The sequence below is a fragment of the Gluconobacter kanchanaburiensis NBRC 103587 genome (assembly GCF_007988905.1).
Lineage (GTDB): Bacteria > Pseudomonadota > Alphaproteobacteria > Acetobacterales > Acetobacteraceae > Gluconobacter > Gluconobacter kanchanaburiensis.
In genome coordinates, this window is sequence record NZ_BJVA01000006.1 from 56,199 (window position 1) to 113,869 (window position 57,671).

The following is a 57,671-nucleotide window of genomic DNA, read 5'->3' on the forward strand; positions in this document are numbered from 1 at the left end:
ATTCACAGCTCATCGAAATTTGCAAGCGAACTTCGTGCTTGCGGTCGGGTTCGGAGTGATGGAAATGAGTGCTCAAGACTTCAGAAATAGATGCCCGGCGGAGACAGCGAATGACCCTTCATGACGTGACGATGGATGTGTCCGACGAGGCCGATCGCGCCCATGACGTGCGCCCTCCGATTGATCACCCCATTGGTGAGGCTCCGCTTCCGGGAGATGCCGATTCTGCGGACATGTTTGACGATGTCGTGCAACTTCCAGGGCATCACGCCGTACGTGTGGATCGTTCGCGCGATTCCCTGCTGACGGATTTCGGCAAGGCCACGCTGAACAACCGCTATCTGCTTCCGGGCGAGGACTATCAGTCGCTTTTTGCGCGTGTAGCCTCCTATTACGGCGCCGATGCGGGCCATGCGCAGCGGATCTACGACTACATTTCCCGCCACTGGTTCATGCCGGCCACGCCTGTTCTGTCCAATGGAGGCACTGAGCGCGGTCTTCCAATTTCCTGCTTCCTGAACGAGGCTGAAGACAGCCTTTCGGGAATCGTGGGGCTGTGGAACGAGAATGTCTGGCTGGCGTCCAAGGGCGGCGGCATCGGGTCGTACTGGGGCAATCTGCGCTCCATCGGCGAGAATATTGGTCGTAACGGCAAGACGTCCGGTGTCATTCCCTTTATCCGCGTTATGGACAGCCTGACGCTTGCGATTTCGCAGGGCTCGCTCCGTCGAGGCTCGGCAGCCGTGTATCTGCCGGTCTGGCATCCGGAAGTGGAAGAATTCGTCGAGATGCGCCGTCCGACGGGCGGTGATCCGAACCGCAAGGCGCTGAACCTCCATCACGGTGTGCTCGTGACGGATGCGTTCATGCGTGCGGTCGAGGCGGACGAAGAATGGGCGCTGCTCTCTCCGAAGGATCACAGCACGATCCGCAAGGTATCGGCGCGGGGTCTGTGGATTCGGATCCTGACGGCGCGGATGGAGCAGGGCGAGCCCTACATCATCTATTCCGATCATGTGAACCGCGCCCGTCCGGAGCATCACAAGCTGGCTGGGCTGGAAGTGAAGACCTCCAATCTCTGCGCCGAGATTACGCTGCCGACCGGTATTGACCATCATGGCAAGAACCGGACAGCCGTGTGCTGCCTGTCCTCGCTCAATCTTGAGACCTGGGACGAGTGGAAGGATGACCCGCAGTTCATCGAGGACGTCATGCTGTTCCTCGACAATGTGCTGCAGGACTTCATCGACCGCGCACCGGACGACATGGCGCGCGCCAAATACGCGGCTGCCCGCGAGCGTTCGGTCGGTCTGGGCGTGATGGGGTTCCATTCCTTTCTGCAGGCCCGGATGATCCCGTTCGAGTCCGTGATGGCGAAGGTCTGGAACCGGAAGATTTTTGAACATATCCGCAAGCAGGCCGATGCTGCATCGAAGCATCTGGCAGAAGTGCGCGGGCCGTGCCCAGATGCCGCCGAATACGGCTTTATGGAGCGCTTTTCGCACAAGCTTGCCATTGCGCCGACGGCCTCGATTTCCATCATCACGGGCAATGCCAGCCCGGGCATTGAGCCGATTAGCGCCAATGTATTCCTGCAGAAAACGCTTTCGGGCTCGTTCTCGGTGCGCAATCGCCACCTGAAGAAAATTCTGGAAGAGCGCGGGCAGGACACGGACGAAGTCTGGTCGGCGATTACGCTGAACAAGGGCTCGGTGCAGAACCTCGAGTTCCTGACACAGGACGAGAAGGACGTGTTCAAGACGGCGTTCGAGCTTGATCAGCGCTGGGTCGTGGAACATGCCGCAGACCGTGCACCGTTCATCTGTCAGGCGCAGTCGGTCAATCTGTTCCTGCCCGCTGACGTGCACAAGCGTGACCTGCATCAGATCCATTTTCAGGCCTGGAAGAAGGGCCTGAAGTCTCTCTATTACTGCCGCTCCCTGTCCGTGCAGCGCGCTGATGCGGTGTCCACGCTGGCGGTAAAGAGCGACATTCTGGAAGACGAAAAATACGAAGCCACGGCTCAGGCCGCCCCGCGCGGCGAAATGAGCAGCGGCGATTACGAAGAGTGCCTGTCCTGCCAGTAATGGCGGGATTTGAAAGGACGCGATCATGAGCGACACCACCCCGATCTCCGGCACGCCGGACGAACAGCATTTCGACCTGATGACCGCCAATCCGGTCTACAAGCCGTTCCGCTATCCTTGGGCCTATGATGCCTGGCTGACCCAGCAGCGCGTTCACTGGCTGCCTGAGGAAGTGCCGCTGGCGGATGATGTGAAGGACTGGCACCGGACGCTGACGGAAGCCGAGCGTCATCTCGTGACGCAGATCTTCCGCTTCTTCACGCAGTCGGACGTGGAGGTGAACTCCGCGTACATGAAGTATTACAGTCAGGTCTTTAAACCGACCGAAGTGCTGATGATGCTGTCCGCGTTCTCGAATATCGAGACGATTCACATCGCCGCGTATTCTCATCTCCTTGACACCATCGGAATGCCCGAGACCGAGTATTCGGCTTTCCTGAAATACAAGGAGATGAAGGACAAATACGATTTCATGCAGTCGTTTAACATCGACAACAAGCGTGAAATCGCCAAGACCATGGCGGCCTTCGGGGCGTTCATGGAAGGGCTTCAGCTTTTTGCGTCCTTCGCGATCCTGCTGAACTTCCCGCGCTTCAACAAGCTCAAGGGCATGGGGCAGATCGTGTCCTGGTCGGTGCGTGACGAGACGCTGCACTGCCTGTCCATGATCCGCCTGTTCCGTACCTTCGTCCGCGAAAACAGCGAAATCTGGACGCCGGATTTCCGTGAGGAACTGACGCAGATCTGCCGCACCACGGTTGAGCATGAAGATGCGTTTATTGATCTGTGTTTCGAGATGGGGCCGGTCGAAGGCATGTCCTCCGAGGACGTGAAGAAGTACATCCGCTTCATTGCTGATCGCCGCCTGACGCAGCTGGGTCTTGATCCGGTTTATGGGCAGGAGAGCAATCCTCTGCCGTGGATCGACGACATGCTGAATGCCGTCGAGCATGCCAATTTCTTCGAAAACCGTTCAACTGAATATTCCCGTGCCTCCACCTCTGGTACTTGGGAAGAAGCATTTGAGGGAAATGTTTTCAGCTAAAACCCGTTTGGAGAGGTCTGGCTTTCAGGGAGGGCCTCTCCATTACGAAGAACGCGTTCGGCTGCCGGTGTGAAACGGCCATCTGTCTCGTGCAGAATCAGGCCGGATCGTAGCCGGAAGACCCCTCGGCCGCCGTGTATGGCGCGAACAAGCACAAGCTTAGCTTCGCGTCCCGGTCGGGGCCAGAAGGGATAGAGCTGGATCGAGCCGCATCCGTTCTCTTTCAGGGTCTGACAGGCCCCCTCTATGCTTGCTGTGGACAAAACGAATGTGAGTGATCCACCTGGGAGCACCCATTTCGTCAAAACGCGGATCCAGTCTTCTGGAAGACCGCTTTCTGCGCTGAGGGCGAGGCGCCTCCTGAGGTCAGGCGAAGGTGTGCCGTGCGGGCTGTGCCATGGGGGGTTGGCCATCACATGATGAAAGCGCCCGTTGACCGTCGGGGTAAGCCCTCGCAACGATTTCGGGATGTGGGGAAGCTCACCCTGTACGATCTGGAGGGCGGGTCTATCTGTGGAGATGGGATTGTTCCGGATATTCTGACGGGCAAGTTCCGCGGTTGCAGGATCGGCTTCCAGTCCGACTCCACGAACACCGGGAATGCGGGCACAGAGGCACAGCAGTCCGGCGCCGGCACCGCATCCCGCTTCCAGAACCGTCTCCCCCGCTCTGGCGGGAATGGAGGCTGCCATCAGCACGGGTTCAAGCCCGGTGCGGTATCCGTCGCTGAACTGGTCGTACCGAACCCGTCCACCAAGCAGAAATCCCTCTTCCGTCCGGGGGGGCGGGATGCAAGGGAGGGTGTTGGAGAAGGGGGCTGGGGCCTGCAATGGGTTGACCGTCTTCCTGCTGCCGCTCATATGGTCATTCCAACCTGTCGTCCGGCGTTACATCGTCCGTTCGATCTTCCCATCACGGGCAGAAAAGAACGGCACCTCGCCACATCATATCGTGCCCGTGTGGATCTGGGCCAGTGTCCGGATCCGCTGCGGGAACTGGAGTAATGACCCTTGGATTCTGCCGCATCGGACGTTTCCGCGACCGTTGACAAAGCTGTGGTCGGAGATGCCGGGGGCGAGAGCGCCCTTTCTGCTCTGTCCGCCTATCTGGAACAGGACATGCAGGCCTGCAACCGTGCGATTATCGCGCGTATGGAGAGCCCGGTTCCGCTCATTCCGCAGCTTGGCGCCCATCTTGTCGCTGCTGGCGGCAAGCGGCTTCGTCCGTTGCTGACGCTCGCCTCGTCACGCCTGTGCGGCTATCAGTCGACTCCGCAAAACCAGCGTCATGTCGGTCTGGCGGCCTGTGTCGAGTTTATCCATACCGCAACCCTGCTCCACGATGATGTCGTCGATGAGAGCAGCCTGCGGCGTGGACTGGCCTCGGCCAATGCGGTTTTCGGGAATAAGGCATCGGTTCTGGTTGGCGACTTTCTGTTCGCGCGTTCCTTCCAGTTGATGACGGCGGATGGCTCACTCAAGGTCATGGCGATTCTGTCCGACGCTTCGGCGACCATCGCGGAAGGCGAAGTCCTGCAGATGGTGACGCAGAACGATCTGTCCACACCGGTCGATCGTTATCTGGAAGTCATTCACGGCAAGACGGCTGCCCTATTTGCGGCGGCGTGTCGGGTTGGCGCGGTTGTCGCTGATCGGCCGGAAAGCGAAGAGGAGGCGCTTGATCGGTTTGGGACCAATCTGGGGATGGCGTTCCAGCTCGTGGACGATGCTCTGGATTATGCTGCTGATCAGCAGGTTCTGGGCAAGACGGTTGGCGATGACATGCGTGAAGGAAAAATCACGCTCCCGGTTCTGGCAGCCTATGAGGCTGGGTCTGCAGAAGATAGGGTTTTCTGGGAACGGGTCATCGAAAAGGGAGAGCAGACGGAAGCTGATCTGCCACATGCCCTGGCCCTGATCGAAAAAACTGGGGCTATCGCCACCACCATTGAGCGTGCCCGTGTCTATGCGGCTCAGGCGGTCGAGGCGCTTGCGATATTTCCGGACTGTGAACTGCGACGTCTTATGATCGAGACAGTCCAGTACACGGTTGATCGCGCACGCTGATCAGGGTTGCGCCCTGTCTTCGATGAAGGCAGGGCGCCTTTTCTGAAAGGACTGCTCTCAGGGTTCGATCTTCTGAAGTGCAGCATTCCCAAACAACTCCCATTCCGCAAAGCCGAGCCGCTCCGCTGCCGTTAGAAGCTTTTGTGCTTCGGGGGGGGCGCTCGTTACGAGAAGTCTGCCGGAATGTGGTGTTCTGGCTGGCCAGTCTGCTGTTTGCAGAACAGTCCGAATCTGTCTGGCCACCGCAGGGGCAGGATCAAGCCAGGTTATAGCCGCGGGCGAAAGGCGCTCGAATGCATCCATCAGGAATGTGTAATGGGTGCAGCCCAAGCCTACGGTGTCGATTTCGTCTCCGTAAGGCTGGCTGAAAAGACAGTCCAGTTCGTGGCGGATATCGGCATCGGGAATATTTTCACCGAGAAAAGCACGTTCCGCCAGATCCGCGAGGCGACGGGCACCATGTGTCACAAGGCGGCAGTCGGAAGCAAAATCTTCGTGGAGCTGAAGAATATAGGGACGACGCGCAGTCGCGGAGGTCGACAGAAGGCCAATGACCCGGCTTGTTGAAACGCGTCCTGCCCAGCGGATCGGCGGTACGCAACCCACTACAGGAATGCTGAGTTTCTGACGAAGGGCGGGAAGGGCGATCGTGCTTGCCGTGTTGCAGGCAATGACCAGAACGTCGGGCTTCAGTCTGTCGCAGGCTTCGCTCAGCAGGCTGACGATACGCGATGTGAGCGCATCATCTGGCTGCTCCCCGTAAGGGAACAGGGCCGTATCAGCGAGATAATCGATATGAAGGGCAGGCAGGAGGTCGCGCAGGGCCTGCACGACGCCCATTCCGCCAATGCCGGAGTCAAAGACCAGACCCCGGTAGCCTGGCACGGATGCGCCAGTTTTCATCAGGCTTCCGCTTTGGCCTTGAGAGCGAGCGCTTCTTCGGCACTGCTCACGCCACCATGTTTTTTCGACCAGCCACAGGGATCTTCAAGGAAGCGGCGGACTTCGGCGCTGTCTTTTTCCGAAAAATAATCGCCTCCCGCGCAGGCTTCGAGCACGTCCCACCAGGTGCAGAGCGAATGCAGGGAAATGTCCATGTCCGCCAGTGTCTTGTGGGCGCCAGGGAACACGCCATAGAAAAAGACAACGAAGGTATGGTTGACGATTGCCCCGGCGTCACGCAGCGCATTGGCAAAGCGGATCTTTGAGGCGCCGTCCGTGGTCAGATCTTCGACCAGCAGGGTGCGCATGCCCTCGGGGACATCACCCTCGATCTGCGCGTTGCGGCCAAAGCCCTTGGGCTTTTTGCGGACATACGCCATCGGGGTCATCATCCGGTCGGCAATCCAGGCTGCAAATGGAATGCCGGCGGTTTCGCCACCCACAACAGCGTCAATGCTTTCATAGCCGATGTGACGCCCGATCTTTTCAACGGCGAGTTCCATGATTTTGGTTCGTGCGCGCGGAAAAAAGATAATCTTACGGCAATCGATATAGACAGGCGATTTCCAGCCGGATGTCAGGGTGTAGGGATCTTCCGGACGGAAATTGATGGCTTTGATCTCAAGCAGGATACGGGCTGTCGTGAGGGCCGCGTCGCGGTCCCACTGGGTGCGGCCTGCCATGGGGCCATCGGCAAACTGGGTCATGCGTGTCTCCGCTCACATCGTTTTATCGTGGTTTACCGGGCCGTCGCGAGGAAGGGTAGAGGCAATATGACGGAGCCTTTCCTGAATAAGCTCGAGGGGATAACGCCAGTATTTCCTGTCAGTGTTTTCGGGTGAGCCGATCTTCGGGCTTGCGTGTAAGCCCGGAGAGTTCTAGGGAGAGATATCGATATTCATTCTCATTTACGGCAGGATCAGAAGTGAGCATAGAAACCAGCCGGATCGGCCGGAAATGCGAACGCGCTGTTGTGACGGCCTATCAGGAACTGCGGGAGGTCGGACAGCAGGACATGCAGGCTTTCGCAGCCTGCACGACGCTTTACCGTATCCATCATCCCGAATCCTCAGTCACGGAAGCCCGGCGCCTGGTTGCGGAGTGGATTGATCATCACGTCGTTCGTCAGGCCAGAGGCCAGACCCCCGGCTGCGACTGCTGAATTTGCGGAGGGGCTTCAGCCCCTCTCACTCATGGGAACGAATGCTCTTTCCGCCGCGCCTGTATAGAGCTGTCTTGGGCGGCTGATCCGAACCGACGGCTCCTCGATCATTTCCTTCCACTGACTGACCCATCCCGCGGTGCGTGCGACCGCAAAGAGGACGGTGAACATGCTCTTGGGAATTCCCAGAGCCTTGAGAATCAGCCCCGAATAAAAATCAACGTTCGGATAGAGGCGACGGCTGACGAAGTAGTCATCCTCCATTGCCACACGTTCCAGCTCCATCGCCAGATCCAGCAAGGGATCCCGCTTGAGGCCCAGCTCCTCAATCACTTCATGGCAGGTCGCCTGCAGGATCTTCGCGCGCGGATCGAAATTCTTGTAGACGCGATGGCCAAAGCCCATCAGGCGTACGCCGGAATTGCGGTTTTTGACCTCGTTGAGGAAGGCCGGGATACCGTCCCGGGTACCTATGGTTTCCAGCATGCCGAGTGCGGCCTCGTTGGCGCCGCCATGCGCAGGTCCCCATAGGGCGGCAATGCCAGCCGCGATACAGGCATAGGGGTTCGCACCGGTCGAGCCTACGAGGCGGACGGTCGTCGTGGAGGCGTTTTGCTCATGATCGGCATGGAGCAGAAGGATGCGGTCCATCGCGCGGGCCAGCACAGGATTGACCCGGTAGTGGTTGCCAGGTCGGGCAAACAGCATGTGCAGGAAGTTCTCGGAGAACGACATTTCCTCATCGGGATAGATGAACGGTTCGCCGATGGAATATTTGTAGGCCCAGGCGGCGATGGTTGGAACTTTGGCGATCAGGCGACGGGCAGAGAGATCGCGTGCTTCCGGCTGCGAGATATCGAGGCCATCGTGATAGAAGGCCGAGAGCGCGCCGACAGTACCGCACAGGATGGCCATCGGATGGGCATCGCGGCGAAAACCGTTGAAGAAGTTGCGGATCTGTTCATTCAGCAGGCGGTGAGTGTTCATGTCCGTGCGGAAAGTCTGGTACTGGCTCGCCGTTGGCAGTTCACCGTAAAGCAGCAGATAGGCCGTTTCCGTGAAGCTGGCATTGACGGCCAGATCTTCTATTGGATAGCCGCGATGCAGCAGAACACCTTTGTCACCATCAATATAGCTGATGGCACTTGTACAGGTGGCAGTACTTCCCAGCCCGGGATCGTAGGAAAAGATGCCCGTTTTCTGGGACAGGGCTCGCATATCCACCACATCCGGGCCGATTGTCCCCTCCAGAATAGGAAACTGACGACTAACGCCGTCAAGACATACGGTTGCGGAACGTTTTTCGGACATGATGATTTTCAAACCGGCCTATGAAGTGAGATCTACGAGAAAGAATAGTACGCTATTCTATCTTCGAAAGGTTTTTTGTGTCTAGAGACGCCGTCGGAGAGATGTTTCAGGGTAGCAAAACCCGTGCGGGCCTGATTGTGGAAGGGCGTGCATCCATCCACTCCCTGGCAATGTCAAAAATCGTCAATGCTGCAATCGGGTAGCCGTTGGCCAAAGCGGAAAATCGGGTCTCCGTCCGGGCGGCTCCCAGCAGATCATGGATAAGATTGCCGAGTGCCGGGTTATGTCCAACAATCATCAATGTTCTGATGGTATCGGGAGTACCGTGAATCAGGTTGTAAAGATCGTCGGGCGTTGCTGAATACAGACTGTCTTCGATCATGACCGAAGGTCTGTCTGACAGGGACGTTAGAATATTCCGGGTGGTCTGCCGGGTGCGGAGAGCCGGACTACACAGGACCTGAAAGGGCCGTGGGAGATCTAGCCGGGCAATCTGCTGACCAATCAGGGAAGCCTGCTGCAAGCCCAGAGCAGTCAAGGGGCGTCCTCTGTCCCCCTGTTCCTGGGGACCATATGTCGCTGCCTGAGCGTGCCGTAGAAGAAGGAGCTGGCCGGAGGACATCACTCGTTGCGGGCGTTACGGCTGTCCGCGGCGATGGCTTCATGATGGCGGATGACTTCTCGGATGACGAAAGCGAGAAATTTCTCGGCGAAATCGGGGTCCAGATGCGCGTCTTGCGCCAGTTGACGCAAGCGTTCGATCTGCCGGGTTTCGCGCGACGGATCAGCGGGCGGAAGATGGGCGCGGGCCTTGAGCTTCCCAACTTCCTGTGTGCAGCGGAAGCGTTCCGCCAGCATGTGGACCAGTGCCGCATCTATGTTGTCGATACTGGCGCGCAGACGTTCGAGTTCCTTATGGGCAGGGTCTGGCGTACAGGGGACGGAGGAGGTGGGTTCAGGGTTCATTCAGGTCGATCCATGCTAGGTGACCGCCTTTCCCGGCACCAAGATCGGTGAAGACGGCTGTACCCCCCAGACGTCCCGTCCGGCGCCAGGGGCGCCCGTCGGTAGAACGGCGGTCATGGCCGACATAGACCGTCATTCCCTCGGGAATACGGTTGATCCAGGTCAGGCGGCGTTCGGGATAGCCATCCGGCTGCATGCGGCCGGTGGTTTCACCAAAAAGGGCGCGGGAAAGCGGTGCTGACATCTCTCCCAGACCCGGCATGGGCGGGAGAGACAGCATCGCCGTATGAAATCCGCCATGCACGAATAGTGATCGTCCAATCCGCAGCCAGGTAGGGGCCTGGTCGATTGCTCCGTATATCCGTTCAGGCAGGCCCTCGTATTCGGGCAGTGAGATCTGGCGCAGGGTTTCCTCAAGCGGCGGATCGCGCCTCAGGCGCCGCCCTTCCAGCGCACGGCCGAGCTTGCGGTCATGGTTGCCGAGAATGAAGAGACCTCGCTGCTGCTCCAGAAGTTCGAGCATGAGCTCCATCACCCCGGCACTGTCAGGTCCGTGATCGACGAGATCTCCAAGCTGGATAATGAAGCGGTCAGTCGCCGTTGCATGTCTGAAAGCATTGAAATCACCATGCACGTCTCCCACCACGCGGATACCGTGCTCACGGATTCGCGTCATGACAGGAGCGGGGAGAGGTGGATCAACGAAGATGGCGTGTGCTTTCCGATTTTCCCTCTATCAAAAGGCCAGAATGGCTTAACGTCAATTTATCTGTTTCAGAAATCTGATGTCAGCCGTCCACAAGGGCCGTCGCATGCCCCAGATCGACCGAGAGGACGCGACTGACACCGCGCTCCTGCATCGTGACGCCGTATAGACGATCCATATGCGCCATCGTCAGTTGATGATGTGTCACGACGAGAAAACGTGTTCCCGCTTCTTTCGTCATATCGGACAGCAGGGAGCAGAAACGCTCGACATTCGCGTCGTCAAGCGGCGCGTCGACTTCGTCGAGCACGCAGATCGGAGCCGGGTTGCAGCGGAAGGTCGCAAAGATCAGCGACAGCGCTGTCAGCGCCTGTTCGCCACCGGAGAGCAGGGACAGGGTGGAAAGTTTCTTGCCCGGAGGCTGTGCAAAGATTTCCAGCCCCGCTTCCAATGGATCGTCGCTGCCAACCATACCGAGATGGGCGCGACCACCCCCGAACATGCGGGCGAACAGGGACTGGAAATGGCGATCCACCTCAGTGAAGACTGCTAGCAGGCGCTCGCGACCCTCCCGGTTGATCGTCCCGATCCCTCCCCTGAGGCGATTGATGGCTGCAGTAAGCTCCGCATGTTCGCGCGCGATGGTTTCTGCCGTCTCACGCGCTTCCTCAAATTCGGCTTCCGCCCGAAGGTTGACGGCTCCGAGATCTTCACGCTCGCGGACCAGACGGGAAAGGCGACGTCGGGTGGAGGTCTCGGCCTGCTCGGACAAATCGGACGGGTATGATGCGCCCTGTGCCGCTCCTTCCGGCGGATCGCTCTCTGCAAGCAGACGCTCCCGGGCAGCGACAGCCTGTTCGGCCCGTTCCTTCAGTCGCGCAATGGCCTCGCGAGCTGCCGCCAGAGCAAGGTCGGCACTCCGGCGCTTTTCCAGGGCTTCCAGTCCGGCGGCGCCTGCGGCTTCATCCCGTGCGCGCGCATCGTCGTAAGCTTCCTGAGTCTCTGCAAGCGTCTGATCGTGTCTGGCCAGTCTGTTCTGCAATTCGGTCGGAACAGCAGCAACGGTCCGCAGGCTTTCTTCCAGCAGGTCACGCCGGGCCCGCAGGTCCGCCAGAGCGGGTTCAGCCTCCCGGATCCGCTGTTGCAAGGTCTCGATGCTGGCATGTGCCGCGGCCAGCGCGCCCGTCAGGCGGACTTCTTCAAGTGCGAAATGGCTTTCCTGCGTTCGGAGTGTTTCCAGACCGGCGCGTGTCTGCCTGAGGACGTCAGTTGCATCGCGGACTGTCTGTTCCAGCACAGCAGGGTCCGGGCGTTGCGTCAGTTCGTCCGATTGTTTCGCGTGGTCTGCCCGCAGGCGCTCAATCAGGGCATTAAGGTCTTTCTGGCGGGGGATGAGGGCGGAGCGGCGTGCCTGTGCCGTAGCGGCGGCCTGTTCATGGCCTTGAAGTCGGCGGGCGAGCGTTTCCGACTGTTCACGACTGGCCCGTGCGTTTTGAGATGCAATGTCGGCCTCCGCACTGACGCGCTCAAAAATACGACGTGATGCGTCGGCAGCCGCAGAAAGGCTCTCTACATCCGGTCTGGTATTTTTTTCGCGGAGAGCCTGTCTCTGGCTTGTGAGGCGTTCCTGCTCGTCTTTCAGACGGGCCAGACTGTCCGCGAGATCCTGCAGCCGCGTCAGCGTTGCGTCATGCCGTAGCACGGCCTGATCAAGGGTCCGGGCCGCGGCATCCGCGGCATTCCGGCTGTCCTGAACGAGGTTGCTGGCGTTCCTGTATGCCTCGCGGGCCTTTTCGGCCTCCTGCGCGCAGGTCAGGGCTGTAGCCTGAAGAGCATCAGGCGCGGGATACGCGGCGAGTTCGGATTCGGCCTGGGTATGAGTGGAACGGGCAGCGGTCAGGGCCTCTTCAGCTCCCTGACGATGCTGACTGGCCTGTTCCCACTGGTTGCGCGCCAGTGCGGCTTTCTGTTCGAGCCGGGACGCGGCTGTACGGGCTTCTGCCAGTTGCGGCTCAAGCGTCGCACGGTCCCGGCGAAGCGTGGACAGTGTGGACACAGCTTGTTCACGTGTCTGGATGGTTTCGGCATAGGCTGCGCTCAGAGCCGGCTGTGCCGCCTTATGGGATGTGAGGAGAGCCAGATTTTCCGTGAGGCGCTGACGCTGCTCAAAACGGATTGCTCCGGGATCGGGCGCGTCGGCAGAGCGCGTAAAACCGTCCCAGCGCCATAAAGCGCCGCTGCGGCAGACAAGAACCTGCCCTGGCAGGAGGGTTTTCTGCAATGACGGTCCAGCGGACTCATCCTCGAGGAGGAATGCCGCGCTCAGACAACGATGCAGGGCCTCGGGCACCTGAAGGAACGCGGAGAGCGGCCGACCTGCTGGCGGGCTTTGTGTTTCCAGCCCTTCCAGCATGCGCCAGCGACGGTCTGCGGGAATTGTGTCAGGCGCAAGAGATGCATCAAGCCCATCGGCCAGAACGGCTGCCACGGCGGGAACCAGATCCGCAGGGAGATCCAGTACGCTTTCAAGCGGCTCCGGCTGTGCGGCAACACTACCCAGCGCCTGCTCAAGACCGTCACATTCACCCTGCGTGCGTAGGATGAGTGTCTCCAGTTCAGCCAGTGCCTGCCGCGCGCTGTTTTCACGCTCCTGGGCACGGGCGAGAGTGGCTTCAGTCTTCACAAGTGCTGTTTGGAGTGTATCCAGCTGCTTTTCTTTTTCAAGAACGGCGTTGCGTGCTGCCTGAAGCGTTTCATCCGGAACGAGGCCGGTTTCCGCAGAGGCTTCGATCGTTGCCGCTGCCATCGCCTTATGACGGGCCTGCTCGAGAATGCTTTGGCTCTGTTCGACCGCGCGGACAAGCGCTTTCTGACGCTGAGTTCCCTCTTCTGCCGCCGCCCGTGCTTCCAGCCACCGCGTGCTACAGGTTTCCTGTTCCTGCAGGGCGTCTTTTTCCTGCTTCTGCGCCTGATCGAGGTTCGTTGCGATCTTTTCGCAGGCATCCTCCAGTTCGAAGCGCATCTCGTCACTGAGCAACGTCTCTCGTGCGGTGTCTTGCGCCGCCTGATCCTGCCGTATCTGGCTTCCCGTGGTCTGGATGCGCCTGTCCAGATCGGCTTCGTTGGCCAGAAGGGCTTCGAGACGGCTTTTTCCTTCCGTCAGAGCGCGGCTGTCCAACTCGGCTTTCAGGCGTGCGTCATGGAGGGCTTCTGTGCAGTCATGCTCACGCTCACTGTCGGACGCGGATTGCGTCTGCATTGATAAGACTTCATTTCGCAAAGTCTCCAAAGCCTGTTGATCTGGTGCAGCCCTTTCCAGAACGATAATTTCCGCCTCAAGGCTCTGAAGGGAGGCGATTTCCGTATCCAGTCGGATCGTCAGGGAATCGAGCCCCTGCATGACGGTATCCCGCCGGATGGCTTCCGCATCCCGCACACGGATCGCGTTTTCCAGTTCGGTCGCCTGATCCTTTTCCGTCGAGGCCAAATGTGCGATCTCGGTCCTGCAGACGTGCAGTCTGCCCGGCAGTGTGGTTGCCTCCTCATGAAGGGCGGCTTGGTCCTGTGTTGCGACCGCAAGACTTTCCCGGTCGTCTGAAAGACTACGCTCGCTTCGGGCCAGATCGTCCTGCGCCTGTTCGAGGCGAAGACGGGTTTCAAGCTCGGTTTGTTGCGCGCGTTCGAAGTCCTGTTTCAGTGTTTCGGACTGGACTTTGAGGCGTTCCAGGGCGCTGCGAAGGCGGTCCGTCTCTTCACGTGCTTCCGGGGCGGCCTTGCGTGTCTCGAATTCGGTAATTGCAGCGGCTTCCGCATCAGCTTCTGCTTTTTTTAAAGCTTCGCGGGCCTTGGCCAGATCGTCGCGGCTGCGCTGTACCGCAAGGTTGGCGCGGGCGTGAAGCAGTGCGTGAAGCTCTGTCTCCGTCAGGCGAATTTTTTCTGATATTTCACGATATTTCCGCGCCTGTGCGGTCTGGCCTTCAAGGCTTGTCAGCCGTTCCTCGAGCTGAAGGCGCAGGTCTTCGGCGCGGGAAAGATTCGTCTCGGTTTGGCGCAGTTTGAGTTCGGCGTCGTGCCGCCGGGCGTGCAGCCCGGTGATGCCCGCGGCTTCTTCCAGCAGCAGGCGGCGTTCTTCAGGTTTGGCTGCAATGAGCTGGCCGACGCGGTTCTGACTGATGATGGCGGAACTGCGGGCACCGGACGCCAGATCGGCAAACAGGGTCTGGACGTCCCGTGCCCGCATGACGCGGCCATTGATCCGGTATTCGCTGCCTGAGCCGCGTTCGGCGCGGCGTGTGATTTCCAGTTCTTCCGCGTCCTGGAAGGGGGAAGGCGCCAGACCGGCCGCGTTACTGAGATGGAGCGTGACCTGTGCGAGGTTTCGGGCTGAGCGTGCCCCAGTCCCCGCGAAAATCAGATCGTCGAGTTCCCCCCCTCGAAGGGCGCGGGCGGAGGTTTCGCCCATCGCCCATCGTAGCCCCTCGACGACATTGGATTTGCCACAGCCATTCGGCCCGATGATCCCCGTCAGACCTGGAAGGATATCGAGACGCACCTCATCGGCGAAACTCTTGAAACCGCCGATGCTCAGGCGGTCGATCGTCGTGGTGCTGCTAGACATCGGGGAAAGGAAATACCGGTCCTAAGTGGAGTTGATCAGGACGCTTTGGCGACGAGATCGGCAAATTTTTCGTAGGTTTCCGGGTCCTGATCGTAATGCGTGTTATTGAGCCGGAAATACGGCGTGCCCTGGATGTTGTAGGTGTCCGAATCCTTCTTCACCTGATCAAACAGGGCCTCGGCGAAAACGTTGTCCTTGCTGATGGCATCGAACTGCGCGGCGGAAACTCCGGCGAGGGCGGACATCTGCTTAAGGCGCTGCATCGGATCGCCACCGGAGGCGAAGGCCCACTGCATCTGGCTCGAAAAGAGGGCCTCGATGAATGGGACGTAGCGTTCTTCCGGCAGGGAACGCGCAACCATTGCCGCCGTCAGGCCAACGCGATCGCCACAGAAATCATGGAACTGGTAGCGGATCTTTCCCGTATCGATCAGCTTTTCCTTGATCTGGGGAAACTCTTCCGTCGCGAAATGGGCGCAATGCGTACAGGTCAGAGAAAACCACTCCTGGACCAGAACCTTGGCGTTCGGGTTGCCGATGATGCGCGGGCTGAGGCGAGGATCTGCCGCATCAGCAGCATGCGATGCGGTCACACTGCCTGCAACGGCGAGCGCCGGAGCGGCGGAGACGAAAAAGCGGCGGGACAGGGAAAGACGGGTCATTCAGGAGGCCTTTGCGACTGCTTTGGCGAAATCATCATAGCTCCCGACCACACTGGGGGCGGGAACATCATTGATACGGAAATATGGCGTGCCAGAGATCTGGAGGAAAGCGCCGTCGTGATCCTGCTTGTTGATAATGGCCTCACGCAGGGCATTATCGGCATTAATGTGGTCGAACTCCGCTGAGTTCACACCGAATATTGCGGCGCGTTTCTTCAGCTCTGTAACCGGATCGATATTCTGTGCGAAAGCCCATTCGTCCTGATGGTCGAGAAGATCCGTCACGAAGGCTTCGTAGCGGTTCACTGGCAGGGAGCGGGCCACCATGGCAGCCAGCAACGCCACCTGATCGATCGGGAAATCATGGAAGCGATAGCGGATCTTGCCCGTGTCGATCAGGTTTTTGCGAACCTGCGGAAAGATTTCCCGCGAGAAATGTGCACAGTGCGAACAGGTCAGGGAGAGCCATTCGTCTACAATGACCTTCGCCTCTGGCGAGCCGATAACGCGTGGTCCCATGCGCGGGTCGCTGGCGGGCACGTCGTCTGCTCTTGCGAACGGTGCTGCCGCAGCAGCTGCGACGGCCATTCCGGATACGAGGAGGGTACGGCGGCCAAGAAGCCGGGGGGCAGGCATAGGCAGGGCTCCGCTGGAAACAATGTGATACTCGAACGACGAACAGGGCGCCCCGTCAAGAGCTCCGATCGTCTTCCTGTGTTTTCAGAGCCGGAAGCGGTTTGTTTTCCCAGCCTTCCGGAACGCGCATCCGTAGCGAGCGGATGTGTCGCGCATCCGCGTCCAGAACACGGAACTCGAGGCCACTTTCATGAGTGAGCACCTCGTCCCGTGCGGGAACATGCTCAGCCAGACGGAACACCAGCCCACCTACCGTTTCGATTTCGGCCTCTCGTTCGGCATCGGTCAGGACGGCTCCCAACCGTTCTTCAAGTTGTCGGACGGGAAGGCGTGCATCGATATCGAACGATCCATCCTGACGCTCAACCCACATGGTTGTGACAGGATCGTCATGTTCATCCGAAATGTCTCCCACGATGGTTTCGATCAGATCTTCGATCGTCACGAGCCCGTCAATGCTGCCGTATTCGTCGATGACAAGAGCCATGTGCATCTGGCGCTGGCGCATCTGGAGCAGCAGATCCAGCACCGGGATGGTCGGTGCGATCATCAGCGGCTGGCGCAGGAGCGGGCGAATGTCGAAAGCCTCCGGCTCGCCGACATAGGCGATCAGGTCCTTCACATGGATCATGCCCGCAATGTCGTCGAGCTGGTCGCGGTAAACAGGAAGGCGGGAGTGGTTTTCCCGTCTCATCAGATCCAGCGCTTCGCCAAATGGAAGCGCTTCGGGCATGGCAATGATATCTGCCCGTGGGATCATGACGTCATCTGCCGTGATGTCGCGCAGACGCAGCACGTTCATGATGAGGGCGCGTTCCTGGCGGTCCAGCTCGGGCGCGTCGGTCGTGTCTTCCGTGGGCTGGCTGGCCTCATGGACGAGGGTAGCTATGGATTCCCGTAAGCCCTGATCCCGGCTGCGGCGGTTGAAAAGGCCGAATATTCCACGGGACGAGCGACTTTTGCCGCTTTCGTCGGACAGACGGTCGTTTGAATCGTCGCTCATACCCGCACACTCCCCGCCTGCTGTCCATTACCCTGCTTCCATGGATCACCAAAACCGAGGGAGCGCAGTGTCCGGGTCTCTACACCTTCCATTTCCCGGGCCTCGCCGGGGTGGTGATGGTCGTAGCCGGCAAGATGCAGGGCACCGTGGACGACGAGATGCGTCAGATGTGCCTTGAGGGAGCGCTTTGCGGCAACAGCCTCGCGCTGCACGGTCTCGTAGCCCAGCACGATATCTCCGCCATGAGCCGGCGAAACCGGTTCGAACGTCAGAACGTTCGTCGGCTTGTTGCGATCCCGGAAGCGCGCATTGAGTCGCTTGACGACCCTGTCCGTTGCCAGAAGGATCGAAGGGGCCGGAGACTGTGTGAAATCGGGGCCACCCTGGCGGGCGACCGCGACGAGTGCACGCCGGATTGCACGCTCCGTTCCCGGAACCGAGGCGCGCCAGCGGGCGTCCTCGATGATGATGTCAGTACCGACGTGTCGACTTGGAGGTTCCATTGTTTTCCCGGCGCAGCCTGTTGCGGAAGACGTCCCGCGGGGCTGGCGCTTTCTGTTCATAGGCATCGACGATGCGCGCGACCAGCGGATGGCGCACCACATCTTCTGAAGAAAAACGCGTTATGCCGATTCCCTTGATGCCTTCGAGGGTCTCGACCGCTTCACGCAAACCGGATGATACACCATTCGGAAGGTCGATCTGACTCAGATCTCCTGTAATGGCCATGCGTGTCCCCTCACCCATACGGGTAAGGAACATCTTCATCTGGGCTGCAGTCGTATTCTGGGCTTCGTCCAGAATGACGTAGGAATGAGCGAGCGTGCGTCCGCGCATGAAGGCGAGGGGGGCCACTTCGATCTCACCCGTCCCCATACGGCGCACCACCTGATCGCCCGGCATCATGTCATGCAGAGCGTCGTAGAGCGGGCGCAGATAGGGGTCGATCTTTTCACGCATGTCACCCGGCAGGAAGCCGAGGCGTTCACCGGCCTCAACCGCCGGACGCGACAGTACGATCCGGTCCACCTGTCCCGCGAGCAGCATGCCGACGGCTTGTGCGACGGCGAGATAGGTTTTGCCCGTACCCGCCGGACCGATGCCGAACACCATGTCGGTATTGGCCAGCATTTCCATATAGGCGGCCTGACCGTGCGAACGTGGCGCGATTACGCCGCGCTTGGTGCGAATGGCAGGCAGATCTCCGAACGGGCTGGCGGGCAGGGGGGGCTGCTTGCCGTTAGTTTTTTCCGGGCGGCGCTGGCTATTGCCGCGTGGAGGAGGCTCCTGCGAAGCCGTCGGACGGGCTTGTCGTGTATCACTCGGCCGTTCGGGACGGCTCGGTAGAGCGGTGAGGCGAATGACGCCATCGACCTGCGAGGCATCGATCGTACCGCCCTGTTCGAGCTGGTTGTATAGCGCGATAATGGCTGCCTGCGCCCGCCCGACAGTGTCTGTTTCGCCGGAAATAGCAATCTTGTTGCCACGGCAGGAGAGTTTGACGTTGAACCCTTCTTCAAGCCGGACAAGGTGCCTATCATGGTCTCCTAGCAGGCGCTGGAGCAGGATGTTATCGCTGAAACGAAGAGCAACGGTGCGGTTGCCTTCGGAACCACTGCTGGTGGCGACGGGACGGGTCGGGTGCGTTGTCAGCAAGCGGAGGCTGTCTCCCGGATCAGGGTGCCGCCCAGAGAGTTGGTGCGGCGCGTTGTAATCGCGACTTTTACTGTAGAGCCGATCAGATGGTCGGGACCGTCGAAATGAACGGGTTGTAGGTAAGGTGATCGCCCGGCGATCTGGCCGGGCTTGCGGCCGCGGTTCGTCACCAGGATTTCCTGCACCGTCCCGACCATGTCGGCATTGAAAGCGTCCTGCTGTTCGCGCAGAAGCGCCTGCAACTCGGCCAGACGACGATCCTTCACGTCCTCGGGCACCTGCATCGGCTGACCGGCAGCGGGTGTGCCCGGACGTGGAGAATACTTGAAGCTGTAGGCCATGGCGAAACCGATATCGCGCACGAGCTGCATGGTCGCCTCGAAATCCTCTTCCGTCTCGCCGGGATGACCGACAATGAAATCGGAAGACAGGGCCAGATCCGGGCGGGCTTCGCGCAGCCTGCGGACGCTTTCGCGGTATTCGTCGGCCGTATGACCACGGTTCATGGCCTTGAGGATCCGATCCGAACCGCTCTGCACCGGCAGATGTAGGAACGGCATGAGCGCTGGATTGTCCCTGTGTGCGTCGATCAGGCTCTGATCCACATCTCGCGGATGGGACGTCATGTACCGGATGCGGCCCAGGCCCGGAATCTGGGCGAGTTGCTCGACCAGTCCGGCAAGCGTCGCACTTCCGCCGTTGTCGTCATCGCCGTGATAAGCGTTCACGTTCTGCCCGAGCAGCGTGATTTCACGGACGCCGCTTTCCGCCATCCGTCGAGCTTCTGCCAGAACGGATGAGACTGGACGGCTCGTTTCCGCGCCACGGGTGTAGGGCACGACGCAGAACGAGCAGAACTTGTCACAGCCTTCCTGAATGGTGAGGAACGCCGTGAGGTTGCCCTGCGTCTGGGGAGCGGCCTCCGTGGGCAGGAAATCGAATTTCTGCTCGACCGGGAAGTCCGTTTCGATCACGGCACCGCCGGCACGTGCAGCGCGGGCGACCATTTCGGGCAGCTTGTGATAGGTCTGCGGACCGAGAACCAGATCGACATAGGGTGCGCGGGAGAGGATGACCTCCCCCTCGGCCTGCGCGACGCATCCCGCAACCGCGATGATGGTCCGATCAGCCCCATTGCTTATCCGTTCGTCACGGATCTTGCGCAGACGTCCAAGCTCGGAAAAGACTTTTTCAGTCGCCCGTTCGCGGATATGGCAGGTGTTGAGGATGACCATGTCCGCGTCTTCAGGGCGCTCAACCGGCCCATAGCCCAGCGGGCGCAGGACATCGGCCATGCGTGCGCTGTCATAGACATTCATCTGACAGCCCCATGTAATGACATGAAGGCCGCGTGGTGCGGTTCCTGAAGAGACAGGTAGATCTGAAGAAGTCGGAACAGTCGTCAAGGTATCGGTCCGGAAATGGCGGAGTCAGGCGCAGATGTCGGAACAGGCATCCTCCGAGGCATGTCTGTTCCGGAGAACGGGATGCCAGATGCGTCGGTCCGACGGATTATCAGACGGGCCTGAATGGGCAATACCATCTCCGGACACGAAGGCGAAATTGCCGCCGCATCGTGTTGTGAAATTGGCGTGTGGGCAGGCTTCAAGTCAAGACAAACATGCTGGCGGCTTCGGTTTTGAAGTGCTTTTTCAAGAAGCGTTCACCTTCTGCCGACCGCGGCGCAGGTCTGCGGCACCTGTATTCACAGCTTCATACGTCGCCCGGGACAGGTCTTTGCGTGAGAGGAACTCATCAGGGGTGATGGGTTCATGCAGCATCAGAGAGGCTCCCATGGATCGCCATTGCCCGAAGGACCACAGATGTGGCGCAAGATCCATGTCTCCATACCAAGAGAAGACATTCCGGCGGCTGCGGCCGACGGGAAGTCCCTCAAGACTGTCATAGACGACTGAAACCGGCTGAATCAGCACGGGAGGAGCTTTCGGCAGTCCGATCTGTTCCAGTCGGCCGGGTTTGGCGACGGCGAAAAACGAGGACAGGAATGGCAGCACGCGCGAACCATCTGATGACGTCCCCTCCGGGAACAGTACGATGTCGTCTCCGTCCCATAGGCGCGCGGCCATGTCCTGAAGCTCGCGTCCTGTTTCCCGCCGGTTGCGGCTGACGAAAATCGTGCGGCCCAGGCGGGACGCCGTACCGATGAGTGGCCATTTCCCCACTTCGCCTTTGGCGACGAACACCACGGGCAATTCGCTTCCGATAACGGCGATGTCGAGCCACGAACAGTGATTGGCGACGAACACCACGGGACGCTGTCCTTCCCGGACATCCCTTGCCGTGCGTACGCCGCCTGCGCTCTGGCCGAGGACCCGGATCTTAATTCCCAGAATTCGACATACGCCTTTCCAGAAAAGGCGTGGCATCACGATTTTCAGACGTCCGGGAAGGCGGATCAGAACCGCCTGTATGCTGCATGTCACGAAAGCCCAGACCAGCACGAGCGAAAGACGGACCGCACAGCGCAGACGGCTGTAGAGCGAAGAGCGGGTTGTCGGTTGAAAAGCCGGAAAAGCGGCATTTTCGTCCAGGACGGGACGGCTCTGGGAGCGTCGGCCGTTCGAGGGCTTGGCATCACGATGGGACATGGGTGCTGAGTGATACGGTTTTCGCGAGCCGGATACAATCTTGTTTATGTGGGTCGCATTTAATGTGGTCGACGGTGGAGCTTTGCTCCAATGTGGGGCAGGCAGAGGGAATGTGGCTGCCGCGAGGATATTTTTCCGGACCGCTCCCGTCCGGGAGGACTTGACAGGAAACGTCTCGCAAGGTTCCTCGAAGAAGAGCAGCCGCTTTGTCCGGTCTGCGATCTCGTGTCCGCCCCTCGGGGGCGGAAATGTATTCACGACAGATTTCAGGATGCATGGTGAAGTCAGGCTGCCGCCCAGTTTCCATTTCTGCGTCATTCGTGTCGATGTCCTGCGCACTAGGTATCGTGGCGACATTCTGCGTGCCGTTTTCAGCGCAGGGAAAAGCGTCTGGGTCCGCCAGGGACGCGAAACCCATTACCGACGGTACGTCTGATCCGGCCATCCCGTACACCGTAACACTGACGCCGACGACACAGCCCGATCTGGATGCAGCTATTGTGGCATCCTCCCAGCTCAAATCGCTTCAGACGTCTCATACCGTAGGTGCTTACGCTTTGGCCGGACGTATCCGCAGCGATTACGAGCGTGTGACGGGCGCTCTTGAATCGCAGGGTTATTACGCGGGTGCGGTTACGATCAGCGTGCACGCAGGTGCGCGGACTGTAGACGGCAAAGACCCTGCGCTGCCCGATATTCTCAAAGAGCTTGGAAAAAACCAGAAGGTTGCGATTACGGTTCGGGCGACGACCGGTCCCCGTTTCAGTCTGGGCACCGTTGTCCTCACGATGCCGCCTCCGGAACAGCCTCCCGAGCACTCTCAGAAGCAGCCTTCCGTCGTGTCACATACGTCCGCGCAGGGTACGGCGCCATCGGGGCGGACATCTGCCCCTCCGGCAAGCACGGCTGTCGCCGCCACATCCGGGCAGGCTATCGCCCAGGCTGAGCCCGTGACCCTTTCGGCAACAGAGCTTAAGGCTTTTGGACTGAAGCCGGGGCAACCTGCGGTGGCGGCCGATGTACTGGCAGCCCAGAACAGCCTGCTCAATGAATTGCAGGAAGAGGGTTACGCCACCGCGACCGTCTCCACCCCTCTTGCTTATCTCAGACCTCACGATCAGAAGCTGGATATTGTTTTCAGAGTCAGTCGTGGACCGAAGGTCGTGATCGGGCCGATCGCAATGACAGGTCTGAAACAGACCAATCAGTCCTACCTGATGAACCGGCTTGAGCTGCGTGAAGGAGAGATTTACCGCCCCTCGAGAATCGAGGCAGCGCGGCAGGATCTGGCTGCGACGGGGGTGTTTTCGTCCGTTCAGGTGCGCAATAACCCGCCTATCGTGACGCTCCCGGCCACAAAGACCCTGATGCCGGGCGTCTTGCAGGCCATGCCGATCGAGTTCAGCTTTCGCGAAGCGAAACGCCGTACGCTCTCAGCACAGGTCGGGTACTCGACCGATCTTGGCGGTCGCGTGGGCGTGAGCTGGACGCACCATAATCTTCTGGGCAATGCCGAACAGCTCCGTCTGACGGCGCTCGTGACAGGTCTGGGTGGATCTGCGCAGCAGGGGCTCGGTTATGACGTCTATGCGGATTTCATGAAGCCGGATTTTCTGTCCAAGGGGCAGAATCTGAGCGTGCGTCTCGAAGGTATCCGCCAGCTTCTCTATTCCTATCATCAGACTGCCATTATCGGGCGGGCAGGTCTCAACCGTCATATCGGGCGCTATTGGAACGTGTCGGGTGGCGTGCTGGGGGAGCAGGAGCAGATCAAGCAGTTCGGCGATACGCGCAGCTATTTCATTATCGCGGCTCCTCTGAACGCTACGTTTGACAACACGCAGCTTGCCAACCCGATCGACCCTGCGACGCATGGCGTGCGCGCTTCGCTATCTGTCACGCCATCGGAATCGCTGGAAAGCGGATCGTCTTTCTTCACGCTTTTATCCGCGCAGGTTTCAACTTATTTCGACCTGCATCATCTGGGAATTTCCCGTCCCGGTCGCAGCGTGATCGCAGTGCGCGGCATTGTGGGTTCTGTGCAGGGCGCATCCACGTATCAGATCCCGCCCGATCAGCGGCTTTATGCTGGTGGTCCCGCAACGGTGCGCGGGTTCCGCTATCAGGGTGTCGGACCGCAATACGGCAAGACCAAATATGCTATCGGCGGCACTTCCATGGATGCGGGCAGTGTCGAGTTCCGTCAGCGCCTGCCGATGAATCTTGGTGTGGCCGGATTTGTGGACGCGGGGCAGGTGGGTACGGGCTCGCGGCCGGGGCAGGGAACCCTGCGGGTTGGTTATGGCGGCGGCGTGCGATATTTCACGCCGATCGGGCCAATCCGCGTCGATGTGGCGCTCCCGATGAATCGCCCAGCCTATGGCGATAAATGGGAACTGTATTTCGGCCTCGGGGAGACGTTCTGATGCGTGTTCGCAGAATTCTTCTCCGTGTTGCCGCCGGTCTGGTCATTGTGCCGGTGGGGCTGGCGGCGGTGGCGGTTACGGGTGTTCTGATCGGGATCAACATCTCGCCCGGCCAGCGGCTGATCGAGCGCAAGATTGGCCCGCTGACGGGTGGTATGGTCGAGATTTCCGGACTTTCGGGTTTTCTCCCGCATCATCTGGCTATGGCGAAGCTGCTGATCCGGGACACGAAGGGCCCCTGGATCGAACTGGACAACGCGGATCTGCGTTGGTCGCCGCTGTCGCTGCTGCATCTGGACGCGAAGATCACGTCGCTGAGTGCGACGCGGATCGCTGTTTTGCGCAAGATGGTGTCTGCCCCTGACGCTACGTCTGACAAGACTGCCCCAACTAGTACCGCGCCTTCTAAGCTGCATCTGCGCGTTGATCTTGCATCCCTGCATGTCGGGAGGCTGGAGATCGGGCCGGATTATACCGTCACGCCAACTGCGTTTTCGCTAGACGGTTATGCTCATGTTCACAGTATTGCACCGTTTCTGGATGGTGTAACGGTGAAGACCCTGCCGGTCATGGATGTGGCACTGGCACTCAAGCGCCTTGACCAGCCGGGCAATCTGAGCCTGAACGTAGAAACTCCGAAAAACCGCATCGTGGTCTCGGCCAGTTTCCACGAGGAGCAGAACGGCTTTGTCACAACGCTCGGACAGATGCCGCAGCTCGACCCTGCTGATCTGCATCTGAGACTGACCGGCCCCCGGACGGCGGCGGTTCTGGACTTCGGGCTGGCTGCGGGGCCGGTTACGGCTTCTGCCGCGGGCACGCTGGATCTTCTAAAAATTGCAGGCAATCTGCATGTGAAGGCGAATGCGCCGGCCATGACGCTGCGTCCTGGGATCGCATGGAGCGCGATCACGCTGGATACGGATCTTCAGGGGCCGCTCAGAGCGCCGAACGGTCATGGGGTTCTGGATATTGATGCCCTGACGGCGGCGGGGGCAGGGATCGGGCATCTTCACGCGCAGTTTGAAGGCTCGGAGCGTGTTCCCGAGGCCGATACGACGGCCCATCTGGCTGCAAAACTCGACGGTTTGCGCATTCCCGGCTCGCAGCCCACGATCCTGGCTTCCGCTCCCCTGACGCTGGACGTCGTGGCACATCCGCTGGCGGCGTCGATACCGGTCGTGGTGAAACTGGACCATCCGCTGCTCCATGCCGCAGCGACGACCGACCTCAAGCCTGCGGCGAAGGGCCATCTGGATCTCGATCTTCCTGATCTTCACCCGTTGGCGGCGGCCGGGGGTGCGGATCTTGCCGGAAAGGCAGCCCTGCATGCCGATTTCGCCATGCCGGTCACGCAACATGACGACCTGACGCTTGGCAGCACCGGAACTCTGGCTATCACCGGCGGTCAGCCGCAGGCCCTCAACCTGATTGGCAAAACCGGTACATTCTCGCTGGGTCTTGCAAAGTCTCCAGCCAATGTTCTGACGCTGAAAAGCTTTGAGCTGGATGGTGCGGCGCTGCATATGCTGGTGTCGTCCGTCATCGATCTGGCGCATGGCAACCGGATGCAGACGAAGGCTTCCGTTCAGCTTCCCGATCTTGCGAAGGCCAGCCCCGCCATTCTTGGCAACACGACCCTGACAGCAACTGCCGAAGGGCCGACGGATGATCTGGCGATCAAGGCGGAGCTGAAGGGCGATTTCGGCACGAAAGACGTGACGAAGGGGCCGGTAACACTCCAGGCCGATTTTCAGCATCTACCCTCCCGGCCTGATGGTACGCTGACGGCGGGAGGAACGCTGGATCATGCACCGCTCACGCTCGATGCCGCGCTCCATCAGGATGAGGCAGGCGCCTATCATGTCGATCTTAAGACGCTGGACTGGAACAGCCTGAGCGGAAAAGGGAACATTCGTCTGCCTAAAGGAGCGAAGGTTCCGCTTGGGGACCTGGACGTCTCGATCCGTAATCTGGCTGATTTTCGTCGCCTGATCGGTCAGGCGATATCGGGGCATCTGGCGCTGGGTCTGCATACGACCGAAGCCGCTGGAGCGCCGCCCGTCGTAAAGCTCGGACTGGATGGAATGCTGTCGATGGCGGATGCCGCCGTGCAGTCCCTGAAGGTCGCCGGAACCATTGCTAATCCGGTCGACGCGCCGGAGCCTTCACTGGTTCTGGATCTCGCAGGAATGCGCTATCAGGCCATGACAGGCAAGGTGCATGCCACGATCAAGGGGCCGCAAACCGCAATGGCGATTGCGCTGACTGCGGCGTTCCAGAACGTGCTGGATGCACCGGCGACCGCCGATACCGCACTGATTCTGAATATTCCGGATAAAACGGTCCGCCTGGATCGGCTCGCTGCTGTGGCGAAGGGGGAAAGTGTGCGTCTAAGCCGACCGGCTGTTGTGTCGTTTGGCAATACGATGGGCGTGGACCATCTGCTGGCGACCCTCGCGCCACAGGGGGTTGCGCCCGCGACGATCGATGTCGCGGGAACCCTGAAACCCGCGCTCGCGCTGACGGCGCGTCTGGATCATCTGACGCCCGCGATCGCCAGACCTTTCGCGCCGGATCTTTCCGCGACGGGAGCGATTTCGCTCAATGCCCGGCTTGGAGGAACGCTCGCGGCACCGACGGGAACCGTGTCTCTCACCGGACGTGATCTGCGGATGCAGACCGGTCCCGCTGCCTCCCTGCCTGCCGCGCAGATCCTCGCAAATATCGGATTGGGCGGAAATTCCGCGAAGGTGGATGCGACGCTGGGTGCCGGCCCGTCTGTCGCGCTCGCGGTGCGTGGAACCGCGCCTCTCTCGAAAACCGGAGCGCTGGCGCTGGCGATGACGGGGCATGTCGATCTTGCCGTCGGGAATGCTGTTCTGGGGGCGAGCGGTATGGGCATGGCGGGGAAGGTTGGCATCAATCTCAACGTTGCTGGCACCGCCGCACAGCCTCGTGCGACAGGACAGGTCACGCTTGAGAATGCCTCCTTCGATCATTACGCCCAAGGGGTGCATCTCAGCCGGATCAATGGTGCTCTAGTGGCGTCCGGCGACAGTATCGCCGTCAACCATATCGTGGCCCATGCGGGGGCAGGGACCATCGCTCTGGACGGGAATATTGGTGCGTTCCGGCCGGATCTGCCGGTTGACCTGCATATCACATCCGATCGGGCGAGACCGATTTCAAGCGATCTCCTGACGGCGATCATCGATACCGACCTGCATGTTCACGGCCAGGCGACGACGCGTCTGGACGTGGACGGCAAAGTCACCATTCCTAACGCCACGATCAATATTCCTGACTCAATGCCTGCTTCTGTGCCGCAGCTTGATGTCATCCGGCCCGGTCAGAAGCCGCCTTCCGCCTCAGGGACGGGTATGGTGATTGGTCTTGGAGTGGACGTAATCTCGCCGGGCGAATTTTTCGTGCGGGGTCATGGTGTGTTCGCTGAGATGCAGGGACGTCTGCGTGTGCGCGGGACCAGTGCCGAGCCGTCGCTTAATGGCGGCTTTGATCTCAAACGGGGCAATTTCAACCTGGGCGGGATCAATCTCAATTTCACCAACGGTCGTGTCGCGTTCAATGGATCAGGCGTGAACCACAAGCTCGATCCCACGCTGGATTTCCGGGCAGACCGAAATGCTAGTGGGACGTTGGCCAGCCTTCTGGTGACGGGCTATGCTAGTGCGCCGAAAATTGACTTTGCTTCCGTACCAAGCCTGCCCCGCGACCAGGTCCTGTCCATTCTGCTGTTCGGTACGGATTCACACTCACTCTCCACGACCCAGCTTGCGGAACTCGGCGCAGCAGTCGTTCAGCTTGCGGGCGGTTCGGCTTTTGATCCGATGAGCAAGGTGCGTAACCTGCTGGGGTTGGACCGGCTGGCTGTGGGCGGTGGAAGCGGCGTAGACAATGGCGGCACAAGCGTGGAGGCCGGGAAATATGTGATGAAGGGCGTTTATGTCGGCGCCAAACAGGCGACGTCTGGTTCCGGTACACAGGCACAGGTCCAGATCGACCTGACAAAGCGTCTGAAGTTCAACACCACGGTCGGTACGGGCGGACAGGTCACGGGCTTTACAACGCCGGAAAATGATCCGGGGTCGAGCATTGGATTGTCATACGGTTACAGTTACTGAGTAGTCCGGGCGGAAACGGCATCTTCAAGCTGCCGTTTCACGCGCGTGACAACATCGCTCCAGTCTCCAAAACGCGTCTGGCGGATGATCTTCATCTGCGGATACCAGGGCGTATCGTCGCGTCCATGGAGCCAGCGCCAGCAGTTGTTGAGCCGGTCCATCATGATGACGGGTCGGCCCAACCCTCCGGCAAGGTGAACGGCGGAGGTATCGACCGACACGATAAGGTCCAGATTGACCATCAGCGCTGCCGTGTCGTCCATTGTGCCGCATTCGGGCATAAAATCCGTCAGTTTTCCCGGAAAATCCGGGATCTGTTCTGCCGGCCGATCCTTCTGTAGTGAATAGAAGCTGACACCTTCAATATCGGCCAGCGGTGCCAGAACGGAAAGCGGCATGGAGCGCTGTCGGTCCACCATGAGCGCTGCGGTATCTTCCGGTCGCGCAGCTCCGGCCCAGACAAGCCCCACTTTCAGGCTGCGGTCTTCCGCAAGACGCTGTCGCCACATCCCGGCCTTGGCTGGGTCGGCACTCAGATAGGGGACGGGGGCTCCCATGGCATCAGCTGTGCCCGAAAACGCGCGGGGCAGGCTGATGAACGGGCAGTGATAATCGTAATTCGGGGCTTCTCCCCCAAACTGGACTGCCGACACGCCTTCCACCCGTCCGCAGAGCGCGGCAAGTGTCTCCGTTCCCCAGATGTGAATGATTGCTCCCGTGCGGGCCAGAGCCGGGATGTAACGCAGATACATGAGCGTATCGCCCAGACCTTCCTCCTGTGTGACGAGGATGCGTTTGCCTCTCAGATCGAGGGAGGGCGTTATGTTTGGAAGAAGGCGGTCCAGCGGAATGCTGGTATGTCCGGGCAGGCCAAAGCGCCATTCATGTTCCACCCAGCCTTGCGCCATCCGGCCGCTCTTGAGCATGGTGATGGAGTGATTCAGTCTCAGCCGGGGATCGTTAGGCGCCATGGGAACGGCACGTCGATAGAGATTGGCAGCTTCGTCCATCCGGCCCACGTTACTGAGGATGCAGGCCATGTTGCACAGCGGTTCCCAGTCCTCCGGGTCGCTTTCGCACAGACCCTCCATGACCTGAAGCGCTTCATTGAAGCGCCCCGTCTCGGTCAGGAGCAGGGCCAGCAGGTTCAGCGTGGGGCGTGACCCGGGGCGGATCAGCAGACTCCGACGGATAAGGGGTTCCGCGTCGCTGAAATGACCGAGCTGGATCAGGACCGTCGCTTCCACATCCATCAGGCGCGGATCATCGGGCATGCGTTTGCGGCAAAGCTTCAGCAGCGGGAGCAGGTCGCCGCGCCGGCGGAGGCGCACGGCTTCGTCCAGCATAAGCGAGACGGCGTGAGGACCGGCATTCGCACTGGCTTTTTCCAGTTCCTGAACGCAGTCATCGTAACGGTTAAGGTGAAACAGTGCCCGGGCGCGGACATAATGAAGGGCTGGGAGATCCTGACCCTGTTCCGGGGAAGATCCGGCGAAGAGAAGGGCCTGTAGCGCATCCTGTCGGACGAGAGCTTCCTGGGCTTTCTTCAGACGCTCATCGGGGGTGGGTTGGACTGACGTGCTGTTCGTCGCCGGATGATCGGAAATGGGTCTGTCCAGGCTGGCAGACATGCGGCTCTCCTAGTCCGAGGCCGTAGATGTCATGTCCTCAAGGGCCTCCAGAATACTTGCTAGCGTATACGGCTTCGAGATGAAACGGTCACGGGCCGGGTCGCCGGATGTCTCATCCCGACGTAAATCTCCATGACCACTGATGTAGATGACCGGAAGATCGGGCCAGCGGTCACGGGCCGGATGGACGAGCGACATTCCGTCGCCGTCCGGAAGGGCCATGTCGGCTACGAGAGCATCCAGATTCGGCTCTGCAGCGATGATGGCACGGGCTTCGGCACAGTTGTCTGCTTCCCTGACGGTCAGACCGCTGTCGAGCAGGAATTCCGCCAGGCATGTCCGGATGAGAAAATCATCCTCGATCAGCAGAACAGTAAGGGAAGAAGCCATGGGAATTACGAGGACCAGTTTTTTTCAAAATCGCCAAAGAGCGTCAGGCCACCATCGACATACAGGGTCTGCCCTGTGATGTAAGTGCTATCTTCAGCGGCAAGAAAAGTAATAGCGTCCGCAATTTCGCGGCTTTCTCCCGGTCGTTTCATGGGGATATGCCCGGCAACCGCCTTGTACTGTTCGGGGTCGTTGATCCACGACATGTTGATGGGCGTGACAATTGCTCCGGGAGCGACTGCATTCACGCGAATACCGCGGCTGGCATATTCCAGTGCAAGGGTTCGGACAATGTTGCCCACAGCGCCCTTGGATGCGGAATAGCCCAGATAATGGGGCTTGGGGATGATCTGGTGGACGGAGGAGTTCACGATGATCGTGCCCTGCTGATTAGTCTCCAGCCAGTAACGGATGACCTCCCGGCACGGCAGCATCACGCCCGTAACGTTGACGGCCATCACGCCTTCAAAATCCTCGAGTTTGATGTCTTCCGAAGGGGAAGGGATCTGATAGCCCGCATTGCAGACGAGAACGTCCAGGCCATCCATGGCCTTGATGCTGTCTGCTACCAGTCGTTTGACATCTTCTTCTCTGGAAATATCGCCCGTGGCGATCGGATGTTCCCCACCGGAGACTTTCGGAAGCCTGTCGCGGACCGCAATCAGCTTGTCTTCTTTCCGACCGTTCAGGGCGACCTGCGCGCCTTCCTCGGCGAACCGCAGCGCGGTGGCTTCTCCAATTCCCTGGGATGCCCCTGTGACGAGGACTTTCTTGCCGGCGAAACGGTCTTTGTAAGGGGCAGGCATGGGGCTTCACCTCTCCTCTGGAATGCAGGTTTGAAAAATGGCTGACAACACATCTCCCCGAGGGGGTCTCCCTTGCCAACGCGGGAGCCCCCCTCGGGGATGCGAAGAAAACCACATTCAGGGTCCATATTGGAGAAATGACTGTTTTTCAAACAGCCTTTCAGGCCGCTTTCATGGTCTTGGTCAGATTCTCGAGAACCTGTGCCGGGTCTGCATTTTCCAGCACCGCAACTTCTGCGACGAAACGTTCCTGAGCAGCTTCGAACAGCTTGCGCTCGGAGAAGCTGCCATCGAGGCTGTCGACATTGCGACGCAGATCACGAAGCACTTCAGCGATCTGGATCAGGTCACCGGAGTTGATCTTTTCCTGATACGCCACGGCACGGCGCGCCCACATGCCCTTGCTGACATGCGGCTTGCCTTTGATGACAGTCATTGCCTTGTCAACGATGTCACGGGTGACGATCTTGCGCAGGCCAGCCTTTCTGGCCTTGGCCAGCGGGATGCGCAGGGTCATCTGGTTGCCAGGAAACGAGATCTGGATCATCTCGATGGAGGTATCGGCAACCTCGACCATGCCGATCTTGTCCACGCGCCCGACGCCATGGGCTGCATAGACAATGGAATCACCTTCACGGAACGGGTCCGTGTCGTGTTCCGGATCGGTCTGGCGGGCAGTATTATTGGCTGCGACACGAGCCATTTCATCGGTCATGCCGCCCTTCTGGGGGCTTTTGAACGTGTTCATGGGTATGACTCGTAGCAGAAAATCCCCCTCCTGTCTTGTCCGTTCGCAGGAGAGAGGCATGAACAGTCATCTGTCTCAGGGCTGAACGCCGTTGACTGCCGGGATGGGGGCGGGCGGTGTGTCCCCGATGGGTTGGAGAAGGTCACGTTCGATCGTCCGTGCCATGGTCAGCATGGGCAGGGCATGGACGCTGTTCTTGAACGGTTCCTGGAGGTCTCGTCCGCTGCGATCGAGCATCTGGAAGAGCATTCCGATGATGCTGGAACCCAGTGGAGTGATCCAGCCCAGCGTCTGGACGGCCGAGAGAGGCAGGATGATGCAGAACAGATGCGTGGCGATTTCGGGCAGCAGGGAATACTGAGCGGGGAGCGGCGTATTTTTGATACGCTCAAGACCGCCCTGGGAGTTGGCGATATCGGACAGGATACGATCAACCGTTCCATGAACGGCGCCGTCAATGCCCTTGAGCTCGACCTCGTCGCGCACACCCAGGCCGATCTGGTAGAGCAGCATGTTCGCGGTGTTCGAGCATGAGAAGACCTTGTCGTACATTTCCGGAGCCAGCAGGCGCTTGCAGTCGTCGTTTGGCGGCTCTCCGCGCAGGGCGGCACGCAGTACATGTGGATAGGCGGCCATCGCGCGTGCGAGGTCCGGACGTCCCCCAAGCAGGGTGGCGGCTTCACGACCGAAGGAGCGGCAGTTGTTGGTGATCGAGCCCCAGAGAGTCCGGCCTTCCCACCACCGGTTATAGGCAGCGTTGTTGCGCATGCTGAGGAAGATTGCGAGCGCCGATCCCATCAGTGAAATAGGAAGGGAGGGCTGTTCCATCCAGTCCTGATGGTAGATCTGGAACAGGATCACCACCACAAAATCCCACAGGGTCAGGATGATCAGCGGAGGCAGCGCCTCCCGGAAAAGAATGGCCAGTCCGTGCGGGCGGTTAACGATCAAACGGCTGTCTCCTCGGATGGAAGAAAATGTCCATCGAAAGCCTAGCTGTGAAGCCCGCCGGGGGCCAACAGCAAACGGTGTCTGTTACTTTACTTTCTTTTGCAGCGACCGGAGCCTGCTCTTGCGGTACGCTCGTTCCATACGACAGAGTATGTCCACTTTTATTGAGGAGACTGATGTTATGGACGTTACCGCAGCCATTGCGTTCGAGGCTGGCCGGCCTCTGGAAATCGATACGGTTCAGCTCGAAGGCCCGCGTGACGGGGAGGTGCTGGTCGAGATCATGGCGACGGGTCTGTGCCATACCGACAAGTACACGCTCTCCGGTCAGGACCCGGAAGGCCTGTTTCCGGCCATTCTCGGTCATGAAGGGGCGGGAATTGTCCGGGAGGTCGGTGCCGGGGTGAAGCACCTCAAACCCGGCGATCATGTCATTCCGCTCTATACGCCAGAATGTCGTGAATGTCCGTCCTGTCTGTCGCGCAAGACCAATCTGTGCACGGCCATCCGCAGCACGCAGGGCAAGGGGCTGATGCCGGATGGCACGTCCCGCTTCTCTTACAAAGGACAGCCGATCCATCATTACATGGGCTGCTCGACCTTCGCGAATTTCACGGTGTTGCCGGAAATCGCTCTAGCAAAAATCCGTCCCGACGCGCCGTTCGACAAGGTCTGCTACATTGGCTGCGGCGTGACGACGGGCATCGGAGCGGTGCTGTTTACGGCGCAGGTTGAAGCTGGTGCGACGGTTGGCGTCTTCGGACTCGGCGGTATCGGGCTCAATGTTATTCAGGGTGCGAAAATGGTCGGGGCGAACCGGATCATTGGCATTGATATCAACCCGGAGCGCGAGGCGATCGCCCGTCAGTTCGGCATGACGGATTTCGTGAACCCGAAAGAACTGGGGCCGAATGGGGATCTTGTCGGGCATCTGATCGAGATGACGGGCGGTGGTCTGGACTACACATTTGAGTGTGTGGGCAATCCGACCCTGATGCGTCAGGCGCTTGAAAGCGCACATCGCGGCTGGGGGGTATCCTGCGTCATTGGTGTGGCTGGTGCCGGGCAGGAAATCAGCACGCGGCCGTTCCAGCTTGTGACGGGACGACGCTGGATCGGATCGGCCTTTGGTGGCGCGCGCGGACGGACCGATGTTCCGAAAATCGTGGACTGGTATATGGAAGGCCGCATCGATATCGACTCCCTGATCACGCATAAGCTGAAGCTGGCAGACATCAATCTGGGCTTTGACATGATGAGCCGCGGCGAGAGCATCCGTACGGTCGTGGAGTACTGAGTATGTCGGATCTTGAAGTTCCGGGTCTCGAGGTTCTGGCGCATCACGCCTGTTTCGACGGTTCACTCAGGTTCATGCGGCATCAGTCAGAGGCGCTCGGCGTGCCCGCGACCTTCGGTGTGTTTTTGCCGAAGCAGGCGCTGGCGGGGCAGAAGGTTCCGGTTATCCATGTGCTCGCCGGACTCACGGCGACGCAGGAGACGTTTCTCATCAAGGCCAATGCCCTGCGTTTTGCCGCCGAACACGGTATCGCTCTGGTCGCGCCCGACACGTCCCCGCGACATACGGGGATCGAGAGCGAGGATGACTCCTACGACCTCGGATCCGGGGCAGGATTCTATATCGACGCCACCTCCGCTCCGTGGAGTCGTCACTACCGTATGGAAACTTATGTTGGGGAGGAGCTTCCGGCCCTGACGGAACGGCTTTATCCGCTGGATGGTACCCGACGCGGCATCATGGGGCATTCCATGGGGGGCATGGGTGCGCTGATACAGGCGTTGAAATATCCAGGCCGTTGGAAGACGGTCTCGGCCTTTGCGCCGATCTGTCATCCGAGTACGGTTCCCTGGGGTCAGAAAGCATTCGATGCCTATTTCGGCGGTGATCCGGCAAAGTGGCAGAGCTGCGATCCGACTTTGCTTCTGCGGTCAGGACACACGCATCCCTCCACCATTCTCGTGGATCAGGGGCTGATGGACCAGTATCTGGCCGATCTGTGTCCCGACGCGCTGGAAGCGGCGGCAAAGGAGGGCAGGCAGGCGCTCGAACTGCGTCGTCATGCCGCATATGACCATTCCTACTGGTTCATACAGAGTTTCATTGCGGACCATCTGATCCACCATGCCAGAGGGCTTTTTGCGTGAAGCGTTCTGTCCTTGTCGCTCTTTTCCTGCTGGGAGGCTGTGTCTCGCAGGCTCCGACGGGGCCTTCACTCACGCCCAAGGCCCATACTGATTTCCGGCACGATACGCTGGCGCTGACCTGGCAGCCGGGGTTCTGCGCCACGGGCGGTGGGTGCGAGTGGGACCAGACGCATCGGATCTCGATTGGTCTGCACGGCCTGTGGGCCTCGGAACCGCATGCTCTGGAGGCGCAGGGCGTGCCGGTGCAGGAATGGTGGTCGAAGGGGTGCGATCTCTACGACCATGACGATACCCCCCCGCAGCTCCTGCCGACAACGGTCGAGGCGCTGCGGGGTGTTGTGCCGCATCTGAAAAAGCCGCTTTACGTGCATGAATACACCAAGCACGCCCGTTGCTTCGGTTATGATTCGGACCGTTTCTTCATCACGTCCATGGAAATGCGGGACCGGCTTGCTGCGTCGGCGTTCGGGGTATGGCTGTCGCAGCAGGTGGGCTTTCAGGTCAAACGTGACGATCTTCTCGCCATGTTTGCGCGCCTGATGAACGTGCACGACGATCGGGCGCTTCAGGTTCGCTGCGAGCCGGCGCATAATGGACAGACGGTCCTGACGCAGCTCTGGTTCACGCTGGACCCGAAGAAGCTGTCGCGCTTCCCGTATGAGGGCGCTTATCTGTCCTCACCAGATGACCAGAATGGTTGTCCGGCTACGTTCCTCGTCCCGGGTTGGACCCTGTCGGGTCAGGCTGTTCAGCGGCCGTAAAGCTCTTCGGCGCTGATTTCGGGCTGCGCGGTATCGCGCAGTCCGTCCGGCGTTACGCCATGATAAAAACAGCTCCGCCGTCCGGTATGACAGGCCACGCCGGTCTGATCGACGATCATGAGAATGGCGTCCATATCGCAGTCGAGCCGCGCTTCGATCAGTTTCTGCTGCTGTCCCGAAGTTTCACCTTTGCGCCAGAGCTTCTGGCGGCTGCGAGACCAGTAACAGATGTGGCCTGTCAGCAGCGTCTCGCGCAGGGCGTCCGCATTCATCCAGGCCAGCATCAGCACCATGCCGTCAGGGGCCTGTGCGAGGGCGGAAATCAGGCCATTCGCATCGAATTTTACCTGTGCAAGGATTTTATCAACGATTGCGAGAGGTGGTGGGGCATAGGTCATAATGGTTTGTCCTCAACGCTTGTCGTCGGGGAACCAGGCGGGCCAGTCCACGGAAAGCGATGCGCCGTTACATGTCAGATCGTTGGAAGACCAAGCGTCTCGTCGCAGCATGGCGATGGCGCGTTTTCCGCTGTGCGAACGGATGTCTCCGACCTCGCGTTCTCCTGCGACGATCAGGCCGCCCTGTTCCGGGAAGACTCCGTCCGTGAGAACCACAGGCAACAGACGGCGTTTGACGAGGCCGCGATAATGGGTGCGGGCGGTAAGTTCCTGCCCCATGTAGCAGCCCTTTTTCCATGAAACGCCGTGCAGTAGGTCCATGTCGGCTTCCAAAGCCAGTGTCTGTTCGGGCTCAAAATCCATGATATCCGGCAGGCCCAGCGTGAGGCGGCGCTCCAGAAATTCGGTAGGGGTTTCACCGGCCTGATCCGTTCCGGTCACGATGGCTCGCCAACCCGCGCCGTCACACCGTGGATCAGGGGCATGGACCATCGTGTTGTCGGGCGGACCGGACCGGTCTTCCGTGCCTGTGATGACACGTAGATCCGTTTTTTCGATCTGCACATCCGCGCGAAGCCGGAAGCGGGAGAGGCGTTTGACGAGCATATCGGCATGGTCTGCCGCGCAATCCATCAGAATGCGGTCTGATCCGTTATAAAGAAAAAATTCGCTCAGCCAGCGGCCCTGTGGTGTGAGCAGCGCACTCCAGATGGATTTTCCCACGGGCAGGCTCTGAATGTCGTTGGTGACAAGCCCTTGAAGGAAACTGTTTCGGTCCGCACCCGTAAAAGACAGGACGGCGCGGTGGGAGAGAGAATGGCTCATGTTTAAGACACCGCAGTTCCGACGGCTTTCAGTAAAACCACCGTAAATTGGAAAACGCCAAATTGGAAAGCACCAGACCATAACGATGAAATCCATAAGCCGCCACATCCATGCGCTGCCATCCGCTTCAAACCGTGCCTCTGCCAGTTGTTATACCGGGCCGGGAGAAACCTGATCTGCTTCTGTAAAGAGTAGTTGCAGTTCATTGCAGCGGGTTGCAGTCATGCGTTACTCGGGGGATATTGGCGCTGCGCGGCAGTATGGCCCTGGTCCGCGGCACTGCCCCAGTCCGGAGTGAAATACGTTGTCAGCCGCAGAAATTGTGGATCCCGCCCAGAGCCCGGCCAGTGACCGCCGTCGGATTTTTCAGATTTTCGGGCCGTTTGCTGGGGTTTTGCTCGTTATTGCCGCGATTACGGTAATCAGCTTCCACAACTACCAGATGACCCGTCGGGGAGCCATTTCCCTCTCCAACGACCTTCTGCGCAGTCAGCAGCGTTACGTTACGCAGGAAGTCAGCGACTATCTTGCGCCCGCATCTGTAGGGGCAGTGATTGCGCAGGATATGCTGCGCGATCCGCTGACGAACGTTACACCCAACACGTTCATGCTCTACGGCCGTTCCATCCTGACGCACACGCCCCAGGTGGACAGTTTCTATATTGCCAATGATCAGAACCAGTTCTGGATGATCACGCGGCATGGCAAGGACGGCTTCGAGCAGACGCATTTCCAGACGGATGATGGAAAACAGGTCTATCATCACGTCTATACGGACAAGGACGGAAACATCACGGGGGAGGGCGCCGATCCGGCGGAAGGCTACACTGTCTTGACGCGTCCATGGTTTGCCAAGGCCGTCAAGCACCAGAATGATCCGGAGCGGGCGCTCCACTGGACGGATCCTTACGCCCATATTGCAACGCATCAGTTTATTATTACGGCGTCTCTGGCCTTTGATGATCATGATGGTCACAAGGCCGTTTTTGCCATCAATATTTCCCTGAACCAGCTCACCTCTTTTCTCAACAGTTTGCAGGTCGGTCGCAGCGGACAGGCCGTGATCGTCGACATGCATGGTCAGATCATGGCGGGACACAACCTTGCTCCCGGTCAGGATCCCAGCACGTTCGATCCAGGTAATGTCTTTCTCGATCCCAAGACACAACCGGTCTTTACCCACGCGCTTAACCGTTTCCGCATCAAGGGGCCAGGAACGGGAGTGGTCCAGGCAAGGGGCAAGAGTTACGTCACGATTGCTTCCGAACTGCCGTTCGTCCATAGGCACTGGGTACTGCTTCTTAATGCGCCTGAAAGCGATTTCGCCGATTTCGCGCAGACAGCGCGGAAGCAGAATATCTGGTTTTCGCTTCTGATTGTTGGCCTCGCCTCGATCCTCGCTCTGGCGTTGGTGGCTCAGGGACGCCATGTGGAGCGCCTGCGCAAGAGACTGAGTCAGGGACGCGAACAGGTAAAAGCCGAAAATGCCTCGCTTCTTGAAATCGCGAGCACACCAAACCTGTTCGATTCTACACATGAAGTCCCCATCCTCACCGAAGCCCTGACTGCCCGGACTGGGGCACGGCGGGCCAGTCTGTGGCGTCTGCTGCCTGACGGGGACAGACTGCTCTGCGAGGACGCATTCGATCCTGCGCGAGACGTTCACAGTACGGGTGTCGAGATCAGCCGTCGCGAGAATACCAAGCTTTTCGAAGCTCTTGAGGAAGGCCATACGCTATCGGTCTCCGATGCGTCGCAGGATGAGCGCACACAGACCTTCCAGCGCGTCATCATGCGGGCTGTGGGCGCCAGCAATCTGCTGTTCCAACCGGTCCGCAACGCGCACAGGACGGTCGGGGCCATCGTGCTTGAAGACCCGGCGCCGACTGATGCGGTGGAGCATATCATCGCCATCGTGGCGTCTGTGGTTGCCCTGCGCTTTGCAAAGCCTCTTGATGCAGGAACTGGTGGTGCGAGCCAGGGTTTCGTGCTCTCCACCCAGAGACAGGAGACGCGGTTTGATGAAGGATTTCTGCTTGAGCCTGGTGTAGCGGACGGCGAACCCGTGGCGGCGGGTGTGTATCCGCAGGTTCCCGTCATGGTGATTTCCTTCGTCGATCCCTACGCTCCGGATCGAGACAGCATCACACGCGCCATGAGCGTTATCCGGACGCTCAGCCTCGAGATCCAGAAAATCGCTCGCAATAGCGGTCTTTTCTCGGTTCAAGTGGTCAGCAACCGGCTCGTGCTTGTGGGTGGATGTTCCCAGACGCCCGATCCATCCGCTGCCGTTCGCCTTGCGGATGCCGCAGTCTCTATCCGTGAAGCCTGCCTGTCTTCTCTCGCGGCCGCAGATCTGGATCCAGTATTCCGTATCGGTATGGATGTGGGGTCCGTCATGGCGTCCGAACTTGGAGAAGCACCGTCGGTCTTCAATATCTGGGGCGATGCGCTCAACGGTGCTGAACTGCTGACCGGGAGCGCCCCGGATGCGGGTACGATCCAGGTTTCCGAGCAGGCTTATGTGATTCTGCGCGAACACTTCCTCTTTCGCGCACGAGGCATGTTCTACCTTCCCAATAGTGGCATTACCCGCAGCTTCATTCTGGCCGGTCGTCGATGAAAATGCCGCGGAACCTCGACCGGATCACCATGGTCCGGAGCATGCTTGTCCATCTGGGATATTTTTCCCGGACGCAGATGCGTTTTACCTTGATGATGATCGGGGCAGGCTGGGGAATTATGCGCGAAGCCGGGAGGCTGACGACATGGAGGCGTACGGTACGGATTGAGTTCTGGGCTTCCCTGCATCAGGCTGTGGGGGGCGGCATTCTCAGTACGCTGGTGACGGCCGCTCTCACGGGGTTCGGGATCGTGGCGCAGACTGTCTACTGGTTGGGATTTGCCGGGCTGGCCCAGATGACGGGCTCCATTCTCTCCACCGTACTGGTGCGTGAAATCGCGCCTGTGTTGGTGGGAGTAATTCTTCTGGGGCGTTCGGGAATGCTGATGCTAACCGAACTCGGCACCCTGACGACGGGTGGGCAGATGCGCGCCATGACGGGCATGGGCGTTGACCCGTTCATTTCGTTTCTGGTGCCGCGTAGTCTTGCCATGACGATCAGCGGGTTCACGCTGGGCATGATCTTCAGCATGACTGCGCTCGTCGTGGGCTATGCTGTCTGTCGTGTTGAGGATGCGATCACGATGCCTATCTGGGCGTTCATGGATCAGGTGGCGGCCAGTGTGAAACCGATCGACTATTTCGTCATCCCTGCGAAATTCGTGTTCAGCGGTTATGCTGTGGGCGTTTGTTCGTGTCTTTCGGGGATGGACGTGACGACGGAGGATGATCTGGCAAGCATGTTGCCGCGTGGATTTGCGCGGGGAATGCTGTCGATCATGATCATCAACGTGGTTTTCAGTGTGTGCTTCGATGGCTGAACCCGATGATGTTTTCCCGGACTCGCTCGATGCGCGGTTGGACCTTGTTGATGCCCGGCCTCGTTTTGACGAAAGCGGTCTGGTCTCCAGCCGTTATAACCTGCGCCTCAATCCCGGAGAGTGCGCCCTGATCGAATGCAGGGACATGGGACAGGCCGCGCTTTTTGCCGATATGTGCGTTGGTCTGGTACCGCTCGATGATGGACATGTGCGGTGTATGGGGCTGGATTGGGCGGATCTGGACGAAAGACGCGCAAATGCCCTGCGCGGACGTATCGGTCGTGTCGTGATGACGGGTGGCTGGGTGGACCTTTATGGCACGCACATGAACATCCTGTGGCCGCAACTGCATCATACCCGCACTCCTATTGCCCGGCTTCAGGCAGAGGCGGTGCATCTGGCCGTGAGGCTGGGTCTGCCGGGTCTGCCCGTCGTGCCGCCCGGACGTCTGTCCACGATGGACCGGCAGCGGGCGGCCTGTGTGCGGGCGATGCTGGGGGAGCCGGCCCTGCTTCTTCTGGAGCATCCGATGGAAGGTGCGTCTGCGGGGCTGATGAATGCGTTTCTGTCTCTTGTGACGGACCTGCGGGATCGGGGATGCGCTGTCGTATGGCTCGCACCCGATGAAGCGGGATGGGGCAGGTATGTTTCCAATGCCACCGTCCGGCTCAGGCTTTATGATGACGGACTGTTTTCGATGCGAGGTTCATGATGTTTCGCGTACGCCAGACCGAGACGGCCCGCCCACTCTTTCAGAACCGCTATGCGGATGAATGGGTCGGGCTTCTTGTGCTTGCCGCGATCGTCATGTTCGCTGTCGCGGTCGTGGAAGCGGGTTTTCTGCGTCAGTGGCTGACGCCCGAAAAGAAGCTTCATTTCGTTCTGCCGGAAAGCGGTGTGGCGGGGCTTGCCATCGGCAATGACATTGAAGTGATGGGGGTGCATGCAGGCGAAATCCGGCGCCTTAAACTTAACGAGACAGGGCGGATGTATGCGGAAGGGGATCTGGATCCGCAATTTGCGAACTTCATCCGGCAGGACAGCACAGCGGTCATCCGTCATCGGCTGATCGTCGCGGGAGCCAGTTACATTGAACTCGGGCGCGGCATGGGCAAACCGCTTGACTGGGATTATGCAGTGCTTCAGGCGAAGGTTGAAGCCAATCCAGCGGATGTCATTACCCAGACCGTGACGGACCTGCGTAACAAGCTCGTTCCCGCCATGAACAATGTCCAGGCGATCACGGCCCAGGTGAACGACATGCTGACGGATATGCGCAAGGGACAGGGCACCATCGGTGGCTTGCTTATGAAGGATGATGTCCTGAACAAGGCTAACGAGGCTCTGACGCATCTTGATGGTGTCATTGCTGCGCTCAGACCCATTGAAAAGCAGGCGGGAGGGGTTATGACGAAGGTCGACGGCACAATGGATAACGCGCGTGCCGCGACGGCCAGCCTGCGGCAGAGCATGCCGCAGGTTCAGCAGACCGTGGCTCATGCCAATACAGCCACGGCCCAGCTTCCGGCTCTGCTGGCGCAGGCGGAAGCGAGTGCGAGCAGTCTGCGCAAGTTGACCGATCAGTTGCGTGGACTGTGGCTTCTGGGCGGCGGGGGGACAAAACAGGAGCCTTCGCACCGTCTGCCAGCTCAGGCGATCACGCCATGAAGCGCACACTGACGGGTTGTGCAGCTCTGATCGCGCTCCTGTTTGGAGGATGCTCATCCCCCCGCTCGGCACACAGCGCCAAGCCGGATCAGCCTTACGAAAATGCGATGGACACGGGCAAAAGCGTCTATGAGATCGGGCAGTCGTCTCAGGCAGAAGCCCAGTACCGTACGGCCATGGACCGTGCGCTGATGCGGGACGATGCCGTCGCAATCCACGAAGCGGGGTTCAATCTCGCGACTGTTCTGCTGGCACAGGACCAGCCCCGCAAGACCCTGCAAAGTCTCGGCACGACCGAGGCTGCACTGAGCCTGCGCAATTATGCCGATACGTCCGATCTGGCTGTTATCCGGGCTGCTGCGCTGTACAGGCTCCATGATACCGTTTTTGCATCACAGGCAGTGGAACGGGCGTTGAAATCGCCGGATAGCAGCATCAGGGAGCGGGCACTTTATCTGTCAGGTCTGATTGCCGCCGACCTGAAGCAGAATTCCGTTCTGGCCAGTCGTGTGGCGGATCTTGCTTCGTTTCATGATGTTGCTGCGACGGTTGACCGACTGGAACTGACGGCAAGACTGAACCTCCTGCAGATGCAGCCGGAACTGGCCTATGGCGAGGCGCTGTCCGTTGCGCAGAAGAGACGGGACAGTCTGGATTATCGTGGCATGAGGCGTGCCCTGTCGCTTGCAGCTGATGCCGCTGAAGCAGCAGGGCATCTCCCACAGGCTCAGGCGCTGAGACAGCAGGAAAGCATCAGCCAACAGATTGCTGTGAAGCAGGCCGGCGACGTTCCGGAGGTAAGCTCTACCCCCGGAAAGATCACCGTTCAGGTGCAGAGCACTTCGACAGATCAGTCAGGGACCGGCGCGGGATACTGAATGGTACACGACGCTTGGGATCGTGGTTGAATGGGGCTGATAAACTATTCAGCCAAACCCTGCCGTTTAGCTATTTCCCGGCCATACTGACCGCGTGTGTTGCCCACGCGTTTGGCGTCGTCTTCGCACATATAGGCGCCGTACCAGAAACTGCCCAGCATGTGACAAACATGGGTCGCAGTATTCACCCAGACCTGCGTGCTGGTTTCGTTTTTCTTGGTGTCAGCGACCTGTGTGACGCGTGGGCTAGTATTAGTGGCCGCGCTGGCGACTGCGGCTTCAATCTTCGGTTCCTGGGCCAGTGCCGCGCCGCCCATTAATCCTAGGCTCAGGATCTATTGATTTGATTACGGAAATCTGATTCAGGCTCTGCGATGAGATTGGAGATGAGTGACCTGTTTTGGCTGACGGATAAGCGGATGGAGCGCCTGCTGCCGTTTTTTTCCAAGAGCCACGGCAGACCCCGCATTGATGACCGCCGTGTGCTGAGCGGCATCATTTTTGTGAACCGTAATGGCTTACGCTGGCATGATGCGCACCGGGAATACGGCCCCCACAAGACGCTGTACAACCGTTGGAAGCGCTGGGGCGACATGGGCGTTTTTATGCGAATAATGGATGGCCTGTCAGCTGCGAAAGCCGAACCTCAGACAATCATGATTGATGCGACGTATCTCAAAGCGCACCGTATGGCTTCAAGCCTGCGGCTAACAAAGGGGATCCAAGGCGTCTGATCGGACGGATAAAAGCTGGCATGAATACAAAGCTACATGCGATCACGGATCAAAACGGACCACCGTTGAGCTTCTTCATGACGGCGGGACAGGTCCGTGATTACACCGGTGCCGCTGCTTTGCTGGACAGTCTTCCTGCGGCACAGTGGATGCTGGCGGAGCGGGGCTATGATGCTGACTGGTTCCGAGATGCCCTGAAGGGCGCAGGCCCTACATTCGGAGGCTGAAATCCCGCGGAAAACCAGTCAGATACGACAAGCGAAAATACAAAAGATGCAACCACATCGAAATCATGTTCGGTCGCCTCAAGGACTGGCGGCGTATCGCAATACGCTATGACAGATGTCCGAATGTCTTCTTCTCAGTCATCTGCCTCGCTGCAACCGTCATGTTCTGGCTATGAGTCCTGAGCCTAAGGCGGTTCTGGGATGTTTTTGCAGAGTAGCGTTCAGTACGAATTTTTTTCAGTAATGACAGGAAAAAATCAGGAGCTGTGGCGGTCTCGTTCAATTAAAGCCAGACCTTCGGCGACCGAGACGAATTCTGATCCACCGTCCACACGCTCCGCGCCGAAACGGCGGTTGAACAGATTGCGGACAGCAGGCACGAATGACGTCCCACCCGTCAGGAAGACCTGGTCGATATCATCGGCCTCCAGGCCTGTCTGGCGCATGGCATCTTCGATGGCGCTGTCCAGACGGGCCAGATCGGGGGCGATCCAGCTTTCGAAATCTGCACGGGTGATGGGCTCTTCGATTTTCAGGTCGCGATGCACGAAGCGCAGGATTGTGCTGTCCTGACGGGACAATTCGGTTTTGGCCTGACCGACCGCGCGATAAAGGTTCTGGCCTTCCTGATCTTCGATCAGACGCAGCAGGCTGCGGAGCTTTTCCGGCTCGGACGATGTTTTGGCCACGTCCGCGATGTCCCGAAGGGTCTGGGGCGTGCGCATCAGGGACAGGCGGTGCCAGCGGCCGAGGCTTGCGAACCATTCAGCCGGGACGGGCAGGGGCTGCCCCCCCATGATACGATAGGTCGCGTCCCTGCCCAGCGCCGGGGCGACGGCGTGACTGATGATGCGGTAGTCGAATTGATCGCCTGCAATCCCTACGCCCGAATGGCCCAGCGTCGTGACGCGTTGGTGGGCCTGAGGGTCAAAGCGCATGATCGAGAAATCGCTGGTGCCGCCGCCGAAATCGCCAACGAGAACCGTGGCCGGACGATCAAGGCGCTGCATGAAGCGCCAGCCTGCGCCTTCGGGTTCGAGAACGATATTGGGTTCAGGAAAGCCCGCCTCCAGAAAACTTTCGCGCAGACGCTCTACTCCGAGCGAGTCATCCGCAAGTTCGCCCGCAAACCGCACAGGGCGGCCGATCGTGGCACTCACATCGGATGGGTTCAGCCCGGCCTTGTCCATCAGTGATGTGAGGAAGCGTGCGATCAGGGCTTCGAGCGTCATTACGTTGCTGAAAACCCGAGTTTCGCGAAAGGACCCCTGTGCCAGATAGGTCTTCATGGACATAATGAGACGGCTCTCGGCAGGATCGTCGAGATAGGCCTCGATGGCGTCCAGCCCGATCGCGTCTTTCATGACGCGTCGTCGTCCGTCCTGATCCATCCATAGACAAAGCAGCGTGCGGCAGGTTTCGCTCGCAGGATGATCTGTGAAAACGAAACGGGCGGGATGGGTATCGCCGTTTTCGTCCGCGATGACGACCACGCTGTTGGTGGTGCCGAAGTCAATGCCGACGCGGATCTTCGTGTGGTTATGTCCGGGCATCGTCATTGGGTCTGCTTTCCTCCGGTTCCGGCAAAGGGCGTGGGTTTAGGGAAGAAGCGGACAAAGGCCAAGCACAAAAAAAAGGGGAAGCGCCCTCTCGAACGCTTCCCCTGATCATGTGGCCGTCTGACGATCAGGACGCGGCCATCTCGCAGACGGCTTCTTCCGTCACGACCGGACGCATCGTGCCCATTTCGGCTTCCGACTGCACCATGGGTGACATTCCGAGTGCGGACAGGAGCTGTCGGTCGCGGTGTTCAGCCGGGTTCGGCGTGGTCAGGAGCTTCTCACCACAGAAGATCGAGTTCGCACCCGCTAGGAAGCATAGCGCATGGGCTTCGTCGGTCATGTTTTCGCGCCCTGCGGCAAGGCGGACATGACTTTCCGGCATCATGATACGTGCCGTGGCGATGATACGGACGAAGGTGATGGGATCGACGGCTTCGGCCTCGCCCAGCGGGGTGCCTTCAACGCGGACAAGCAGGTTGATGGGCACGCTCTCGGGGTGCTTGGGCAGGTTGGCGAGTGTCATCAGCAGACCGGCACGGTCGGACAGGTCTTCACCCATGCCCACGATTCCACCGCAGCAGACATTGATACCAGCGTCGCGCACGTTCGAAAGCGTGTCGAGACGCTGCTGGTAGGTGCGGGTGGAAATGATGGAGCCGTAAAACTCTTCGGACGTGTCGAGGTTGTGGTTGTAATAATCCAGCCCCGCCGTCTTCAGGCGCTCCGTCTGCTGCGCATCGAGCATGCCGAGCGTCACGCAGGTCTCGAGGCCCAGCGACTTCACGCCTTCGATCATTTCGCAGACGGTGTCGAGGTCATGATCCTTCGGCGTGCGCCAGGCGGCTCCCATGCAGAATCGGCCCGCACCGGCTTTCTTGGCAGCGCGTGCTTCCTTCAGGACGGATTCCACGGCCATCAGGCGCTCGGCCTTGACACTTTTTTCGTGAAGGGCGCTCTGAGGACAATAGGCACAGTCTTCCGGGCAGCCGCCCGTTTTGATCGAAAGAAGCGTGGAAATCTGCACTTTTGTTGGGTCGAAGTAGCGACGGTGCAGGGTCTGTGCACGGTACATCAGCTCGGGGAAAGGCAGGCTGATAAGGGCTTCGACTTCGTCGCGGGTCCAGTCGTGGCGGACGTCTGGGTGGGGCGTATGGGTGGCCGTCACGGATCAATCTCCAAGGGTTGCTGCATCACACCTACCCAAAATTGTCCCACCGTGTCATCTGATCGTCACTATTAGTGAGCCGGAAAACGGACGAGGTTGCAGAATGAAACACTGGCATATCGATCAGATGGACTGGAACTCCTTTGATCCGTCCCGCGTGGACCCCGAGATCATCCCCCTCGTGAAGGCCGCTTCCGTGGTGGAAAAGAACGGTCTTGATTATGCCGAATATCTGCGTCGTGTCTTTGTCGGAGATCCGGATTTCAGCGCGGCCGCCGCGAACTGGGCGGTTGAGGAAGTGCAGCATGGTGATGCTCTTGGCCGCTGGGCCATGTTGGCTGATCCCTCTTGGGATTATGAAAAGGCGTTCGACCGCTACCGCGCGTCGTACAAGATCGATGCTGATGTGGACGCCTCGATCCGAGGTTCCCGCACGGGCGAACTGATTGCGCGATGTATGGTCGAAACCGGCACGTCGTCTTTTTATACGGCACTCGCGGACGGGACGGACGAGCCGTTGCTCAAAGCTATCTGCAAGCAGATAGCGGCCGACGAATACCGGCATTTCAAGTTGTTCTACGATCATATGCGCCGCTACCTGAAGCGCGAAAAGTTGGGTGTCTGGGCGCGGACGAGAATCGCTCTGGGCCGTGTGACGGAGAGCGAGGACGACGAACTGGCCTCGGCCTATCACACGACCAACGAGCCGCCCGGGATGGCCTATGATCATCACCGCTGCATTGCGGCCTACATGTCCAAGGCAATGGGATTCTATCAGCCCCGGCATATCGACCGCGTGACGGCCATGATTTTCAAGACGATCGGCTTCACGCCGCACACGCGCTGGCAGAAACTTGCCGCGCGTGTGGTCTATCGTCTGATCCAGTGGCGCCGGAAAGTTTTTCAAAAAGCGGTCGCGGCTTAACGCCGTTTTGCGAAACACACCGACATTGGAAAAATCGAGACGCAATCGGCCGTTTATGCCATGACTGGGGATAGTTTCTTCCGCATGTGTCAGGAGACTCCGATGACCGGTCCCGCTCTGTTTTCTCGTCGTGCCGTTTATGGCTCTGCGCTTCTGCTCTGTGTGATCGGCCTGTATCGGTTTCCGGACGCAAAGGCCGATCCGTACTCGCTGCCCATCGCTTCGTCCGGACCGCTCAAGGTGGATGACATCAGTGCAGCAACACTTTCGGCGCAACAGCTTGCAAAGCAGGTTGGCTATGCCCGCTATACCGCTCCGGACTGGCGCGTCGGCACGGTGCGGCACATGGTGATGTTCCGGTACACGAAGGACTCGACGACTGCGCAGCGCGCTGAGGTGTCTGGGCGTTTTCTTCATTTGGCACAGGACAGCCGCCGTCCGGACGGTACACCGGTCGTTGCAGCACTTGAGACTGGTTTCCAGAGCAGTGGCGAAGGTACTGATGCCGGACTTCAGCAGGCTTTCCTCGTAACATTCCGCTCGGAAGGCGATCGTAACTATTACGTTGGAAAGCCGGTCGTGACAGATCCGGCCTATTTTGATCCGGCGCATGAGGCGTTTAAGGAGTTTGCCGGACCCTACCTCGAAAAAGTCGTTGTTTTCGACTATCCGATCGCTGCGGCGACAGGTGTAGCGGGGCCAGGGCGGAAGAGCGACAAAGCACGACGCTCACGCTGACAAACCACTGTCTTTAAGGTTTTTTTGACGAAATGATATTTTATACCTCATTCTAGGGCTACCACTCTGATTGAGGTAAAACTGTGAAACGATTCCTTACGTCACGACATGGTCTGAAACACGGTGCCAGCCTGCTCGCCCTCGGCGCCGGGCTGATGATCTCGGGCGCTCATGCCGCCGGTTACAATGCGGGCTGGGGCTTTGACGAGTCCGGAATGAACCGGGCGGTTCATCCGGGTGATGATTTCTTCGAATATGCCAACGGCACATACCTCAAAAATCTTAAAATTCCTGGCGACATGAGCAGCTACGGCCCGTTCCGTATCCTGTATGAACTGTCCCTGTCACGTCAGAAAACTATTCTCGATGAAGCGGTAAAGAAGTCTGTCGATCAGCCTTCAGACGATTTGGGCAAGATTGGCACCTATTATGCCAGCTTTCTTGATCAGAAATCTGTGGACCGTCTGGGCGCGAAGCCTCTCGCTGCCGATCTCGAAAAGATCCGCAACGTCAATGATGGCAAGGGTCTGGCTGAGGCTTTCGGATCCTCGCTCAAATCCATGGCGTTCAGCACGTTCCAGATCGGCGTGGAGCAGGACCAGAAGGATCCTGAACATTACATGCTGATGCTCGATCAGGGTATGAGTATCGGGGTAGGTGGTGGCCTCGGTCTGCCGGACACGAGCTACTACACAAACCCCAAGTTAGCGGACAAGAAGAAGGCTTATCAGGCCTATATCGCCAAAATGCTGACGCTTGAGGGCTGGCCGGATGCCGCGAAAAATGCGCAGGCCGTGGTCGATCTCGAAACGGCGCTGGCGAAGGTTGAGGTTCCGCGCGACCAGACGCGCGATCCGCTCAAGATTTATAACCCCATGCCAGTCTCCGAGCTCCAGAAGCTCGCTCCCGATTTCGACTGGACGACGTTCCTGATTACTGCGGGGCTGCCTGCGGAAGGTCTGGAAAACCGCAAGATCGACGTGCGTGAACCTGCCGGCATCAAGGCGATGGCGACGGTTCTCAAGGGAACGGATATTGCAACGTTGCGTGCGTGGCTGGCCTTCCATCTTGGAGATAACGCGGCGGGTTACCTGTCTCGTGATTTCTATGATGCGTCATTCGAGTTCAACAGCCATACGTTGTCGGGCGTGGCGCAGCAGTCTCCGCGCTGGAAGCGTGCCGTCCGCGTGACGAATGGCGCACTGGGCTGGGCCCTGGGTCGCGAATATGTCGCGCGTTATTTTCCGCCTTCCGCACAGGCTCAGATCACCGATCTGGTGCAGAAGGTGAAGGCTTCGTTCCACGAGCGTCTGGAGCACAACAGCTGGATGGACGAGCCGACCCGCAAGGCCGCTCTGAACAAACTCGACCATTTCGCCATTCAGGTTGGTTATCCGAAGAAGTGGTGGGATTACAGCAAGCTCGACATCCGCAAGGGCGACGTCTACGGCAATGCAGTGCGTGGTGCAGCGTTCAGCTGGCAACACGATCTGGACAAGCTCGACAAGCCGGTCGACCGTGACGAATGGGGCATGACGCCGCAGACCGTGAACGCCTACAACGATCCGACAATGAATGAGATCGTGTTCCCGGCTGCGATCCTTCAGCCGCCGTTCTTTGATCCCAAGGGCGATGTTGCCGTTAATTACGGCGCCATCGGCGGCGTGATCGGTCATGAAATGAGCCATGGTTTTGACGATCAGGGCCGTCATTACGATGAGCATGGTCGCCTGAACGACTGGTGGACCAAGGCTTCGACCGATGCCTTCCAGAAGCTGGCAGACCGTCTGGGCGCCCAGTATGATGCACAGGAAGTGCTGCCGGGTCTGCACGTGAATGGTAAGATGACCATGGGCGAAAATATCGCTGATTCTGGCGGTTTGAACCTTGGTCTTCAGGCCTATCATGACTCGCTGCATGGCCAGCCGGCACCGGTCGTGCATGGGCTGACGGGCGATCAGCGTGTGTTCCTTGGCTGGGCTCAGGTCTGGCGCGAAAAAGATCGTCCGGATGCGCTGCGTCAGCAGGTGCTGTCAAACGAGCACGCTCCCGCCATCACCCGCGTCAACATCCCGGCTCACAACATTGATGCTTGGTATGATGCCTTTGATGTGAAGCCCGGCCAGAAGCTGTATCTGGCGCCGGATCAGCGCGTAAAGATCTGGTAAGGTCGTGACAAATCGGAACGTGGGGCCTAATCACGGTCACACGTTTCAATTTCCTGCCTGACGGATCCATTCTCATGACGCAAATGACGATCGGCCATCTGTACACCTCGTTACATGCGGGATGTGCCAGCGCGGTCGCGCGCGTTCTTGAGGCCTATGAGGTTGAGGTCGAGTATGTCGATCTCGATCCCGATGATGTCGAGGAGGCTCTGGAGCAGGCGGAAGTCGACCTCCTTGTGTCCGCATGGTTTCCCCGTGATGAGAAACTTGCAGGCCCCGGGCGGCGGGTGCTGGGCGACCTTTATCAGCCGGTGACCAGTTTTGCTGCTTTTGTGCCTCTTGGTGCGGTCAGTACGCTGACCGCGGCGGATGTTGACCGCATTATCGTTGCTGACGATAGTCGGCAGAGTCTGGAAGAGGCGCTCAAGCAGCTTCCGGCCCTGTCAGTACTGCCGATTGAAAGTATCGGTGAGGGCGCTCTGATCGAGCGTCTCGAAAAGGCTCGCGATGCAGGAGAAAAACCGCTGGTGGTGGCGATGCAACCGCATGCGGTTTTCCATACGGACCTGCTGAACGTGATCGAAGATCCGGCGCGGTTGTTGGGCGGTGAGATGTCGGCCCGCATGATCATGCGTGACGACGTGGCGCGTCAGGCTGACAGCGATCTGATTGACGAGCTTTCGGAAATGATGCTCGGCAACAAGGTCATGAGTGCCCTAGACTATGTCATATCGGTTGAGGGGCAGGATCCTGAAGGTGCTGCCGAAGCCTGGCAGCGCGGTCGGCTGATCGGCCGCTGACAGAGCGGTTTGAAAAAAAGGTCCGGGGAACCGGGCCTTTTTTTATTGTTTCAGCGGAAGGCCAGACCACCGTCGATGAGAAAGGACTGTCCGGTCATGTCGTCAGAATCGCTGCTGAAAAGATACGCCAGGAAATCGGCCACGTCGTTTGACTTTTCCATGCGACCAAGAGCGCTTCCCTCAACATATTTTTTGTAGGTCGCACCCTCTTCGGCGCCGGTGATTTCTGCCAGGCGCTTGTCGATCGTGCCCCACATGTCCGTGCCGACGATACCGGGGCAATAGGAGTTGACCGTAGTACCTGAGGACGCCAGTTCCTTGGCCGGCGATCGGACAGGCATTGATGGTTTTGCCTTTTGTGCCCTTTTCCTTGAAAATTTTTGCCGCAGCCTGAATGCCCCACAGTAAACCTTGAACGTTGATATTGAAAATTTTCTCGATTTCGGCAGATTCAATGTCGAGAACTGGTTTGACCTGACAGATTTCCGTATTGTTGACCATGATATTCAGGTCGCCCAGCGTTTTTGCGTCCTCGCGAAGGCTTTCCGCGAACTTGTCCCTATTGCTGATATTGGCTGTCAGCGCCACGGCTTTGCGGCCGAGTGCCTCAACTTCCTTTGCTGTTTCGGCCAGAATATCCTGTTTGACATCCAGCAGAATGATGTCCGCGCCCTCCTTGGCCAGACGAAGCGTAGTGGACTTGCCAATACCTTGGGTTGCACCCGTAACGGCGGCTGCTTTTCCAGAAAGGGGCACGGAAAAAAACATCGATTGTCCGTCATCGGTGCATGCAATGCTGTGACGGCGGGAACAATCGACCCATTATTTCGGCAGTCTACACAAAACCGCCTGCTTCCCAAAAGTGACACGGGATTGTGTCAAAGGAGGCTATTTTCGTCCCGACGAGCGGTCGAAGAGGAGGATTTTCGCAAGGACGCTCTGACCATGTGTTTCCGTGCTTGCAAGGATGCGTTAAATAAACGTTACTACTGGCCTTTGGCGGGATTTGATGAACCATTCCGAGAGCATTAGCGACGTTTTTGACACTTTCGGTGGCATCAGCGACGAAGAATGGCTTCAGGTTCTGGTGTCATCCGTTCACATCCCGCAAATCCAGGGCGCGAAAATGCCGGCCTTCCCGCCGGAACAGTTACAACGCGAAATTCATGGACATCATGGGGAAATCTCCATCCATGAGGCGCATGTCTTCTTCAGGGAGGTCAAGGCGTACTGTGCTTACGCCGGACGTCCGATCCGTTCCGAAACGACATTGCTGGATTTTGGTTGTGGCTGGGGGCGGATCGCTCGGCTGTTCATGAAAGATATCCGGCCCTCCAATCTGTATGGCGTGGAGGCCACGGACCGCTTCCTTATGGCGGCACGGCGCGCCAATCCGGCCCTGAATTTTCTGGGTTGTGGCCTCGTCCCGCCACTGCTCCTGATGTCAGAGAGCTTCGGCGTGATTACGTCATGGTCGGTTTTCTCGCATCTGGATGAGTTTCTGGCGGGGCACTGGGTGAGGGAATTCCATCGTCTCCTGAAGCCAGGTGGCATACTGGTCATGACGACTCAAAGTCGGCGGTTTATCGCCTTTTGCGCCGAACAGAGGCTGAAACGTGCATCGGGCATGCGGCTGGAACATCCTTGGCACGAAGCGTGTGCGGACAGCTTCACCGACGAATCCCGGGCCAATGCGGAGTTCGAAGCAGGGCGTTTTCTTCATGCGGCATCTTCAAAGCCACCTCAGCCGCAGTCGCATTACGGCGAAGCAATCATTCCGCGCAATTACATCATAAAGGCATGGGGCGGCCTTTTCCGCCTGATCGAATATATGGACAACCCGGTCCGGTTGCCACAGGTCCTGATCGTGATGCAGAAGATCGGCTAGTCTTTCCCGGTCCGTCGAGTAGTGTCAGGAGAATGGTTGTGGGAAAAGGCATTATCAGCGCCGGGATGGCCGCAGCCTGTCTTTGCATGCTTTTTCAGACGGCCGGGGCTCAGTCCGTCATGCCCCGTCCGGTCGAAACCCTTACCGTTACGGGCAAGCACGCCATGCGGGTTGGAAGCTATAAAGGGATTTACCGGGTCTATGAGCGGTTCGATCGCCTCCCCGAACGTGCGCGACAGACCCTGTCCCTGCATTTTCTTGGAGACATTCTTCCGGATCACGCTGTTCCTTCTGAAGCCCGGGTCGTGATTCATGCAAAAAGCGGCGACATTCCGCTCTTTGTCGGAAACGACAGGGAAATGCATTTCCCCCGGTCCGATGCTCTGCTGGCTGAAAATCCCCCGGTTCTGCTGACGCTGTCGTCGGACAGGAAAGTCCAGCTCGAACTGGCGATCGAAGTGGATCCATTGCCGCAACCGTCGTTTACGAAGGAGCAGGCGCAGGTCTGGCTGGGAGAAATCAATGCCTCCATCCGTGATGTCTTTGGGGTCATTCTCGCTTTTCTGGCGCCGGACGCTCACAGGATAAAAGTCGATGTCGCTCCGGGAGCGCGTTTTGAAGCTGTGGAGAACGGAACAGCACGGCTTCTGGTCGATAATCAGGGGGGTACGCCCTACACGTTTCTGCTGCGCCCGCAGGATTATCAGGCAAGGACGCTCTTTCGCTCAGACCGGCCTTTTTCCTTAATCCGCGTCAAGGTTCCGACCGACGAATTTTTCACGCTCCGGCGGAAGGACTGACACAGGATTTGACAGATGGGTGACAACGACGCATCACGCGGAACCTTGAAATCATTGCCAGCAGGGGGATCCATGTCGGTTCACGCGTTCGTCTTTCCGGGACAGGGGAGCCAGTCCGTCGGGATGGGTCAGGCCCTGAACGAAGCTTTTGCATCATCTCGTGCCGTTTTTCAGGAAGTGGATGAGGCGCTTGGCGATCATCTGTCTCGTCTGATGTTCACTGGTGATGCGGATGAACTGACGAAGACGGAAAATGCCCAGCCCGCGCTGTTCGCGGTTTCGCTGGCAGCCGTGCGCGCTCTGGAAAGCGAAGGCGGCTTCAGGCTGGCGGACAAGGCGGCGCTGGTGGCAGGCCATTCGCTGGGCGAGTATTCCGCACTTGCGGCCGCGGGTACGCTTGGTATTGCGGAAGGTGCGCGCCTGCTGCGTCTGCGCGGAAAGGCGATGCAGCGTGCAGTGCCGGCGGGAGAGGGCGGTATGGCGGCTCTTCTGGGTGTGGACGCATCCCAGGCACGTGCCATCTGCGACGAGGCGTCTCAGGGCGAGACGCTCGAAGTCGCCAATGATAATGGCGGTGGCCAGATCGTCATTTCAGGTGTGATGAGTGCTATCGATCGTGCGATTGTCGTTGCCAAGGAGCATGGCATCAAGCGGGCCGTGAAGCTGCCGGTGTCCGCACCGTTCCATTCATCGCTGATGGCGCCTGCTGCGCGAGAAATGGAAGAGGCTCTGACGTCAGCGACTCTGAATGCGCCGTCTGTTCCTGTCATCGCCAATGTCACCGCAGCCAAGGTGACCGATCCCGCCGTAATCCGTGACCTTCTCGTAAAGCAGGTCACGGGGACCGTACGCTGGCGTGAGAGTGTGCAAACTATGGTCGCGATGGGTGTCACGACCATGCATGAACTCGGCGCGGGCAAGGTCCTGTGCGGTCTGGCGCGTCGCATCGCGCCTGAGCTCACGACCAGCAATGCCGGCACTCCCGCTGAAATCGAAGCCCTGCTCAAGACCCTGTAAGGACAACCGATCATGTTTTCTCTCTCCGGCAAGACGGCCCTCGTCACGGGCGCATCCGGCGGCATCGGTGCTGCCATCGCCCACCAGCTTCATGCGCAGGGTGCGACGGTCGTTCTGAGTGGTACGCGCGAAGCGGCCCTTCAGGAACTGGCTGACAGCCTCGGCGAACGCGCCCATATCGCCGTCGCCAACCTGTCCGACCCGGCCGAAGCCGACGGCCTCGTGGCCAAGGCGGAAGCGGCGGTTGGTGCTCCGCTGGATATTCTCGTCAACAATGCCGGTCTGACGCGCGATACGCTTGCCATTCGCATGAAGGACAGTGACTGGTCGCAGGTTCTGACCGTGGATCTGGAGAGCCCGTTCCGTCTGGCCCGCGCTGCGCTCAAGGGCATGCTGCGTCGCCGCGCAGGACGGATCATTTCCATCGCTTCCGTGGTGGGGACGACAGGTAATGCCGGTCAGGCTAACTACGCCGCTGCCAAGGCCGGCATCGTGGGCATGAGCAAATCGCTGGCGCAGGAAGCTGGTCCGCGTGGGGTCACGGTCAATGTCGTGGCGCCCGGCTTTATTGAAACGCCAATGACGGATGTGCTGCCGGAAGCCGTGCGTGAGAAGCTGGTTGGCTCCATTCCGCTGGGCCGAATGGGCAACACTGGTGACGTGGCATCGGCGGTGGTATATCTAGCGTCCGACGAGGCGGCGTGGGTTACGGGGACGACCCTGCATGTCAATGGCGGTATGGCGATGGTCTGAATGCTTGGCCTTTTTGGTTAAAGCATGCTAATCGCGCGCTGCTTTGCCCGGCCTGCTGAAGGCTGATGTCCGGTTCTTCCGGCGGCAATGCCGTCCCGAGCACGGGATGGCCCTGCTCTGGGAGGACCTCTGGCTCTCCGGACTGGCAGGCGGCAGTAAGAGTTTTGATGTAACGCACCGCACGGGCAACAGGGTCCCGGACGGGCATAAGGAACGAACAGATGAGCGATATTGCTGACAAGGTGAAGAAGATCGTCGTCGAGCACCTCGGTGTGGACGAAAGCAAGGTAACGCCGGACGCGTCCTTCATCGACGATCTGGGTGCGGACAGCCTCGATACGGTCGAGCTGGTCATGGCTTTCGAAGAAGCTTTCTCCGTCGAGATTCCGGAAGATGCAGCTGAGAAGATTGCGACCGTCAAGGACGCCATCGACTACATCGAGAAGCAGAAGGCAGCCTGAGGCCCGTCCTCAGACTGACCGGGGCCGGTTTCCGGCTCCGGATTCCCTCCCCGTGATGGGGCGGAAGACCAGCTGGGCTTTGTTATGAGGCCACGCTGCAAGACCCGGACATAACGTGAGACAAGAGGCATCGATGAGCGGGACTGCAACTAACGGGCGGCGTGTCGTCGTAACCGGTATCGGTGTTGTCAGCCCACTGGCTGTTGGCGCGGAACTGACCTGGAAGCGGCTGATTGAAGGTCAGTCCGGCATTGGGCGGATCACGCATTTCGACCCCTCCGACCTTCCTGCTCAGGTCGCCGGACAGGTTCCGGACGGCCCGACGGCGGAAGGTGGTCTCACGTTATCCGACTGGGTGCCGGTCAAGGACCAGAAGAAGATGGATCGCTTCATCCATCTGGGCCTTGCCGCAGCCATTCAGGCTGTCGAGGATTCAGGCTGGAAGCCTGAAGACGAGGACGATCGTTGCGCAACGGGCGTGATGATCGGCTCGGGGATCGGCGGTCTTCAGACGATTTATGACGGCTCCCTGACGGTTTCGAGCGGCAAAGCCCGCCGTCTGTCGCCATTTTTTATTCCCTCTGCCCTGATTAACCTGATTTCCGGTCACCTTTCGATCCGCTATGGGTTCAAAGGACCGAACCACGCTGTCGTTACGGCCTGTGCGACAGGTGTTCATGCCATTGGCGATGCCTCGCGCCTCATCCAGCATGGCGATGCAGACGTTATGATCGCCGGTGGTGCGGAAGCTGCAATTTGTTCGCTCGGAATTGCAGGGTTCTGTTCGGCCCGTGCGCTCTCCACCGGCTCCAACGATGATCCGACCAAGGCTTCCCGTCCCTGGGACAAGGACCGCGACGGCTTCATCATGGGCGAGGGTGCTGGCGTGGTTGTGCTTGAGGAACTTGAGCATGCCAAGCGCCGTGGTGCGAAAATTTACGGTGAAATCGGCGGCTACGGCATGTCCGGTGATGCCCATCATATTACGGCTCCGGCTGAAGGCCATGAGGGTGCGTTCCGTGCCATGAAAGCAGCGCTGCGTAACAGTGGCGGTCTGACAACGGCTGATATCGACTATGTCAACGCCCACGGCACCTCCACCATGGCGGATGACCTGGAGTTGGATGCGGTCGAGCGCTTCTTCGGCGAAGACGCCAAGCGTCTGGTCATGTCCTCTACGAAGTCGGCCATCGGCCATCTTCTGGGTGCGGCCGGTGCGGTTGAAGCGATTTTCTGTCTTCAGGCTATTCGTGACGGCGTTGTGCCCCCGACCCTGAATCTGGACAATCCGGCACGTGAAAGCGTGATCGACCGCGTGGCGCATGTCGCCCAGCAGCGTAAGATCGACGTTGCTTTGTCCAACAGCTTCGGCTTTGGCGGGACGAATGCGAGCATCATCCTCAAGCGTTTCAAGGACTGAGGAAGGGTTCGTTTCCCATGTCCGAAGACCAGCCTGACGCTGAAGAACTGCGGAAGCTTGTTCTTCCTCCCAAGGCTGGCCGCAAGCTGGCGCTTTTCGGAGTGCCGCTGCTTCTCATCGCAGGATTGGTCGCGGGATATGGTCATTACACCGATCCCGGTCCGCTGCAGGACCAAAAAACTTTCGTTATCCCGCACGGTAATAATGCCCGTGTGACAAAAGCCCTTCAGGATGATGGAATTCTTTCCCCCACCTGGGCCTCCGGTACTTTTTTCCGTATTGCTGCTTTCCTGACACATCGTGACGGCCA

At 59.2% G+C, this 57,671-nt stretch carries 51 protein-coding genes and 2 pseudogenes (1 of these 53 only partly in view); 27 read left to right on the forward strand and 26 right to left on the reverse strand.

The features are described 5' to 3' along the window. Positions 1-233 precede the first annotated feature (233 nt). Together GKA01_RS06535 and GKA01_RS06540 are read left to right on the forward strand one after the other, a co-directional pair. Complete coding sequence (locus tag GKA01_RS06535) at positions 234-2,087, forward strand: ribonucleoside-diphosphate reductase subunit alpha (protein WP_371859263.1); 1,854 nt, start codon at positions 234-236, stop codon at positions 2,085-2,087. 25 nt (positions 2,088-2,112) lie between these two features. Beyond that, complete coding sequence (locus GKA01_RS06540) at positions 2,113-3,132, forward strand: ribonucleotide-diphosphate reductase subunit beta (RefSeq protein ID WP_146860401.1); 1,020 nt, start codon at positions 2,113-2,115, stop codon at positions 3,130-3,132. Here GKA01_RS06540 and GKA01_RS14040 read toward each other — a convergent pair. After that, on the reverse strand, positions 3,129-3,545 hold the full coding sequence (locus tag GKA01_RS14040) for a hypothetical protein (protein WP_307724938.1): 417 nt from the start codon (positions 3,543-3,545) through the stop codon (positions 3,129-3,131). The two genes, GKA01_RS06540 and GKA01_RS14040, sit on opposite strands and share 4 nt — an antisense overlap. A 3-nt stretch (positions 3,546-3,548) precedes the next feature. On the opposite strand from GKA01_RS14040, the gene GKA01_RS14045 reads away from it, so the two are divergent. After that, positions 3,549-4,136, forward strand: coding sequence for a hypothetical protein (locus GKA01_RS14045; RefSeq protein WP_307724939.1), 588 nt, complete (start codon positions 3,549-3,551; stop codon positions 4,134-4,136). 6 nt (positions 4,137-4,142) lie between these two features. Next, complete coding sequence (locus GKA01_RS06550; protein ID WP_146860404.1) at positions 4,143-5,198, forward strand: polyprenyl synthetase family protein; 1,056 nt, start codon at positions 4,143-4,145, stop codon at positions 5,196-5,198. A 57-nt stretch (positions 5,199-5,255) separates the two neighbouring features. Here GKA01_RS06550 and murI read toward each other — a convergent pair whose 3' ends face one another. Together murI and GKA01_RS06560 are read right to left on the reverse strand one after the other, a co-directional pair. Continuing rightward, on the reverse strand, positions 5,256-6,101 hold the full coding sequence (murI, locus tag GKA01_RS06555) for a glutamate racemase (RefSeq protein ID WP_146860407.1): 846 nt from the start codon (positions 6,099-6,101) through the stop codon (positions 5,256-5,258). Beyond that, entirely contained in the window at positions 6,101-6,847 is a 747-nt protein-coding gene (locus tag GKA01_RS06560) for an orotate phosphoribosyltransferase (RefSeq protein ID WP_146860409.1), read from the reverse strand. Before GKA01_RS06560 ends, murI begins: the two co-directional genes overlap by 1 nt. 218 nt (positions 6,848-7,065) lie before the next feature. On the opposite strand from GKA01_RS06560, the gene GKA01_RS06565 reads away from it, so the two are divergent. Continuing rightward, positions 7,066-7,302 (forward strand): hypothetical protein, encoded by a 237-nt coding sequence (locus GKA01_RS06565; protein ID WP_146860412.1) that lies wholly within the window; start codon positions 7,066-7,068, stop codon positions 7,300-7,302. Positions 7,303-7,317: 15 nt separating this feature from the next. Here the strand turns inward: GKA01_RS06565 and GKA01_RS06570 are convergent, their stop codons facing one another. The 12 genes from GKA01_RS06570 to GKA01_RS06625 form a co-directional block, all read right to left on the reverse strand. Beyond that, positions 7,318-8,613: a citrate synthase gene (locus GKA01_RS06570; RefSeq protein WP_146860415.1), complete on the reverse strand. Its 1,296-nt coding sequence runs from the start codon at positions 8,611-8,613 to the stop codon at positions 7,318-7,320. 106 nt (positions 8,614-8,719) lie between these two features. After that, entirely contained in the window at positions 8,720-9,235 is a 516-nt protein-coding gene (locus tag GKA01_RS06575; protein ID WP_146860418.1) for a SixA phosphatase family protein, read from the reverse strand. Continuing rightward, positions 9,235-9,579: a chorismate mutase gene (locus GKA01_RS06580; protein WP_146860421.1), complete on the reverse strand. Its 345-nt coding sequence runs from the start codon at positions 9,577-9,579 to the stop codon at positions 9,235-9,237. The genes GKA01_RS06575 and GKA01_RS06580 overlap by 1 nt, the downstream gene beginning before the upstream one ends. Beyond that, entirely contained in the window at positions 9,569-10,255 is a 687-nt protein-coding gene (locus GKA01_RS06585) for a metallophosphoesterase (protein ID WP_146860423.1), read from the reverse strand. The genes GKA01_RS06580 and GKA01_RS06585 overlap by 11 nt, the downstream gene beginning before the upstream one ends. Positions 10,256-10,367: 112 nt before the next feature. Beyond that, on the reverse strand, positions 10,368-14,903 hold the full coding sequence (locus GKA01_RS06590) for an AAA family ATPase (RefSeq protein ID WP_146860426.1): 4,536 nt from the start codon (positions 14,901-14,903) through the stop codon (positions 10,368-10,370). A gap of 35 nt (positions 14,904-14,938) precedes the next feature. Next, a complete protein-coding gene (locus GKA01_RS06595; protein ID WP_146860429.1) occupies positions 14,939-15,565 on the reverse strand; it encodes a thioredoxin domain-containing protein in 627 nt (208 codons plus the stop codon). Further along, the gene (locus GKA01_RS06600) at positions 15,566-16,201 is read right to left on the reverse strand and encodes a DsbA family protein (RefSeq protein WP_146860432.1); all 636 of its coding nucleotides are present in this window, start codon (positions 16,199-16,201) and stop codon (positions 15,566-15,568) included. It lies immediately after the preceding gene. Positions 16,202-16,256: 55 nt separating this feature from the next. Continuing rightward, positions 16,257-17,204, reverse strand: coding sequence for a hemolysin family protein (locus GKA01_RS06605; protein WP_146860435.1), 948 nt, complete (start codon positions 17,202-17,204; stop codon positions 16,257-16,259). After that, on the reverse strand, positions 17,201-17,707 hold the full coding sequence (ybeY, locus tag GKA01_RS06610) for an rRNA maturation RNase YbeY (RefSeq protein ID WP_146860438.1): 507 nt from the start codon (positions 17,705-17,707) through the stop codon (positions 17,201-17,203). Before ybeY ends, GKA01_RS06605 begins: the two co-directional genes overlap by 4 nt. Next, positions 17,676-18,860 (reverse strand): PhoH family protein, encoded by a 1,185-nt coding sequence (locus GKA01_RS06615; RefSeq protein ID WP_146860441.1) that lies wholly within the window; start codon positions 18,858-18,860, stop codon positions 17,676-17,678. Before GKA01_RS06615 ends, ybeY begins: the two co-directional genes overlap by 32 nt. After that, entirely contained in the window at positions 18,854-20,266 is a 1,413-nt protein-coding gene (gene miaB / locus GKA01_RS06620; protein ID WP_146860444.1) for a tRNA (N6-isopentenyl adenosine(37)-C2)-methylthiotransferase MiaB, read from the reverse strand. Before miaB ends, GKA01_RS06615 begins: the two co-directional genes overlap by 7 nt. Positions 20,267-20,512: 246 nt before the next feature. Further along, positions 20,513-21,469, reverse strand: a complete 957-nt coding sequence (locus GKA01_RS06625; RefSeq protein ID WP_146860447.1) for a lysophospholipid acyltransferase family protein — start codon at positions 21,467-21,469, stop codon at positions 20,513-20,515. Positions 21,470-21,744: 275 nt separating this feature from the next. On the opposite strand from GKA01_RS06625, the gene GKA01_RS06630 reads away from it, so the two are divergent. Beyond that, on the forward strand, positions 21,745-23,895 hold the full coding sequence (locus GKA01_RS06630) for an autotransporter assembly complex protein TamA (protein WP_228119696.1): 2,151 nt from the start codon (positions 21,745-21,747) through the stop codon (positions 23,893-23,895). After that, positions 23,895-28,040 carry a translocation/assembly module TamB domain-containing protein gene (locus GKA01_RS06635; protein ID WP_146860453.1) on the forward strand — a complete coding sequence of 1,382 codons (4,146 nt, stop codon included), beginning with the start codon at positions 23,895-23,897 and terminating at the stop codon, positions 28,038-28,040. The genes GKA01_RS06630 and GKA01_RS06635 overlap by 1 nt, the downstream gene beginning before the upstream one ends. Here GKA01_RS06635 and GKA01_RS06640 read toward each other — a convergent pair. The 5 genes from GKA01_RS06640 to GKA01_RS06660 all read right to left on the reverse strand — a co-directional run bounded on the left by GKA01_RS06640 (position 28,034) and on the right by GKA01_RS06660 (position 32,566). Then, positions 28,034-29,671 (reverse strand): tetratricopeptide repeat protein, encoded by a 1,638-nt coding sequence (locus GKA01_RS06640; RefSeq protein ID WP_146860456.1) that lies wholly within the window; start codon positions 29,669-29,671, stop codon positions 28,034-28,036. The genes GKA01_RS06635 and GKA01_RS06640 overlap by 7 nt on opposite strands. Positions 29,672-29,680: 9 nt before the next feature. After that, on the reverse strand, positions 29,681-30,061 hold the full coding sequence (locus GKA01_RS06645; protein ID WP_146860459.1) for a response regulator: 381 nt from the start codon (positions 30,059-30,061) through the stop codon (positions 29,681-29,683). Positions 30,062-30,066: 5 nt separating this feature from the next. Beyond that, positions 30,067-30,867 carry an SDR family NAD(P)-dependent oxidoreductase gene (locus tag GKA01_RS06650; RefSeq protein WP_146860462.1) on the reverse strand — a complete coding sequence of 267 codons (801 nt, stop codon included), beginning with the start codon at positions 30,865-30,867 and terminating at the stop codon, positions 30,067-30,069. Between the two features lie 160 nt (positions 30,868-31,027). Continuing rightward, positions 31,028-31,615: a CarD family transcriptional regulator gene (locus tag GKA01_RS06655; protein WP_146860465.1), complete on the reverse strand. Its 588-nt coding sequence runs from the start codon at positions 31,613-31,615 to the stop codon at positions 31,028-31,030. A 75-nt stretch (positions 31,616-31,690) separates the two neighbouring features. Then, complete coding sequence (locus GKA01_RS06660) at positions 31,691-32,566, reverse strand: bestrophin family protein (protein WP_146860468.1); 876 nt, start codon at positions 32,564-32,566, stop codon at positions 31,691-31,693. A 181-nt stretch (positions 32,567-32,747) separates the two neighbouring features. Between GKA01_RS06660 and GKA01_RS06665 the strand changes: the two genes are divergently transcribed. Genes GKA01_RS06665 through GKA01_RS06675 form a run of 3 tightly spaced genes read left to right on the forward strand, consistent with a single transcriptional unit; the run spans position 32,748 to position 35,490 of the window. Further along, the gene (locus GKA01_RS06665; RefSeq protein ID WP_146860470.1) at positions 32,748-33,863 is read left to right on the forward strand and encodes an S-(hydroxymethyl)glutathione dehydrogenase/class III alcohol dehydrogenase; all 1,116 of its coding nucleotides are present in this window, start codon (positions 32,748-32,750) and stop codon (positions 33,861-33,863) included. A gap of 2 nt (positions 33,864-33,865) precedes the next feature. Then, on the forward strand, positions 33,866-34,729 hold the full coding sequence (fghA, locus tag GKA01_RS06670; RefSeq protein ID WP_146860473.1) for an S-formylglutathione hydrolase: 864 nt from the start codon (positions 33,866-33,868) through the stop codon (positions 34,727-34,729). Then, complete coding sequence (locus GKA01_RS06675) at positions 34,726-35,490, forward strand: ribonuclease T2 family protein (protein ID WP_146860476.1); 765 nt, start codon at positions 34,726-34,728, stop codon at positions 35,488-35,490. The genes fghA and GKA01_RS06675 overlap by 4 nt, the downstream gene beginning before the upstream one ends. Here the strand turns inward: GKA01_RS06675 and hisI are convergent. Together hisI and ygfZ are read right to left on the reverse strand one after the other, a co-directional pair. Beyond that, on the reverse strand, positions 35,478-35,888 hold the full coding sequence (hisI, locus tag GKA01_RS06680) for a phosphoribosyl-AMP cyclohydrolase (protein WP_146860479.1): 411 nt from the start codon (positions 35,886-35,888) through the stop codon (positions 35,478-35,480). The genes GKA01_RS06675 and hisI overlap by 13 nt on opposite strands. 12 nt (positions 35,889-35,900) lie before the next feature. After that, positions 35,901-36,713 (reverse strand): CAF17-like 4Fe-4S cluster assembly/insertion protein YgfZ, encoded by an 813-nt coding sequence (gene ygfZ / locus GKA01_RS06685; RefSeq protein ID WP_244289175.1) that lies wholly within the window; start codon positions 36,711-36,713, stop codon positions 35,901-35,903. A gap of 304 nt (positions 36,714-37,017) precedes the next feature. Here ygfZ and GKA01_RS06690 point away from each other — a divergent pair, with 304 nt between their 5' ends. Genes GKA01_RS06690 through GKA01_RS06710 form a run of 5 tightly spaced genes read left to right on the forward strand, consistent with a single transcriptional unit; the run spans position 37,018 to position 42,703 of the window. Further along, positions 37,018-39,336 (forward strand): cache domain-containing protein, encoded by a 2,319-nt coding sequence (locus tag GKA01_RS06690; protein ID WP_146860482.1) that lies wholly within the window; start codon positions 37,018-37,020, stop codon positions 39,334-39,336. Next, positions 39,333-40,157 carry an MlaE family ABC transporter permease gene (locus GKA01_RS06695; protein WP_146860486.1) on the forward strand — a complete coding sequence of 275 codons (825 nt, stop codon included), beginning with the start codon at positions 39,333-39,335 and terminating at the stop codon, positions 40,155-40,157. The genes GKA01_RS06690 and GKA01_RS06695 overlap by 4 nt, the downstream gene beginning before the upstream one ends. Further along, positions 40,150-40,869, forward strand: a complete 720-nt coding sequence (locus tag GKA01_RS06700; RefSeq protein ID WP_146860490.1) for a P-loop NTPase family protein — start codon at positions 40,150-40,152, stop codon at positions 40,867-40,869. The genes GKA01_RS06695 and GKA01_RS06700 overlap by 8 nt, the downstream gene beginning before the upstream one ends. After that, positions 40,869-41,825 carry an MlaD family protein gene (locus tag GKA01_RS06705; RefSeq protein ID WP_146860718.1) on the forward strand — a complete coding sequence of 319 codons (957 nt, stop codon included), beginning with the start codon at positions 40,869-40,871 and terminating at the stop codon, positions 41,823-41,825. Before GKA01_RS06700 ends, GKA01_RS06705 begins: the two co-directional genes overlap by 1 nt. Then, a complete protein-coding gene (locus tag GKA01_RS06710) occupies positions 41,822-42,703 on the forward strand; it encodes a hypothetical protein (protein WP_146860492.1) in 882 nt (293 codons plus the stop codon). The genes GKA01_RS06705 and GKA01_RS06710 overlap by 4 nt, the downstream gene beginning before the upstream one ends. A 44-nt stretch (positions 42,704-42,747) precedes the next feature. Here the strand turns inward: GKA01_RS06710 and GKA01_RS06715 are convergent, their stop codons facing one another. Continuing rightward, positions 42,748-43,020 (reverse strand): hypothetical protein, encoded by a 273-nt coding sequence (locus GKA01_RS06715; RefSeq protein WP_146860495.1) that lies wholly within the window; start codon positions 43,018-43,020, stop codon positions 42,748-42,750. A 69-nt stretch (positions 43,021-43,089) separates the two neighbouring features. On the opposite strand from GKA01_RS06715, the pseudogene GKA01_RS06720 reads away from it, so the two are divergent. Further along, positions 43,090-43,840, forward strand: a pseudogene (locus GKA01_RS06720) (IS5 family transposase). Positions 43,841-43,921: 81 nt separating this feature from the next. Here the strand turns inward: GKA01_RS06720 and GKA01_RS06725 are convergent. Both GKA01_RS06725 and bioB read right to left on the reverse strand, forming a co-directional pair. After that, on the reverse strand, positions 43,922-45,223 hold the full coding sequence (locus GKA01_RS06725; protein ID WP_146860498.1) for an Hsp70 family protein: 1,302 nt from the start codon (positions 45,221-45,223) through the stop codon (positions 43,922-43,924). Between the two features lie 127 nt (positions 45,224-45,350). Next, positions 45,351-46,391, reverse strand: coding sequence for a biotin synthase BioB (gene bioB, locus GKA01_RS06730; RefSeq protein ID WP_146860502.1), 1,041 nt, complete (start codon positions 46,389-46,391; stop codon positions 45,351-45,353). Between the two features lie 103 nt (positions 46,392-46,494). On the opposite strand from bioB, the gene GKA01_RS06735 reads away from it, so the two are divergent. The 4 genes from GKA01_RS06735 to GKA01_RS06750 all read left to right on the forward strand — a co-directional run bounded on the left by GKA01_RS06735 (position 46,495) and on the right by GKA01_RS06750 (position 51,022). Further along, entirely contained in the window at positions 46,495-47,316 is an 822-nt protein-coding gene (locus GKA01_RS06735; RefSeq protein WP_146860505.1) for an acyl-ACP desaturase, read from the forward strand. 102 nt (positions 47,317-47,418) lie between these two features. Beyond that, positions 47,419-48,054, forward strand: a complete 636-nt coding sequence (locus GKA01_RS06740) for a Dabb family protein (protein ID WP_146860508.1) — start codon at positions 47,419-47,421, stop codon at positions 48,052-48,054. A gap of 155 nt (positions 48,055-48,209) precedes the next feature. Then, the gene (locus GKA01_RS06745) at positions 48,210-50,222 is read left to right on the forward strand and encodes a M13 family metallopeptidase (RefSeq protein WP_228119751.1); all 2,013 of its coding nucleotides are present in this window, start codon (positions 48,210-48,212) and stop codon (positions 50,220-50,222) included. A 74-nt stretch (positions 50,223-50,296) separates the two neighbouring features. Then, complete coding sequence (locus GKA01_RS06750; protein WP_146860514.1) at positions 50,297-51,022, forward strand: glycine betaine ABC transporter substrate-binding protein; 726 nt, start codon at positions 50,297-50,299, stop codon at positions 51,020-51,022. Positions 51,023-51,072: 50 nt separating this feature from the next. Here GKA01_RS06750 and GKA01_RS06755 read toward each other — a convergent pair. Then, positions 51,073-51,790, reverse strand: a pseudogene (locus GKA01_RS06755) (SDR family oxidoreductase). A gap of 241 nt (positions 51,791-52,031) precedes the next feature. Between GKA01_RS06755 and GKA01_RS06760 the strand changes: the two are divergent. The 7 genes from GKA01_RS06760 to mltG form a co-directional block, all read left to right on the forward strand. Beyond that, entirely contained in the window at positions 52,032-52,910 is an 879-nt protein-coding gene (locus tag GKA01_RS06760; protein WP_146860516.1) for a class I SAM-dependent methyltransferase, read from the forward strand. Between the two features lie 86 nt (positions 52,911-52,996). Continuing rightward, a complete protein-coding gene (locus GKA01_RS06765; RefSeq protein WP_146860519.1) occupies positions 52,997-53,710 on the forward strand; it encodes a hypothetical protein in 714 nt (237 codons plus the stop codon). A gap of 72 nt (positions 53,711-53,782) precedes the next feature. Continuing rightward, positions 53,783-54,727, forward strand: a complete 945-nt coding sequence (gene fabD / locus GKA01_RS06770) for an ACP S-malonyltransferase (protein WP_146860522.1) — start codon at positions 53,783-53,785, stop codon at positions 54,725-54,727. A gap of 12 nt (positions 54,728-54,739) precedes the next feature. Further along, a complete protein-coding gene (fabG, locus tag GKA01_RS06775) occupies positions 54,740-55,480 on the forward strand; it encodes a 3-oxoacyl-[acyl-carrier-protein] reductase (RefSeq protein WP_146860525.1) in 741 nt (246 codons plus the stop codon). Between the two features lie 221 nt (positions 55,481-55,701). Next, positions 55,702-55,941 (forward strand): acyl carrier protein, encoded by a 240-nt coding sequence (locus tag GKA01_RS06780; RefSeq protein ID WP_011253554.1) that lies wholly within the window; start codon positions 55,702-55,704, stop codon positions 55,939-55,941. 133 nt (positions 55,942-56,074) lie between these two features. Beyond that, positions 56,075-57,361: a beta-ketoacyl-ACP synthase II gene (fabF, locus tag GKA01_RS06785; protein WP_146860528.1), complete on the forward strand. Its 1,287-nt coding sequence runs from the start codon at positions 56,075-56,077 to the stop codon at positions 57,359-57,361. A 17-nt stretch (positions 57,362-57,378) separates the two neighbouring features. Beyond that, a protein-coding gene (mltG, locus tag GKA01_RS06790; RefSeq protein ID WP_146860531.1) for an endolytic transglycosylase MltG crosses the window boundary here: on the forward strand, positions 57,379-57,671 show its 5' end (the start). It continues 757 nt past the right edge of the window; the window shows 293 of its 1,050 coding nt (coding positions 1-293); its start codon is at positions 57,379-57,381; its stop codon lies beyond the right edge, outside the window.

Coding starts and splice junctions, on each gene's coding strand:
- GKA01_RS06750 (WP_146860514.1), top strand. CDS start 50,297: ATGACGCAAATGACGATCGGCCATCTGTACACCTCGTTACATGCGGGA.
- GKA01_RS06705 (WP_146860718.1), top strand. CDS start 40,869: ATGTTTCGCGTACGCCAGACCGAGACGGCCCGCCCACTCTTTCAGAAC.
- GKA01_RS06560 (WP_146860409.1), bottom strand. CDS start 6,847: ATGACCCAGTTTGCCGATGGCCCCATGGCAGGCCGCACCCAGTGGGAC.
- GKA01_RS06765 (WP_146860519.1), top strand. CDS start 52,997: ATGCTTTTTCAGACGGCCGGGGCTCAGTCCGTCATGCCCCGTCCGGTC.
- GKA01_RS06585 (WP_146860423.1), bottom strand. CDS start 10,255: ATGACGCGAATCCGTGAGCACGGTATCCGCGTGGTGGGAGACGTGCAT.
- GKA01_RS06625 (WP_146860447.1), bottom strand. CDS start 21,469: ATGTCCCATCGTGATGCCAAGCCCTCGAACGGCCGACGCTCCCAGAGC.
- GKA01_RS14040 (WP_307724938.1), bottom strand. CDS start 3,545: ATGGCCAACCCCCCATGGCACAGCCCGCACGGCACACCTTCGCCTGAC.
- GKA01_RS06695 (WP_146860486.1), top strand. CDS start 39,333: ATGAAAATGCCGCGGAACCTCGACCGGATCACCATGGTCCGGAGCATG.
- GKA01_RS14045 (WP_307724939.1), top strand. CDS start 3,549: ATGATGAAAGCGCCCGTTGACCGTCGGGGTAAGCCCTCGCAACGATTT.
- fghA (WP_146860473.1), top strand. CDS start 33,866: ATGTCGGATCTTGAAGTTCCGGGTCTCGAGGTTCTGGCGCATCACGCC.
- GKA01_RS06655 (WP_146860465.1), bottom strand. CDS start 31,615: ATGAACACGTTCAAAAGCCCCCAGAAGGGCGGCATGACCGATGAAATG.
- GKA01_RS06645 (WP_146860459.1), bottom strand. CDS start 30,061: ATGGCTTCTTCCCTTACTGTTCTGCTGATCGAGGATGATTTTCTCATC.
- GKA01_RS06605 (WP_146860435.1), bottom strand. CDS start 17,204: ATGAGCGACGATTCAAACGACCGTCTGTCCGACGAAAGCGGCAAAAGT.
- fabD (WP_146860522.1), top strand. CDS start 53,783: ATGTCGGTTCACGCGTTCGTCTTTCCGGGACAGGGGAGCCAGTCCGTC.
- GKA01_RS06700 (WP_146860490.1), top strand. CDS start 40,150: ATGGCTGAACCCGATGATGTTTTCCCGGACTCGCTCGATGCGCGGTTG.
- GKA01_RS06735 (WP_146860505.1), top strand. CDS start 46,495: ATGAAACACTGGCATATCGATCAGATGGACTGGAACTCCTTTGATCCG.
- GKA01_RS06780 (WP_011253554.1), top strand. CDS start 55,702: ATGAGCGATATTGCTGACAAGGTGAAGAAGATCGTCGTCGAGCACCTC.
- ybeY (WP_146860438.1), bottom strand. CDS start 17,707: ATGGAACCTCCAAGTCGACACGTCGGTACTGACATCATCATCGAGGAC.
- ygfZ (WP_244289175.1), bottom strand. CDS start 36,713: ATGAGCCATTCTCTCTCCCACCGCGCCGTCCTGTCTTTTACGGGTGCG.
- GKA01_RS06535 (WP_371859263.1), top strand. CDS start 234: ATGTTTGACGATGTCGTGCAACTTCCAGGGCATCACGCCGTACGTGTG.
- hisI (WP_146860479.1), bottom strand. CDS start 35,888: ATGACCTATGCCCCACCACCTCTCGCAATCGTTGATAAAATCCTTGCA.
- GKA01_RS06745 (WP_228119751.1), top strand. CDS start 48,210: ATGATCTCGGGCGCTCATGCCGCCGGTTACAATGCGGGCTGGGGCTTT.
- GKA01_RS06665 (WP_146860470.1), top strand. CDS start 32,748: ATGGACGTTACCGCAGCCATTGCGTTCGAGGCTGGCCGGCCTCTGGAA.
- GKA01_RS06710 (WP_146860492.1), top strand. CDS start 41,822: ATGAAGCGCACACTGACGGGTTGTGCAGCTCTGATCGCGCTCCTGTTT.
- GKA01_RS06640 (WP_146860456.1), bottom strand. CDS start 29,671: ATGTCTGCCAGCCTGGACAGACCCATTTCCGATCATCCGGCGACGAAC.
- GKA01_RS06575 (WP_146860418.1), bottom strand. CDS start 9,235: ATGTCCTCCGGCCAGCTCCTTCTTCTACGGCACGCTCAGGCAGCGACA.
- GKA01_RS06740 (WP_146860508.1), top strand. CDS start 47,419: ATGACCGGTCCCGCTCTGTTTTCTCGTCGTGCCGTTTATGGCTCTGCG.
- GKA01_RS06760 (WP_146860516.1), top strand. CDS start 52,032: ATGAACCATTCCGAGAGCATTAGCGACGTTTTTGACACTTTCGGTGGC.
- GKA01_RS06715 (WP_146860495.1), bottom strand. CDS start 43,020: ATGGGCGGCGCGGCACTGGCCCAGGAACCGAAGATTGAAGCCGCAGTC.
- fabF (WP_146860528.1), top strand. CDS start 56,075: ATGAGCGGGACTGCAACTAACGGGCGGCGTGTCGTCGTAACCGGTATC.
- GKA01_RS06635 (WP_146860453.1), top strand. CDS start 23,895: ATGCGTGTTCGCAGAATTCTTCTCCGTGTTGCCGCCGGTCTGGTCATT.
- GKA01_RS06540 (WP_146860401.1), top strand. CDS start 2,113: ATGAGCGACACCACCCCGATCTCCGGCACGCCGGACGAACAGCATTTC.
- GKA01_RS06650 (WP_146860462.1), bottom strand. CDS start 30,867: ATGCCTGCCCCTTACAAAGACCGTTTCGCCGGCAAGAAAGTCCTCGTC.
- murI (WP_146860407.1), bottom strand. CDS start 6,101: ATGAAAACTGGCGCATCCGTGCCAGGCTACCGGGGTCTGGTCTTTGAC.
- GKA01_RS06600 (WP_146860432.1), bottom strand. CDS start 16,201: ATGCCTGCCCCCCGGCTTCTTGGCCGCCGTACCCTCCTCGTATCCGGA.
- GKA01_RS06595 (WP_146860429.1), bottom strand. CDS start 15,565: ATGACCCGTCTTTCCCTGTCCCGCCGCTTTTTCGTCTCCGCCGCTCCG.
- GKA01_RS06725 (WP_146860498.1), bottom strand. CDS start 45,223: ATGACGATGCCCGGACATAACCACACGAAGATCCGCGTCGGCATTGAC.
- GKA01_RS06580 (WP_146860421.1), bottom strand. CDS start 9,579: ATGAACCCTGAACCCACCTCCTCCGTCCCCTGTACGCCAGACCCTGCC.
- GKA01_RS06630 (WP_228119696.1), top strand. CDS start 21,745: ATGGTGAAGTCAGGCTGCCGCCCAGTTTCCATTTCTGCGTCATTCGTG.
- fabG (WP_146860525.1), top strand. CDS start 54,740: ATGTTTTCTCTCTCCGGCAAGACGGCCCTCGTCACGGGCGCATCCGGC.
- GKA01_RS06570 (WP_146860415.1), bottom strand. CDS start 8,613: ATGTCCGAAAAACGTTCCGCAACCGTATGTCTTGACGGCGTTAGTCGT.
- GKA01_RS06590 (WP_146860426.1), bottom strand. CDS start 14,903: ATGTCTAGCAGCACCACGACGATCGACCGCCTGAGCATCGGCGGTTTC.